Here is a 57,671-nt window from a genome sequence, read left to right as displayed (position 1 = left end):
AAAACTATTTTTAACCAGATACAAGATGCCATTGATGGAGGAAGGCAAGATCTTAGCTGGGGAATTTTTGGCAACAATGATTTCGCCAGTGCTAAAGATGAGGATGGTAAATTCGGGGACAATCATTTTTCGCTCACCCGACTTATCATGACACAATTGCATGATTCTAAATACAATAATAATTTTGGAACGCTAACAGATTTTGAAGCAAAATGTAAAAATGGAAAACTTCCTAGTTATTCATTTTTAGAACCAAACTATGGCGGAGAAGGGCAAAACGACCAGCATCCTCCTACCGACATTAGAGCCGGTGAAAAGCTTATTGCCGATATCTACAATATGATAAAATCGTCCCCTGTTTTTGATAACACGATGTTTATTATTACCTATGATGAACATGGCGGAACCTATGATCACGTCCCGCCTCCAAGCGGTGCCAAAAATCCTTATGAAGACGAACGGGCGGGTCAGGATGGATTCCTTTTCAACCGTTTTGGTGTACGTGTTCCTTGCGTGGTGATTAATCCATACATCAGGAAAGGGCTTATCGCAAGACCAGATGGTTATACGCCATTTGACCATTCATCCATTATTAAAACTGTTCAAAATTGTTTCAACCTTGAAGGTTACCTCACAGAAAGGGATAAAGCGGCACCCGATTTTTCGTGCTTGCTGGGACTGAAAAATGCGCGTAAGGATGATATTCCGGCAGTAAAACCGTTAAAATGGGATTTGAAAACAGGTGAAACTCATATAAACGATCTGCATCACCTGATAGCTGATGTTCTCGAAGACATGACTGGTAATCCAAAACCTTCATCGAGTGAAATTTTGGAATATATTCAATTAAACTATAAAAATCTTTTCGGGAATAATTAATATTTCCGAAAAGCTTAAATCATAGCATAAATGACCCACGAATTTTTAAAAATAATAGAGTCATACAAAAAGGCAAGTAAAAAGAGTGTACGAACCGTTCTTGCAACAATTGTCCATGTTGAAGGTTCTTCTTATCGAAAGGAAGGGACTCAAATGCTGATTGATGAATATGAAAATATAACGGGAGCATTAAGCGGTGGCTGTGTAGAACAAGAAGTTATCCGACAATCCATTAGTGTTTTTTCATCTAATTGTCCGAAGGTATTTAAATATGACGGTCGTTTTCGATTGGGCTGTGAAGGTAGTATTTATATTTTACTGGAATTGTTTCATCCGAATAATGAGTTAATAGATTTAATAGAAAATGCTATTCAGCAAAGACAGCCTTTTTCGCTGTCGTGTTCATTCCTGACTGATGAAATAAGTAAACCAAGTTTTGGTACTTCTTTTGAGTTTAAAGACATTACCATTTATAATTCCAATTATGAAAAAGAGTCAAATAATTTAATTTTTGCACAAAAAATACAGCCTCTAAACAGATTGTGCATATTTGGAATCGAACATGATGCGGAGAAATTAAGCCAAATGGCGTCGTTCTTAGGCTGGGAAGTCATTGTTATAGGTTCTGAATACAGCACTGTAGATGGTAATGATTTTCCATTTGCAAAATCAGTCTTAACCATGAAACCAGAAGATTTAGACCAAAGTTTATTTTGCAAAAATACAGCCGTTGTAGTCATGAGTCATAATTACTCTAAAGATTTACGCTTTTTGCTTAACATAATTTATTCAAAGGTTAAGTATATTGGTCTTCTTGGCCCTGTGCACCGCAGAGAAAAATTACTGAACGCCATCCTTGATACGGATCTATTTATTGATGATGCCACTTTTGATAAAATTCATGGTCCGGCAGGCTTGGCTATTGGCAGTAAAACTCCGGAAGAAATAGCATTATCTATAATGGCAGAAATTACCAGCACCTGGCGCACCAGTCAAAAACAGGTAGAATTTGCTTGTTTTTCTGGTATAAAAGGCACGGGAGATTTGTAATCAAAATTGTATATATTTGAATTAAAATAATGTGTAATAAAACTACACTTCCCGATTCCACTTAGGGTTGCTTTCTGTGGTTTTCTCACACATATAAACGAGTTAGATGATAGCGTTTTTGAGCACCAGAGAATTCAAAAATTATAACTTTAAATTTTTAAATTCATATATTTAACCAATCAAAAAAAAAAGTTTGCAAGAAGATTCGAAAACGATAGAAATATCTAAACCTAAAAATATTCCAAAAATAACAAATCATGATTTACTTTATGGTAAATCAATATCTCCTATGCAACGTATAGCAGTTATGGACGATGAAGAATTTGAAGAAATTGTAGAAGAATGGGCTTACGAATATTTATCATCTAAATATGAAAGTGTAAGAAGGTGTGGTGGAGCTGGCGATATGGGAAGAGATGTAATAGGTTGGATTAATTTAAGTCAAAGCAAATGGGATAATTACCAATGTAAACATTATGGAAAAAAACTAACGCCTACTAATTTTTATGTTGAACTTGGGAAATTATGCTATTATACATTTAAAAAGGAAATTACTATTCCACAAAACTATTATATAGTTAGTCAAGAAGGAGTTGGTACTAAATTAGGTAATATGCTTGATGACTCAAAAAAATTAAAACAAGCGTTAATTGATAATTGGGATAAGAATGTCAAGGAATTTATTACTGCTAAAGGAACTGGAGAAATTTTATTAGAAGGAGAGTTTAAGGATTATGTTGAAAATTTTGATTTTTCTATAATAAAACCTATTGAACCAACGGAATTAATTGAACAACATAGTAAAACTAGTTATCATTTATATCATTTTGGAGGCGTTATTAAAAAATATAGAATTGACACAACTGTTCCTGAAATTGGCGATTCTGAAAGAGAAATGAGATATGTTAAACAACTTTTAATTGCTTATGGTGAAGAAGTTACTACTGAAATAAATTCAATAGAAGATTTAACTAAATTCGGAACTTATAAAGTACATTTTGATATTCAAAGAAAAAATTTTTATTCCGTTGAAACTCTCAAACAATTTGAGAGAGATAACTTACCTTCTGATTCAAAAGCATTTGAAGAATTAAAAGACGAAATTTTTTCATCAGTATATTCTAAAATCCTTGTAGCCCATGAAAACGCATTTAAAAAAATGCTAAGTGTTCTAGAACATAGTTCATTATTAAATATTACTGCTAATCCATTAACTGTAACAATAAGCCTTCAAGATCAGCAAGGAGTTTGTCATCATTTAGTTAACGAAAATAGGCTATCATGGAAAGAATAGATAACATTTTTGAAACCAGAAATACTAATGTTTTTAATTCTCCATTAGAGATTGGATTTAGAATACTTTTTATTCTTCAAGGAATTTTTCCTAGAGAAATTGATTTAAATAGGTTAGTTATTTACGATTATTTTTTGCTTAATTCTGCTGATTTTCCAAATGGTCCAAAAAGTTTGCATCCACCAATACCTCATAGATCGTCACAAATAATTATAAAACCATTAATTATAAAAGAAGCAATTGCCCTAATGAGAAGCAAAGAATTAATAGAAATTATTTTTTCTGTTGAGGGAATAAAATATAAAGCTAATGATTTGACATCAAAATTTATCGAGCTACAAGAAAGCGAATACTCCCAGAAACTGATAGAATTAAGTAATTGGATAAGTTCACAATTTGGAGAATACGACGATGAAAAATTAAAAATACTAGTTGAAAATAATATTCCAAATTGGGGGAACGAGTTTGTTTATGAATCACTTATTAGAGAATAAATGAAACAAAGAATTCACATAGAAAAATTGGTAGTAACTGGTATTGGAGTAAATGATGCTTCATTAAGATTTGATAAAGGAGTAAATTTAATAATTGGTTCATCAGATACAGGAAAATCATATATTTTTCAATGCATAGATTATTTACTCGGCGGAGGTAATGCTCCTAAAATTATTCCCGAAGCCAATGGTTATTCTGATGCATATTTGCAAATTAAAACAAGTAAAAATGAAGTCTTTACAATACATAGAAATTTAAAAACTATTTCGAAAGCAACCGTTACAGAAACAGTTTATGAAAAATACAACACTTCAAGTAAACGAATATTAGGGACTCAAAATGACACTTTTGAAGGCGAAAATATATCTGAATTTTTATTAAAACTAATTGGTATTGAAAATATAAAAATTAAAACCAATGCTTCAAATAAAACAAAAAAACTAAGTTTTAGAGATATTGCACGTCTATCATTAATTGATGAAACTAGAATTATAACTGAAGAATCCCCAGTTTATACTTCTGCTAAGAATTATTATGAATTGACAGGTGAAAAATCGGCTTTTAAATATTTATTAACTGAAAATTTTGATAACGAGCTAATAGAAAAAGAAGATAAAAAAGTTTTTGAGAGCAGAATCAAAGGAAAATTAGAATTTATTGAATCTTTGTTGCTTTCAAAGAATAATAGAATTGAAACATTGCAAAGTTCAGTTATTAATTTAACTTCAGAAGAAATAAATGAACGAATATTATCATTGTTAGAAAAATTAGAATCATCTTCAACTAATATTGAAAAGATAACACTTGAAAGAGAAAATAATTTCAAAGAATTACATAAACTAAAGTCCTCAAATCTTCAAAATATAGAGCTTTTAAAAAGATTTTATTTATTAGCCGAGCATTATAAAAATGATCTAAATAGATTAAATTTTATATTAGAAGGTAAATTTTTGTTTGAACAATTGATAACAAAAGATTGTCCAATATGTGGCACAAATATGGACGAAAATCATTTAAAATGCTTGGCAGAAAAGGTTGAAAACAAAAATATTTCAGAATCGATAAAAATTGAAAGTCAAAAAATTGAAATCAAATTAAACGATTTAAATGCAACAATAAAGTCAACAGAACTTGACAAGAATGTAAATATGGTTTTGATTTCTTCACTTGAAAATGAATTATCAACATTAAATAAAAATTTAAACTCTGAATTGATTCCTCTACAAGAAAATTTTAAAAATGAAATTAATCAATTAATGAGTTATAACAGATTTGAACAGGAGATACTTAATACAAAAAACGACATAACAAATCTTCATTCTGACAAAGATTTATTAGATAGAGAATTAAAATCTAAACCTAAATTTGAAGAAGCAAAAGTTGATTTAGGCTATTCAGTTTTAAAATTATTCTCAGAACATGTGGAAAAATTTTTACGAGCTTGGAATTTTCCTGGCTTGTCAACAGTTGAATTCGATAAAACTCATAATGTATTTGATTTGATAATTTCTAATAGAGGTAGAAATAGTCATGGAAAAGGAGTTAGAGCAGTATCCTACTCTGCTTTCATATTTGGCCTTTTAGATTATTGCATTGAAAAATCAAAACCACATTCTGGCTTTATTGTATTAGATTCTCCTCTAACAACTTACCATAATAATCAAAAACCTCAATCAGGTGATGAAGTAAGTTTAGATATGCAAGATGCTTTTTTTAAAGATTTAACTCATGTTAATGAAAGCCGACAAATTATTATTTTGGATAATAAAATGCCAAATGAAAACTTAATAAATAAGTTTAATCTAATTAAATTTTCAAATGATGGTAATAGAAAAGGCTTTTTCCCAAGTTAAATTATTTGAATAAGAACGCCATCACCTAAAAGGTACAACGGATTTGAGCAATTGGCTAAATTGAAAGTTGTTTTTGTATTTGGGATGATTTGGCAAATATGAATAATGAACCTTAATCTAGTATTAAATTCGCTGTAGAACCTGAAAATTGATTGCAACCAGAACTAAAAATTTATAAATATGACTAACACTTTTACACAAGAATTAATAAAAATAATTGTCGAGAAAGGACTATTGGTAGTAGGTGTTGCACTTGTAGGTTATTGGATTAGTAAATATTTGGAGATTGATAAGCAAAAAAACTTACTTAAGAATAAAATCATAGAAGCTAATAGGGACAAAATTGTTTCAACTGTTGAAAAACAACTTGCACTTTTTTATTATCCAATTTATTTCAGACTTCAAAGAGATAATGCATTATGGAAACTTTCACCACAGTTGGCGGGAGAAACAGCCTCTTTACCACCAGAAACGAATGATATGATTGAAAAAGAGTACATTATAAAAAATCATATAGAAATTCTATCAATAATTGAAAGCAATATTCATTTAATAGAAATGGACAATGAGCTTCAGGAAAGTATCAATGCATATATCAAACACGTTGCAGTATATGAGATAATAAGAAGAACGAAATCAATCGACAAATTAAATCCGATACATTTTAATGCTCCTTATCCAAAATTATTTATAGAAATTATCAATGATAGAATGACACGATTACAAAAAATGAATAATGAACTATTGAATGTAACATAAAATGGCAACCTCCTAGGGATTTGGATAATAAACCTAATGAAAACTTAGTTTTGTATTTGGGATGATTTGGTAAATCCGCTTTATTAACAGAACGCTGTAAGTCATTTTAAAAAACTACAGTTCTCGAATAAAATAAAATTGTTATCTTTCAGGTATGACAGCATTAGAGATTAAAAAAGAAATCAACAAGGCTTTGGATCAAGTTCCAGAAAATCTTCTTGGTGACATTTTGAATTTAATTAAAGAAATACAATTAGATAAATCTTCCAGTTCAACTTTTACTTCAAACTTTAAAAAAATACTATCTGAAGATAGTGATTTACTTCATAAACTTGCACAATGATTTATTAAAAAATTTAGAGCCTGTTTAAATTTTATTTAATAATAGTTTTATAGCGGATAATTTGACCATGTTTTCGGATGATTGCATTAGTAATTCATAGTTTCGGCATAATCTTCTATCATTATCGAACCAAGCAAATGTTCTTTCCACGACCCATCTTTTATGAGTGGGTTTAAAGACTGATTTCTTATCATCAGAGCGCATCACGACTTGAATAATGTATCCAAATTTGATTTTGACCTGCTCAATAATCTCTCCTCTGTAACCGCCATCGGCTAGAATAACTTGGATAATGCATAAAAAATATTTCAACGTTCTCATTAATAACATTACAAGGTAACATTCGCCATTGGCATCCACTTTTTACTAGATAATTGATAGCATCCCAAATTAGTCGTAAACTATGTTTGCTCTTTCTATTACCTAAATCTAAAGTTTTTTCTATAAATTACCACTGGGTTTCTGTTAAATCAGTTGGATACATCTTTTTATTGTTTAGTCACTACAAAAAGACTCTTTTCAATCGGTTTCTTTAACCCAGAATGGTTTTTATTTTACTCTTTTAAACAGGCTCTTAGATTAAAGCGGCATTGATAAAATCTAATAATGCATTTTATATCAACGAGCAATCAGCACATCAATTAATTTGAATAAAATAAATTTGCATATTATAAGTACACATATTATATTTGCACTTATAATATGTATATCTAATTTTAAATTCAAAAAAATATGTGGACAAAATCGCATTCAATCACGACAAAAGAGATAACAAAAGAACAAATATGGAAACTTTTTACTGATGTAAACAATTGGCATACTTGGGACGATGGAATAGAATTTGCTAAATTAGAAGGCAAATTTGAAAAAGGAAACTTTTTTACTTTAAGACCAAAAGGCGGACCAAATGTAAAAGTGGAATTATTGGAAACTGTTGAAAATAAAATGTTCTTGGACGTTACCAGATTTCCACTGGCCAAAATGTATGACGAACATACTTTTGAAGAAACATCAGAAGGGCTAAAAATTACAAATACTATAACAGTAACAGGAATTTTAGGCTTTTTATGGCGTAAAATTGTTGCTCAAAATATAGTCGATAATTTACCAAAAGATATGCAGCAGCAAATTAAATCAGCAAAAAACCTATGAACTCAAATGACAATACTTTTAGCGTAGAAAAAGCCGAAGACAGTTCGGGTTTTTTATTGTGGCAAGTAACCAACCTTTGGCAAAGGGAAATCAAAAAGACATTGGAACCATATGCATTGACGCACTCTCAGTTTGTCTTAATGGCAAGTATCCATTGGCTGACATTGCATAAACAGGAAGTTACTCAGATTTTATTGTCTTCACATACAAAAATTGACCCAATGACAACTTCAACAGTTTTGAGGACTTTACAGACCAAAGGACTTTTAGAACGACAAGAACATTTGACCGACACTAGAGCCAAAACCGTTAAACTAACAGAAAATGGCACAAAAATCATCAAAGAAGCCGTTAAAACTATTGAAGCTTTTGATAAAACTTTTTTTGCGGTTCTTGGCAACAAGACATTACTATTCAATGAACAGTTATTAACTTTACTGGAGCAGAAAAAATAAAAATCATGCTAAACATAAAAAAAACAACTGCCAAAAATGGAGACTTTCAAAAACTGGTCGTTTTACTTGATCAGGATTTGGCGATAAGAGATGGTGAAGATCATAATTTTTATGGTCAGCATAATACGCTCGATAAAATCAAACACGTTGTCGTTATCTATCAAGATACCTTAGCTATTGGTTGCGGTGCTTTCAAGGAATTTGATTCCGATACCGTTGAAATAAAAAGAATGTTTGTCCATCCAGATTTTAGAGGAAAAGGAATTGCCAGTACTGTCTTGAACGAATTAGAACTTTGGGCAAATAAACTCAATTATACCAGCTGCATTCTTGAAACTGGAAAAAACAATCCCAATGCCATTGCTTTATACCGCAAATTGGATTATGAAATAATTCCGAATTATGATCAATATGAAAATATTGAAACCAGTGTTTGCTTGAAAAAATATTTGGCAGTCAGCTAAAACAATTTCGATTATGATTGTAAATAATTGCAAAAATGCACTATCTTTCCCTTTAGCCCTGATCGCTCAATTGCTATCACAATTGCCTTTGTTTGCCTTCTTTAGGCAAGGAAAGATATAACGGAGAGCAGGAACCATCTTTCTAAAAATGAATAATGTTTCTGCTTATAAAAATTAAAATTAAAAATGTACTAACTGATTAATTTGAATCCTACAAAAAAGAGCATTATAGCGATAGCATTTCTAAGCAATAAATCGGGAAGCTTACCGCTCAGCATACTGCCAATATAAATCCCCGGAAGTGACCCTAACAATAATTGCCCCAATATTGTCAAATCTATATTTCCCATCGATGCGTGTCCCAATCCCGCAACAAGCGTTAATGGCACTGCGTGAGCAATTTCCGTACCAACCAAACGAGGTGTTGGCAAAAGCGGGTATAAGAAAAATAAAGTAACCGTTCCCAGAGCTCCTGCACCAATTGAAGTAAGCGTTACTGTTGCTCCCAGCATTACACCAATTGCAACCGTCAATAAATTTTGTGTTTTACTTTCACTATGAAATTTATCGCCAGCATGTTTTTGAGATAAAACCAATAGCTTCTTTTTGAACAGAATTGCAACTGAAGTAAAAACTAATGCCCAACCCAAACTATATTTTATAATATTATTTAAAGCTGTTGTATCTGCATTTAAAGTATGAAGAATCCATAAAGTTAACAAAGCTGCAGGCACACTTCCAAGCGAAAGCCAGCCTGTTATTGTCCAATTGATATTCTTTTTTTTATTATGCACCAAAATACCCCCAGATTTAGTAATCGCTGCATATAATAAATCAGTTCCAACTGCAGTAGATGGCGGAATGCCAAACCACAATAAAATAGGAGTCATTAAAGATCCTCCCCCAACTCCTGTCATACCCACAATAAAACCAACTAATAATCCTGCAACAATTAAACCTGCTTGTAAATCCATATAAGTGACAATGATTTTTTTTGCAAAAATAGAAAAAACTACTTTATCACAAGCATTATGCCGCTTCACGATATCATCTTCAATCTTTCAAATTCACTACTTTAATCAAAAAAAAGGCTTCTTTAAATTAACTGCCAGCCACTCATAATAGCAATCCATTAACAAAATCATTTTAAATTCGACTAAAACTATAGAAATTCACTCATTCAGGTAAATATTTTTATCGATTTAATAATTACTCTATGGACTTAATAGATTATATGGGATTGATAAAAAAAATTAAAATAAGTTTATAAATATATATATAGATGTATTTTCTTATACAAAGAAAGTGGAATCTTATAATTAAAATTCAAAAAAGAGCGAAATAATGTTTTAAAACCAAGATATACCTTCTTTTTGATAAAGAAAAAAACAAGGAGTAATCAATTCAATTTATGTGAAGCAATCTAGATATTTAGAATACAAATCGCTTTTTTGTAACTTTGCGCTTTGAAAATAATCCAAATGAATATAAAGCTTATCGCAATCGGAAAAACCGACAATAAATCACTGCAAACCTTAATTGATGATTATACGAAGCGATTGTCTTTTTATATCAAATTTGATTTAGAAATTATTCCAGATATTAAAAACGTAAAAAACTTATCTGAAAGTCAGCAAAAAGAAAAAGAAGGGGAACTTATTTTGTCTAAAATAACTCCCACGGATCAGCTCATATTATTGGACGAAAACGGAAAAACTTTTTCAAGCGTTGCTTTTTCATCCGAATTGCAAAAGAAAATGAACTCGGGTGTTAAAACATTAGTTTTTGTAATTGGTGGTCCTTATGGATTTTCGGAAACGGTTTATGCTAAAGCTAATGGTAAAATATCGCTTTCACTAATGACTTTTTCACATCAGATGGTACGCTTATTTTTTATTGAACAATTGTATAGAGGGTTCACTATTTTGAGAAATGAGCCTTATCATCATCAGTAAAATTCTATTTTATTAACCCATTGAGTGTAATTATTTTCAACACATAGAAACATAGATTTTGTAAACTCAAAAATAGGCGTTTCACTTTTTTAAAACACACATAGCTTACTATGTGAAAGAAATTTATTTCTTTTTTTGCATTCTTTTTTAAAGTAAAATCTATGTTTCTATGTGTTAAATAAAAATCTTATGAATTGCGCCCAACAGGTTTTATTAATATATCTTTTCAAATATTAGTTTAAAATTTCAGGCTTCAAATTTAAAATCCCAAAGTAAGCGGCACTATTTCAAATCGCTTCAAAATACTCATACAGCATTAATAATCAATATTTTATGCGCAAAAAATTACCCCATTAAAAATAAAAATATTAAATTTGTTATATTCTTATTAAATAATGCCAAAATTTAATAATTATGTTTTTTTAACCTTTTTTTAACCCTAAAAAATATATAATTATGAAATCTCTATTTGGTTTTACAGCAGTTTTATTCTTGTTTTTTATTGGAACCTCATGTTCCAATAGTGATGACAATACCACTCCAACTCCAACTCCTACTATTGTGAATTTTACGGCTAGTTTGACACCTGTAGCCGGCACCGGTTCAATGGCTTATGGTGACGCAGCATTAAAGCTTAACCAGACTGCCAAAACATTTGAAATTACCGTAACCTTTACAGGAATAACGCCTATACACGGTCATATACATGGTGCTGATGGTGCGGTAGTATTTCCTTTTCCTGATACAAGTGTTCCAACCTCTCCAATAATCTTGTCTTTTTCCATAAATGATGCTCAAATTACAGAACTTATGGCTAATCATTATTATGTAAACTTACATACTACAGCTTTTCCTGGAGGAGAAATAAGTGGAACACTTATCAAAACCGGTTCCTCTGGCGGTGGCGGTGGCGGAGGTTATTGACTTTCAATTTTTTTCAAAATAAAGCCTTCCGATTTGGAAGACTTTATTTTGAAAAAAATCAATAAATGAACTCCTCATTAGTATTTATTTTTTTTCCTAAAGTTTCAATAAAAATTTTATCTTGGATATAACTCCCAAAATCTAAGTTTTTATCAAACCTAAACAAAAACTTTTTCGCCATATCGTCTGGAAGAGCTGCGTTTATTAACTCTCGCAATTTTTCTTTTGCGATATGTTGATCCTCCAATAAAATTTCATTTTTTTTATTGAAAAAAATCACTGTCCCTACTGGCTTCTCCATTTTATAATACACTTTCGTAAAAGGTATAAAAGCTAGATTTTTGCCAATCGAATCTGCATACGAAAAATAATTTTCGGCAGCTTCATTTTTATGAACACTATCTCCCCGCCTTTTCTCCTGCAGTTTCATCACTTCAGGAATGACCAGCCGCAAAGGCAAACGCTTATCAATATTCAATATCCAATTAGTTGTGCTAATGCTGTTTTTTCTATTTACTTCGGCCAAAGTATCTTTTCCGTTTACTCTGAAAAAAAAGTAAATAGGAGACAAATTCACAACATCTTTTACAATAGTTTTATCAGCTTTTGGCAATAAGATATCTTCTTTATTACCGCAGGAAAAAAACAGCAGCACAGCAATCCAAAAAAAACACTTCTTCATTTTAATTTAGTTTATCAAATAAAGTAACACACTCAACCGCTTCTTTTACATCATGAACACGAAGTATTTTTGCTCCTTTGCTCAAAGCAATAGCATTCAGAAAAGTTGTTCCGTTTAATGCCGATTCGGCGTTTATTTCTAATGTTTTATAAATCATTGATTTTCTGGAAATTCCGACCAGCAAAGGCAATTCAAGCATTTGAAACAATTCCATTTTTTGCATTACAGCATAATTTTGATCCAATGTTTTAGCAAAACCAAAGCCTGGATCCACAATCAGATCATTTATTCCAAAAGATCTTGCCACTGCTGTTCGTTCCGAAAAATAGAACAGCATTTCCTTGAATATATCTTCATAATGAGTAAAATTCTGCATCGTTTGCGGTGTTCCTTTCATGTGCATCATAATATAAGGAACCTGAAATTTCGCAATAGTTTCCAGCATTTTATCATCTAATAGCCCAGCCGAAATATCATTGATTATTGCTGCGCCATTTTCAATACAAATCTTTGCAGCTCCAGCACGAAAAGTATCAATTGATAAAATAATCTCAGAAAAATATTTTTGAAGCAGATTCACAACAGGAATTATTCTCGAAATTTCCTCTTCCTCCGAAACGAACTCGGCATTAGGTTTGCTTGAATATGCTCCTACATCAATAAAAGTGGCTCCTTCATTGAGCATTTTTTCTGTTCGGTTCAAAAGTTCTTTTTCACTTTTATACATGCCACCGTCAAAAAAAGAATTAGGTGTCACATTCAAAATCCCCATTACTTTTGGTGTGGACAAATCAATAAGCTGTCCTTTACAATTTATAGTCATCCCAATATGGTTTTAGAAACTTAAAGTTCTGCATTCAAAAAAATTATTCTTATTTTTGGAGCAATTTTATACAAATATACACCAATAATGAAGAATACTTCACAAGAATATGACAAGGTAATTGCCATTTGCCGCACACTTTTTATCAACAAAATGAAAGATTACGGCAGTGCTTGGCGTATTTTGAGACTTCCTTCGCTAACCGATCAGATTTTCATAAAAGCACAAAGAATAAGAAGTTTACAGGAAAATGAAATCCGAAAAGTAGACGAAGATGAAACTGGTGAATTCATTGGCATTATCAATTATTCGATTATGGCTTTGATTCAATTGGAATTGGGCGTAGTAGATCAGCCTGATTTGGAAACAGAAAGAGCAACCCAATTGTATGATGCCAAAGTAGCTTTGACCAAAGAATTGATGGAAAACAAAAACCACGATTATGGGGAAGCTTGGCGTGAAATGCGTGTAAGTTCACTTACTGATCTGATCCTGCAAAAACTGCTTCGAGTAAAACAAATTGAAGACAATAAAGGAAAAACAATCGTATCTGAGGGAATTGATGCCAATTATCAGGATATGATAAATTATTCCATTTTTGCTTTGATTTTGATGAACAAAAAATAATTCATAATATCCTAAATTAAAGCTTCTCAAACTATAAAACAAACCCTAAAAATGAAAAACATTCTCACCCAATTCTCCCGAATTTTTGTTGGAGTCTTGTTCATAATCTCAGGATTGATAAAACTAAATGACCCTGTTGGTTTCTCTTATAAACTGGCCGAATACTTTAGTGAACCAGTTTTCAATATGCCGTTTTTTGTACCATTTACTTTGGCAATAGCACTATTTATAGTAATCTTAGAAGTTGTTTTGGGCGTAATGCTGCTCATTGGTTTCAAATCTAAATTAACGATCTGGCTATTATTGCTTTTAATCATAAAATTCACTTTCTTAACCTTTTATTCCGCATATTTTGATGTGGTAAAAGATTGTGGCTGTTTTGGCGATGCATTGCATCTTACACCTTGGCAATCCTTTACAAAAGATATTGTTTTATTGTTCTTCATATTGATTCTGTTTGTAAACATGAAATTGGTAAAACCTTTATTCAATAATAAAATCCAAAATAGTCTTGCTGTTTTATCCGTTATTTTATGCGGATTTATGGGATACTGGGTCATCAATCACCTGCCTTTAAAAGATTTTCGCGCATACAAAGTGGGAAATAATATCCAGAAAGGAATGGAAATTCCAGAAGGTGCTCCAAAATCGGTAGTCGAAATGATTTTCATCTACAAAGTAAATGGCGTTGACAAAGAATTTACAGAAAAAGATTTGGCAAATATCCCTGCAGGCGCCACTTTTGTAGACAGAAAAGACAAAGTAATTACCGAAGGCTATGTTCCTCCTATTCACGATTTTGTAATGGAAAAAGACGGATCTGATTATAAGGAAGAACTTCTTCAAGAACCTAAATTATTAATGATTGTTTCCTATGATTTGGCGCTTGCCAATACTGACGGACTTTCTAAAGTAGAGCTTATCAACAAAAAAGCTCTTGCAAAAGGATACAAAGTAATTGGTATGACAGCTTCGACACCAGAAGAAATCGCAAAAATCAAAAAACAATATGGAATCACTTTTGATTTTTATTTCTGTGATGCTATTCCTTTAAAAACAATCGAAAGAGCAAATCCAAGTTTTGTCATTCTTGAAAAAGGAACCGTAAAACAAAAAGTGCATTATAACGACACCGAAGATTTAGTATTCTAATTTCATTTTTTCAACATAAAAATTAGCCTTGCGGAAAAAATGATATTTCTGCAAGGCTTTTTTTGACTTACCTTTATAATTAAAATCAAGTACAGAAAAAAATATTAACTATAACGATATTGTAACCGTTTTTAAAGTTTTTTATCATAAAATTATAAAATCTGCTTACTTAATTTACAATTCTTTGGTTAACTTTGTGAAAACTTAATTTAAATGAAAAAAATTGCTCTTTTAATTATTGCTTTTGTAACATTTTCCTGTACGCAAGCTCAAAAAACTGAATTCTCAAAAAAAGCACTTTCTGAAACCTTATTAACTTCAGATGGCAATCAGATTAAATTTCAAGACATTCTAAAAACACAAAAAGGAAAAACTACTGTAATAGAAGTTTGGGCTTCTTGGTGCGGTGATTGTGTAAAGGCAATGCCAAAATTAAAAGAACTTCAAGCTAGCAATCCGAACGTTTCCTATGTATTTCTTTCTATGGATAAAACCGCTGATAAATGGAAACAAGGCATCGAAAAACACGAATTAAAAGGATTGCATTTTATGGCAAATGATGGCATGAAGGGAGCTTTTGGGACCGCAATAGACTTAGACTGGATTCCGAGATACATCATCATCGATAAAACCGGAAAAATAGGTATTTACCGAGCAATAGAAACCGACTTTGCACAAATTAATGAAACTCTAAAAAAACTGCAATAAGAAATTGCAGAACAAATTATATTACACAAAACCATAAATACTAGAAAAATGAGAAAGAAGATTGTTGCAGGAAACTGGAAAATGCATAAAAATGCTGCACAAACAAAAGAATTATTAAACGAATTATTAACGCAAATTCCAGCTGAAACTGCCGCACAAGTAATTGTTGCGCCTACGTTTGTAAACTTAGCTTCAGCAGTAGATAATTTAACACACTCCAATATAGCAGTTGCTGCACAAAATTTACACCAAGCAGAAAGTGGCGCTTTTACAGGCGAAATATCTGCAGATATGATTAAAAGCATAGGTGTTAACACCGTGATTTTAGGTCACTCTGAGCGCAGAGCGATTTTTAACGAAACTGATGCTCTTATCGCAAGCAAAGTAAATACAGCTTTGAAACACGATTTGACAGTAATTTTCTGTTTTGGTGAAGAATTAAAAGACCGTCAGTCAGGAAACCATTTCAATATCGTTGAAAACCAATTAAAAGACGGCTTATTTCATATTGAAGCCAAAGACTGGGAAAAAATCGTTTTAGCTTATGAGCCGGTTTGGGCGATTGGAACTGGAGAAACTGCTTCGCCAGAACAAGCGCAAGACATGCATGAATTCATCAGAGAAACTGTTCGCAAAGCCTTTGGAAGCGATATCGCCGAAGATGTAACTATCCTTTACGGAGGAAGCGTAAAACCAGATAATGCAAAAGAAATCTTCTCTAAACCAGACGTAGACGGTGGTCTTATTGGCGGAGCTGCTCTTAATGCAAAAGATTTCATTACAATTGTAACGTCTATCTAAAAAGCAATCCTAAATACCAAAAAGCAGTGCAAACTATTTTGCACTGCTTTTTTTTACCAAATAATTCCTATTGAATAAAATCCTGCAGCAATGGACAATTGTATTTCTTAAAAGTTCGGGTATTTTTATACATCGAATTAAAACTGTAAATTTCCTCTCCTGGCTTAAACCTCAGATTCTCTTCTCCCAATATATTAGCCTTGGCTGAAAAACTAACATAATCACATTCAAAAATCATTAAACTTGCTAATGCTTTTTCTTCTTTATTTTTGGAAAGAAACAACGCTTTTTGATAATACATTTTGGCCAAACTGCAATTGTAATAATTTCCTCTTTGAAACTTTTTTTCCCGCTCTGATCGATTCCCCCCATAAATATAATCAGAGTAGTTATCGCCCGAATAACCGCTCCAGCCGTAGGAAACCATCATCCATGAATTCCCCCAACACGAAACATTAAAAAAAGCGTGAGCCAGTTTTAAATTGCTTGTGGCAGTATTTTTCCCTTTAAGTTCCAAAAGTATTTTTAGAAATTCAGCTTTATTAAAAACATAATCAAATTTTCTTTCCTTGGTACTTATCAGTATTTTTGGAAAAAAGGGATCCTCATTTAAAAAATTCTTAAACTCATAATTTTTTTTCCAAAAGTCCTTCGGCATTTCAGCAAAGGTTTGATAGGCTAATTGCAAGTCATTATTCCTAAAAGCAATCGTCCCTTTCAAATCCTTATAAACATTGAGATCAGTATTTGTTGTACCGGCGCAAATGTATTTTTCAAAAGCCGTTTTATCTTTTTTGGCAATAAGAGCCATTAAATCATTAATATCTTTCACCTTGGCAAAACGGTCAAAATACCCTAAGTAAGCATAAAAATAAGGGTTATCCCAAAAATAATCATTATCCTTCCTTATGTTCGATTTCATGAACAGTAATCCCGCTGTGGCTTGATCTCCTTTTTCGGCATATTTTTGAGCTACGATTCTGCAAAAACTGTATATGCTTTTAAAAAGGCTATGATCCTCTCCCACCGCTTTTTCAAGCGAATTAAAACACTCAAAAAACAGCTCTTTTGTAGCTTCGCTCTCAATATTCTTTTGCTTTAAAGCCACTAATGCTAACTGAATTTTGGACTGCAAAACAATTGACTCATTTGCATTTTCCGAAATCAAATCCACATATTTTTTACCCAAGTCTATTTGATCATCAATAAAACACAGCTGTGCAATAGTCGAACACAGATAATCCTTTTGTTCACCTTTGGCCGAATTCAAAATTTCAATCAAAAACTTCTTCAGATCTTTTAAATACAGCATATCCTTAGTCAAATTTTCAGCTTTGGCTTTCTCATAGTCTTGATACCATTCCTCATTATCAAAAACTACCGAAGGACTGCTTTGGGTATATTTTGGCGTAAAAATCCAATCTTCGAGTTTGTTGACCTCCCTGCCTACCAAGAAACTAAAATAAATTGAATTTGGGCAATATGCATAAATCTGTTTTAATGTTTCCAATTGTGGCGAAGGATTACGCATGCATTCTAATGCCATAATATTTCCTTTTTCATTTTCATTTTGGGCTAAAGCCAAAGTTTGCGTGGTCAATGATCGGTCATAATGCTGCATTACGGCATTGGCTTTTTCATCGCAAGAAACAAAAACCTGACTCAAATAGTAATTTTGCAATACCTGATCATCAGTACATAGCGCTCTAAAATACAAAGCCCAAGGAGTCAAAATCGTATCGGGTTTGGAAGCAAAATAATTATCATACAATCGAACTGCTTCCTGCGGATTTCCATCATAATAATTCATTCGCATCAGCAAAAAAGCATAACGCCGTTTCAGGAATCCATCATTGGCAGAACTAAATATTTTGCTGTAATCACCTATATCTGCAAATAATTTAGTTGCATTATCATAACCATAATTTAAGTTATTCCAAGTTTCCCACTTGCCTCCGCCTATATTGTTGTACTCAAGTTTTTTTGCAAAAATCAAATACTCTAGAAACTTTTTATTTTTGCGAAGCAAAAGTTTCTCGACAAAGCTGTTTTTGGCAAAAACTTTTCCCAATGTTTTTGATTGATAAGCCGATTGAAACACCTCCGAATCCGTTTCATACAAAATGGTATATACGTCATTTGGATTGATGTCCATACTCAATTGCTTTTGCCATTCAAGACAATTTTGCAGTTCGTCCTGATTTGAAAAAACATTTGGAGACGCATAATTATCTGCTGAATAAGTCAAAAATCGAAGCTTCAAAAAATCCTTTCGCTCCGCACGAAACAAAGCCAATCGGGTAATCTCTGGACTTTCCGACCAGCCGCAGGCTAAAGCGCCGCTAAATCCAAACAAAAAAAATAAAAGGCTAAAAAAGAGAATAATAACTGGATATTGTTTCAATTCCATAATCGTTTATGTATTTTTTATCAAATGAAAAAAAGGTAACTCTAGTTTGATCCGTTACCACAATTTTAGATTTCAGTATTCCAATTATCTTTTTAATTTCGGCATCCGAAATTTTCTCCGTCCTAATCTCATCACCATTTCTAAAATAAGTATCTCCAATCAAAACATCATCTTGAAATACGTAATGATCTGCATTAACTTTCTTAAAACGAACCGTATCTTTCACAAAAGCATCATAATCCGACAAAATTCCCTTAAACTGTTTTCCTCTAAAAACTACTGACCAACTATACAGCGGTAAAGCAAAATTCAACGGTAATTTATATCCGTCCTGAACAACATACTCTTCAACTTCTTTACTGGTTCCGATTGAATTCTTAGATTTATAATCCGTAGGGCTTGTTAAATTATAGCACATCAGCAACCCATTATCCACTGGCGGTATACCTGCTTTATCCCTATACTTGTATTGCCAAAGCCTTATTGTAGCCGAAAGAGCATATCGCGGGAAATTCACTTTGAGCTTTTGCAAAAAATAAAAATAATTCTTCTTTGACTTTTCTGTCCAATCGCAATCAATCAAAATCTCCTTGCAGTTCAGCTTTATTTTTTGCTTCTCTATTTTGGCAACAGAATCAGTATTGAGCCAAATTCTATGATCTTGAGCGCTGGAATTATATGTTTTTTGAACAATTTGGTATGCCTTTACCCGAGCCTGTTCCTGTTGGTATTCCTCGAGTACGCTGCCAACTCTTTTCCTAATTCTGTTTGCCAGCGAGTCCAATTGCCTTTTACTAGCCAAAAGCAATACTTCATTAGTAATGAAGATACTCGGTGTAATCTCCATTTTCTCCATATCCCAATTCACAGAACGTATAGTAGCTACAGGCAATGGTTCACTTGCATAAGGGTTCCAGTCTACATCAAAAAAACGGACGTACATGTGGTTCAGCTGCATCGATTTTGCAAGCGAATCATCGGTTTGGCTAGCTTCATGATTGGTTTTCCAATAACAGAATGAGCGTATTACGTCAGGTTTTATCCCTCTGCTGCTAACCAAAACCACAGATAAAAAGAAAATTAAAATTGCTTTTTTCATTACCTATACAATTATTATTTTTCACCAAATTTAATACTAATTCTTTTATATTTTAAACCTAAAAACCTTAAAGTTAAAGTGCCATTTTACGCATCAAATTATCTGAATTATTATGTGGATAAACTGTTAGGAAGCAACCAGATTACATTAGAACTCATTTTATTCACAAAAAAACTCGCTGTTTTTTGTCAATAGCAGCAAACAAAGAATCTGTTTTTTTAATCTAAAAGCGTTTGACATTGACTGCAGTACATAAACTCCAACCTATGATCAATAAAAAAACCAACGGCTGAATGCCGTTGGTTTTTCAATAATCAAATAAATCAACCTTTACTGCAATGACTTTAGCTGATCCACTGCATATTGATTAGCCGGATCAATCCCTAATGTTTTATTAAAAGTATCTTTTGCTTTTACTTTATCATTGGCTGCATAAATAACCCCCAAATTATTATAGGCTTCTATTAATTTAGATTTCATCCCTTTGGTGCTCAATTCATCAGCACTTTTCTTTTTAGCGGCCTCTATAAAATCTTCATAATTTTTTGCCACAAGGATATCATTTTTAAGCAAGACCTGTATTCTCGCTTTAAAAAGGTAAGCATCTTGAGTTGATGGTGAGGCCTGAATAATTACATCCAAAGAAGCATCAGCTTTTTTTAATAGCTCAATCTGTTGCGGATTTAAATTTTCGGCATTATAATAAGACCAATAAACTGATGAAGCAAAAAAGAAATTATCCATTAAATAGGATTTTGTCTCTGTATTGGCAATCCCTATTTCATAAACGGAAGCAGCATCAGCGTATAATTTTTTCTCATATAATTTTTTAGCCTGCTCCGGAAGTTCGGCAGCAACAGCAGGACTCATTTCAAATGATTTTTTAAAATCTGAAATTGCATCGCTAATCAATGTATTGTCAACAGGAACCGCACTCAATCCTTTACTCAATTTTGCGGCGCCAATATAAAAATAATCTCTGCCGATAACACGGTTTGAAGTATTTGAAACAAACGATAGTAACGAACTTATTGCGGTGTCAAAATTATTATTATAATAAGCTGAATACCCTAAATAACGATATATTCTTGGATTAACATTATCCAGTTTGCTCATTTCATTAGCTTCTTTTTCAAGGGATTTATAATCAGTCGCCAAAATAAGGAAATCAGCATGACGCATACGGGAATCTAAAGAATAATCCGTCAAAGACATGTATTTTTCATAGAAAACCAATCCTTTTGAGATATGCTCATCATACCTTCTGGCATCATTTAAAGCCCAAAGGTATTGTGTCTCAGCCAGCTCACGATAAACTGGTCCATAATTTGGATTTAATGCAATTACTTCGTCAAAGGAAGTTAATGCTGCTGGGAAATTGTGAGCGTTTTTGATCAATGTTCCCAATCCCATTTTTGCTCTCAACAAAGTATTGTTCAATCGAAAAGCTTCACGATAACACTCGTATGACTCATTTTGTTTTTTGTTCAATTTATGAGCATCTGCCAAGGCCAATAAAACGTCAGTATTAGCGGGATCAATCTCTCTCGACTTGCTTAAAATCTCAATTGCTTTTTGATAATCCGGGTGCTCAGAAAAAGTATAAGCTTTACCTATAAACACTTTTTCATCTAAATCCCTTTTACTGCTATTTTTAGTTGCAAGAGCAAAATATTTTTCAGCTTCGACAGCATCTCCCTTATCTAATGCGATATTTCCCAATCCTATGTAATTGAAATTTCCTTTGGAAGAATAGGTAATCCCTGCATCAAAATGTTTTTTGGCTTTTTCCTGATCGCCTATTAACAAGCAAACATTTCCTAAAAGAAATTTTGCATAGCCATCAGTAGGTTTTAATGCTGTAATCGTTTCTAAAATATTTTTTGCTTTTTCATATTGTTCTGCATCGATAGCATCCTTTACTTGCTTTATATCCTGTGCATGTCCCAATACAACAAAAAACAGTGCTGCCACGGTATAAATAAAAACTTTTTTCATAATAGATTTATTAATTTGATTATTAAAATAGTACTGCTTCAAACTACTACTTAAAACAGTAGTACAAATATAAAAAAATATAAAACAAAAACATTATATTTTAGCTATTAATTATCTGTTATTCAGATAGTTATATTTTTAAAAACATGATAAAAATCATATTTTATATCATCCAAAAAAAGTATAATTCAGACCTAAAAGAAGTTTTAGTCCAATATCTTCAGATCAATAAAAAGACAATTAATTCATTTACAAAATATTATTGTGAACTATATGCTGAAACAGAAAACAGGAAAAAGCTTTTTTCAAAATCAAGTCAATAAGCAATAACTTAAAATATTTTAAATTTCAAAAAAGGAATGCATCTTATATCATTATATTTGCAAAAAATTTAAACATGTCAAACATTTATATAGGGTATCATTTTACCATAGAACCTAAAGAACTGGGATCGGAGATATTAATCGCAGAATTAGGGGAAAAAGCATTTGAAAGCTTTACCGAAACCGAAACTGGAATTTCGGCCTTCGTCCAAAAAGATCTTTGGGATGAAATGATACTGGATGACATTCAGATACTGCATTCAGAAGAATTTAAAATCAATTATAACTACGAAGAAATCGAGCAGGTAAACTGGAACGAAGAATGGGAAAAAAACTTTGAACCTATTGATGTAGAAGGAAATTGCCATGTTCGAGCCCCTTTTCACCAAAAAACTGATGCCGAATATGACATTGTAATTGAACCCAAAATGAGTTTTGGAACTGGTCACCATGAGACTACACACATGATGATTCAGCATTTGCTGGAAACAGATGTCACAGGAATGAAAACATTAGACATGGGTTGCGGAACAGCAATTTTGGCAATACTTGCAGAAATGAAAGGAGCTCAGCCTATTGATGCAATTGATATTGATAACTGGTGTTATTTGAACTCTATCGAAAATGCCGAGCGCAATAATTGTAAACATATAACCGTTTATGAAGGAGATGCTGCCTTATTGAAAGACAAAAAATATGATTTAATCATAGCTAACATCAACAGAAATATTTTGCTGAATGACATGCAAAGCTATGTAGACAGTTTGAACCCAAAGGGAACAATATTATTTAGCGGTTTCTACGAAGAAGACATTCCTTATATTGATGCTTCTTGCTCAGAAAAAGGGCTAACCTATGTAAAAAAGTTCCTAAAAAATAACTGGGTATCATTAAAATACGTAAATTAGTACAATTCTTTAAATTAACGATGTACAAAAACCTAAAAGCATGAGTACAATAGAAAAAGTAAAAGAAAAAAGAAGAGAGCAGGAAGTTACTTCTATGAACAGCGAAATCATAGTATACAATGACGATGTAAATACTTTTGACCATGTTATCAATACTTTAGTTCGTGTTTGCGACCACACACCAATTCAAGCAGAACAATGTTCACTTATAGTTCATTTCAACGGAAAATGTACAGTAAAAACTGGTGAATATGATAAATTGAAAATACAATGCACCGGATTATTAGAAGCTGGTTTGAGCGCTGAAATAATCTAAGTTACGACGAACCGAACCATTCCAAAAATGAGTTTTTATCAGCCTATTCAAGAAGTACAATCTTGAATAGGCTTTTTTATTACAATAAATTCCAGATTTAAATAATATTAACTTAGCAAAAAAAGCTACAAATTAAAATGATTACAAAGTTTTAGTCATTTTAATTTGTAGCTGCTTAACCGCAAATAACCTAAAAAATTATTAAACTTTAGGCCCAGTACTATTCAGCCCTAGTGAGGCAGTTTACTTTTTAAAGCACCATAGATAACAGTCCCAATCAATGCTCCAATAAGTACAATGATTACTGGCAAAAATCCTGCTCCAATCAATATAAAAATTGGTCCCGGACAAGAACCCACCAATGCCCAACCTAAACCAAACGAAATCCCTCCAATTAAATATCTGACAGTGCCTTTATCTTTTTCCTGAATTTCAATTGGCAAACCTTTGATATCTTTGATGTTTTTTCTTTTTATAATTTGGATCCCTAAGATTCCAGTCGTAACAGCAACCCCAATGATTCCGTACATGTGGAAAGATTGGAAATGAAACATTTCATAAATACGGTACCAGGAAACCGCTTCAGACTTGGTTAACACGATTCCAAAAAGGAAACCTACCAAAAAATATTTTAATACGTTCATAATCTAAAATAATAAGGGTAATAAAAAATGAGCCATAATCAATCCGCCGATGAAGAAACCAATTACCGCTTTCAAAGAAGGCAACTGCAGATTACTCAATCCCGAAATAGCGTGTCCAGAGGTACATCCGCCAGCATAACGAGTTCCAAAACCAATCAAAATTCCGCCACCTAGAAGTATCAGAATACTTTTGGGAGATTGCCAAATCTGTTCTCCAAATAAAGCTTTTGGCATTAACTGGCCATCGGGGGCATCAATTCCCAGTTGAGAAAGCTGAGCAATTGTCTGCGGGTTAATTGAAACATTAGACGGATCACTCATAAAATGTACAGCAACAAAACCTCCCGCCATAGCACCAAGAACTACAACAAAATTCCATCTGTTTGCTTTCCAGTCAAAATCAAAATAAGCAATACGCTTTCCTAACCCAGTCATGGAACACAACGATTGAAGATTGGTAGACATTCCAAAATTCTTTCCAAAATAGATTAGTGCGAGCATCACCATCCCTATTAAAAAGCCCGAAACATACCATGGCCATGTTTGAAATATTGGATTCATATTTTAATTATTTTGATTACAAATATAAAGGATTTTGACATATCTATCCATTCATCTGTTTTTTGACAAAATTTTATGCGGTTTCTGATTAGATTTTGATAATCGAGTAAAGTTCTTTTTATATTTGTAGTAGAATCGCATCACTTAAAATTTTAAACCACCAAAATGAAAAAAATAATCTTATTCATTACCTTAGCCCTGCTTATGGCTTCTTGCGGAAGCATTAAATCTTCTCTAAAAAACATAGACAATTCAGCACCAGTACCTGTAGTAAAAAACAATGCATTTGTAATTACAGTCTACAGCAAAGACAAAAAATATGGCTATAATAAAGATTACCCAATCAACATCTTTTATGGAGGCACAAAGAACGACACAATCAACCAGCGATATTTCCTTAATGCTCTGGCGGGGCCAAAGGGCGAAAAAATAACTTTTACCAAATTAGAAAACTGCTGCCCGTTTCCAACTAAAACAAGTGACATGGGAGCCGGCTTTCTTGACGTATATGAGTTAAAATGGAAAGGCTTAAAAACTCCGATTATTTTATATCTGAACATTTACGAGAGAGGTCAGCTGATGGTTCCAGTTGGTCTTAGCCTGAAAAAATTAGAATTATAACTCTTACTGTTCTAGCCAACATTACTTCTTTATACTTTTATTTTTATAGAAGTTCGGCTCCTGATTATAGCTTTGGCACTTGTAAAAATAAATACAAAATCTAATTCGGAAACCGCAAATTCAAACTACATTTGCACTTTCAAAAAAAACACAATATGAACATACAAAATATACCTCAAATCAAACATACTGAGAGCGGTAACTTCTTTTTGCTTGCTGGTCCATGTGCTATAGAAGGCGAAGAAATGGCAATGCGAATCGCCGAGCGATTGGTTGACATTACTGATAAACTACAAATCCCTTATGTTTTCAAAGGATCTTTTAAAAAAGCGAACCGTTCCAGAATTGACAGTTTCTCTGGAATTGGTGATGAAAAAGCACTTAAAATACTTGAAAAAGTATCCAAGACTTTTGGCGTGCCAACTGTAACTGACATTCATACTAACGAAGATGCTGCTATGGCTGCAGAGTATGTAGATGTTTTGCAAATTCCTGCATTTCTTGTTCGTCAAACCGATTTAGTTGTGGCTGCTGCCAATACTGGAAAAGTGGTAAACTTGAAAAAAGGGCAATTTATGAGTCCTGAAAGCATGAAACATGCCGTTCAAAAAGTATTAGACTGCAACAATCAAAACGTAATAGTAACAGACAGAGGAACTATGTTTGGTTATCAAGATATGATTGTAGATTACCGAGGCATCCCTACCATGCAGCAGTATGCCAGCACAGTTCTAGATGTAACGCATTCTTTACAGCAGCCTAACCAAACAGCAGGCGTTACCGGAGGTAGACCTGATATGATTGAAACTGTTGCCAAAGCAGGTATAGCTGTTGGCGTTGATGGTATTTTTATCGAAACGCATTTTGACCCTGCTAATGCTAAAAGCGATGGCGCTAATATGCTGCATTTAGATTACTTTGAACCATTGATGAATAAATTGGTTGCCATTAGAAAAACCATAAACCAATTTTAATTTTAACATAGAATACCAATACATTGAAAACATTTTTATACTCCATTATATTAATTTTATTTATTTCAATTAATACATTCGCACAGAATGACCCTATAAAAAAGGAAAGATATACTACCCATAACAAAGGAAAATTCTTCGTTTCGTGGGGTGGAAACAGAGAAAGTTATACTAAATCTGATGTGAACTTCAGAGGAAAAGATTACAACTTTACAGTTGATAACATGGTTGCTCACGACAAACCAAAAGGTTGGCATGTTGATTACGTGAATCCTGCTAACATGACAATTCCGCAAACTAACTTTAGAATGGGATATTTCATTAGCGACCATTACAGTGTTGCTATTGGTTGGGATCACATGAAGTATGTAATGAGCCAAGCTCAAACGGCTAATGTAACTGGTTATATTAATTTACCTGCTGATCAATCTGGATCTTATTACAACGGAGTTTATAATAATACACCTGTAGATATGTCTCAAAATGGTGCTCAGGAAGGTGGTTTTGAGAAAGGTACTACTCAGCAAGGTATTCCTGCTTTTTTAATGTACGAACACACGGATGGTTTGAACTACGTTAATACAGAATTTTCAAGACATGACGATATTTCGAAATGGTTTGGTTTGCCTAATACAGATAAAATTCAAATTAATTTAACTGAAGGTTTAGGTGCAGGACTTTTATACCCAAAAACAAATGCAACTGTTTTAGGAAAAGAACGTCATGATGATTTTCACGTTTCTGGTTACGGCTTATCTGCAAAAGCGGGAATTAACTTTACTTTCTTCAAATATTTCTATATTCAAGGTGAGCTAAAAGGTGGATACATCAATATGCAAGATATTAGAACTACTGCAAGTAACGATGATAAAGCTTCGCAAGACTTTTTCTTTTTCCAAAGAATCATTGCTGTTGGAGGAATCTTTAGATTATAAAATACTCTCACATAAAATAAAAATCATTAATCAAATTTAAAGACATTGAAAACAAATTTTTTATATACTGCTTTTTTAGTTCTTTTTCTTACTGTTAATGCTTTTGCCCAAAACAATGCTCCAACTGCAGAATTGTACACTGCACACAACAAAGGAAAATTCTTTGCGCACTGGGGAGGAAATAGAAGTTACTACACTACTTCTGATATTCATTTTGAAGGAGAAGGGTATAATTTTACTGTAGAAAATGCGCAATCGCATGATTTACCAAAAGGATGGAATATCGATTATATTAAACCAGGAAGTTTAACTTCATCTCAGACCAATTGGAAGGTTGGATATTTCTTTCACGACAAGTTTAATGTTTCTATTGGGATCGATCACATGAAATATGTGATGACTCAAAATCAGACTGCCATGATTAATGGAAACATTAATCTGCCTTCAACTGAAGCCGGTTCTCAATTCAACGGAATCTACAACAATAAATCAGTAGATTTGTCTGATGGAAAATTTTTAAAGTTTGAGCATACCAATGGATTAAATTATGTCTTTACCGAAGCAGCTCATTATGTTGATATTTCTTCATTATTTGGTATTAGAAATACTGATATTTTTCAGCTGAATTTCACTCAAGGGCTTGGTATGGGAATATTAGTACCAAGAACAGATGCTACCGTTCTTGGAAAACAAAGACATGATGAGTTTCATATTTCGGGTTATGGATTCTCTGCAGATGCAGGTTTAAATTTCACTTTTTTTAAGCATTTTTATATGCTAACCGAATTAAAAGGCGGTTATATCAATATGACTGACGTAAGAACTACTTATACCGATGATCACGCACAGCATCACTTTTGGTATGGAGAAACTATTATTTCTTTTGGCGGTATCTTCAGATTATAAATCTTCTTATCAGATAAAAAAAATCTCCTTCGGGAGATTTTTTTTATTTATACAAAGTAACAGCTTCTTTTATCACATCAGTCAGAATAACATTATCAATATCCTCTAAATTATAATAACGCAACGATTTTACAGTATTCCTTTTTTCGCCGATAAGACGCTCTTGGTTTCCTGTCAATTCAAATCCTCTTGCAAAACCCGCATCCACAAATCCCTGCTTATGGTTAACTGACAAATAACAAAACATTCTTTTTTTATAATAGAAATAAGGGAATCCCCATTTAAAAAGCAATACTAATTCAGGGATTTCCATTTCAAACACGCTAATTAAATGCATCAATATCGCTTGATACTTTTCTGGCTGCCTATAGATATATTCGTCTGTGAGTTTCATTCAATAAAAATAATCAAAAAAGTATTGCATTTCTTAAATTTTATCACTTACTTTGTATTTCAAAGTACTTTATATATGGAAGAAAAATATTTACAAGACATCAGTGACATCAAAAATATGATGAACAGATCCACACAGTTTATCTCATTGAGTGGTTTGTCTGGAATTTTGGCTGGGGTTTACGCTTTGATTGGTGCCTATATTGGCCATGAATTAATCCAAAATCACAACAGCGACATTATCACTTTGGAAAGCAATACATTCAAAATGCTTGTCTTAACTGCTTTTGGCGTTTTGTTTTTATCTGTTGGAACAGCATTGATGCTCACAATTAATAAAGTAAAAAAAGAAGGCGGAACAGCTTGGAATTCTTCTTCCAAAAGAATGTTAATCAACTTCCTGATTCCGCTAGTTACCGGAGGAGTTTTCGGACTGTTATTACTGCGAAACGGAAGTTACGGTTTAATAGCTCCTGTAACCCTTATTTTTTATGGTTTATCTTGCGTAAATGCGAGCAAATATACCTTAAGAGATGTACGTTACCTAGGCATCACGATTATCATAATAGGACTTTTTGCAACCGAATTTTCGGGATATGGATTGGAATTTTGGGCATTGGGTTTTGGGCTTTGCCATATTATTTATGGAAGTATGATGCACTTTAAGTACGATCGGAATTAAAATTAAAACTGCAGAATACCAATTTCAGATAAAATATAACATAGAGAATCCCGACATAACGCATGGCAACAAAAAGCACAGAAATGAAAAAAATGAAATATCTTTTTGCTATAATCACCTTTCTCATGAGTTTTGGCTGCGCATTGTTCGTTGCCAATTCGATGTTTGGGAATATCCTTTTTGGAACCCGTCCAGAAAATTTGCTAGATAAGGCTCAAGAAGGCGATATGATTTTTCAAACTTCACAATCCAAGCAATGCGAAGCGGTTCGGATAGCAACCAACTCTAAATTTTCTCATTGCGGTATTATTTTTATTGAGAAAGGAAAAAAGTATGTTTTTGAAGCCGTACAGCCAGTAAAATATACACCTCTAGAAGACTGGATTACTCATGGAAAAGAAAATCATTTTGTAGTTACCCGATTAAAAAATGCATCCAAAATCCTAAATGCACAAACACTGCAAAAAATGAAAGCCTATGGAAATTCATTAAACAACAAAGATTATGATTTATACTTCGAATGGTCCGATGATAAAATATACTGCTCCGAACTGATATGGAAAATATACAAAAACGGAGCTGGAATCGAATTATGTCCATTACAAAAATTGAAAGATTTTAATTTAAAAGACATCCGGGTTCAAGCAATATTAGCAGAAAGATACGGTAATAAAATCCCGCTCGAGGAAAATGTTATAGCGCCGTCAAACCTGGAACAATCCAAAATAGTAACCACGATAATAGACACTTACTAAGATTTGAAAAATATTATTCAAAATATCAATAAAGCTTTTGATCATCGCATCCGACTGGGAATCATGTCCGTTTTGATGGTCAATGAGTCGGCCGATTTTAGTACTTTGAAAGAGTTATTAGGCGTTACCGACGGTAATTTAGCCAGTCATACCAAAGCCTTGGAACAGGAAAATTACATTGGTATTGAAAAACAATTCATAGGAAAAAAACCAAATACAAGCTACAGAGCAACCAAAAATGGGCGCAAAGCATTCCAAGACCATATCAATGCACTCGAAAAATTAATACAGAAACATTAAACTCTTTTTTTAATTTTAAACTTTGAAATTCAAAGTACTTTTTAAAATAAAAACATTCCAGATTCAAATCAAAACTTTTAAAATCTAAAACTATGCAGTTCATCATCAAACTATTCAACAGTAACCGAAAAATTAACAGCGTCTTGCTTTTATTTACAATTTACTGCCTGATTTTGCTCGTTATCCGAACCAAGCTAACCAATACCATTTATCTCTTTTTTTTAGTTTGGAATCTGTTTCTGGCATTCGTTCCATATCTTTTTATCAGCTGCTTGAAAACTCAAATTACCATTCAAAAAAACAAAATTAAGACACTCTCCCTGCTAATTCTTTGGCTTCTTTTTCTGCCAAATTCGTTTTACATTCTTACCGATTTGATTCATTTATCGCAATCAAGCAACCATTTATTTTGGTTTGATTTGGTGGTCATAAGCTCATACGCACTAATTGGATTTTCACTTGGCATTATTTCACTGATAGAATTTGAAAACATTATAAAAACCTACACTTCGACTCTAATCACCAATTTATTAATGCCAGCAATCTGTTTTTTGTGCGGCATAGGTATTTACTTGGGCAGAATCCTCAGATACAATAGCTGGGATATTATCAGTAATCCATTTGAAATAATCCGCGCTACACTAGTCTCCTTATCATCTGCTCATGCTTTGTTGTTCTCTTTTTATTTTGGAGTCTACATCTATCTGTTTTTATCCTTAAAAAAAATCTATTCAACTATAAACCAATAAATCATGGAAACTACCCTAATTCAAGAAGAGCCTTTTGAAGGCAGAGCTTCTACGGAACTTGCTCTTAGTTGCTTTGCAATCGGCACCCTGTTTTTCATACTTTTTCTAACACTGCAAGACAATTCGTTTATTCTAATTATTGGATTTATATTCATTGTGCTGGCAAGTATTCTCAACATTATTATGTTCTCTCACCTGCTCTATCATTTTTACATTCGGCCACAAGAACGGAAATATATTGGGATAAAAATTTTAATACTATTAAGTAATATTCCAATAGCGTTCTTGTATTTGGGTACACTATTTTACTTGGCATTTGCCAATTCACCTTTTTAATCAAAAACCTTTAACAACAAAAAACATGGAAACAACAGAAAATCAAAACCCAACTCCAACACCCTTTTTTCAATCCAATACCGCCAAAATGATTATGGTTGTGATATTAACTTTAGTATTGCTGATTCCGCTGGAATTTGTCAAAAACCTGATAACCGAACGTTCGTTTCGCCAGGAAGAAGTCATTACCGAAATCAATGATAAATGGGGAGAAAGCGTCTATTTCTACGGACCTATATTAAAAGTCCCTTACACCACTTTTGACGAAACCTTATCCATCAATCAAAAAACAAATGAAACTGTCAAACAGCGAAAAGCAATTACAAAATACGCTTATTTCTTTCCCGAAGATCTAAAAGCCAAATCCAATGTAACGACCAAAGTTCTTAACCGAAACAATTACGAATCGGCTGTTTACAGTTCCAAAATGAATTTTGAAGGCCATTACATTCAGCCCGATTTTAGCAGCAAAAACATTCCTGCCGAAGTCATTCAATGGAACAAAGCCACAATTTTGATCAAAACCACCAATTTAAAGGGCATCAAAGACGAAGTAAAAATCAATCTTGGCGGTGCAAAATTTACTTTCGAGCCTGTTTACAGCACCAATGCAAACGATTCTACGCAAGCTCTAGAAACTGGTTTTATTGACCTGAAAAGCATTTTAAAAACAGATAAAACCAACTTTAGTTTTGATATCACTTATAATGGAAGCAAACAGATAAAAATGGTGCCTATTGGTAAAACCACGCAGCTAAGCATGCAGTCCAACTGGAGTTCGCCAAGTTTTACAGGCAATTTTCTTCCGGATGATAAAACCAAAAAAATCGATGCCAACGGCTTTACAGCCAACTGGAAAATCCTGCATATCAACAGAGCTTTTTCACAGCAATTCTTCGAAATTCTGCCAGATTTAGGAACCTATGCCTTTGGAGTCGATTTTGTAATTCCGGTAAACCAATATCAGCAAAACGAAAGAGCAGCAAAATATGGCTTTCTCGTAATTGGCCTAACCTTTTTAATTTTCTTTCTAATCCAATCGATCAGCAAAATCAGAATTCACATTTTCCAATATTCAATGATTGGTTTGGCACTCATTCTATTTTACACCCTGCTTATTTCCATCACCGAGCACAGCAGTTTTATGAAAGCTTATCTGATTGCAGCGGTGGCAGTAATCACCTTGATATCGCTGTATTCCGTTTCCATCCTAAAAGGACACAAATTTCGGCTGTTTATCGCCGCCTCACTCACAGGATTATACACTTTTATCTACGTCATTATCCAATTGGAAAACTACGCTTTATTAGTAGGAAGCATCGGTTTATTCTGCATACTGGCCGCTGTAATGTACTTTTCAAGAAAAATTGACTGGAATAAATAAGGTGAATAATTAGGAGCTATTTACTTCGTCAGTTCGCTTCGCTCGTGTCCTGCTATCCGCTGCAATCTTGCTGGCCTCTCGTCTTTTGGGACGAGACGGCCAGCAAGGATTTCCACTTCATACGAGCGACAGTGAACTGGTGAAGCAATCAGGGCTAGGGCATTTCGGTCTTTAAGAACATTTATTCTCTCGAAGTCCTTTGCGTAAGGGATTGCGGTGATATCCTTTATTTTTTTCCTTTAAAAAAATAAAGATAAAGCCAAAAGCCCGACTCCTTGTGAAAATAAGAGAGGAACGAACGCAATTTTTCACAAGGAGATGCGCCATTATTTTTATACAGCTTTCAACAATACTCTCTTAAAGTTTAGTATTTTTGAAGCCTGAAAATGAAATGATGAAATGAGCATGAACCTAATTGGGTTCGCAAACACCAATATCAACTATGCGAATTCCATATTCCAATAAAAAAACAAATATTATCTATATATGAAAAAATTTGTAATTCTGATAATGGCTCTAGCTATTGGCGTTGCGTTCTACGAACAAACAAGTGCCGATAAAAATGTATATGTAATGGTGGTTGCCATTGTCATTTTCATGATGGGAATGATGCGTTTAAGCAGCAAAACTCCAAGTAAAAACCAAGATAATCAAGATAATAACGAAGACGATGTTCAATAAAGGAGATAAAGTTTCGGTGCTGGATGAAGCAGTAGACGGTATTGTTTTATCAGTAAAAGATGGTGTAGTTACTATCGAAACTGCAGATGGTTTTGTAATGAATTTTGCTTCCAGCGAACTTATTAAAATTGGCGAATCCGCCAATCTGATGGAAGGAATCAAAGGCATTAATATCAATGAAATAAAAAAGGAAAAGGAAATCCCGAAACCGCGCAGTTTTGTAAAAGAGAAAAAAGACAAAAATGAATTGCCTGTTCCAGAATTTGATCTGCATATCGAAAAATTGGTACCCAATAAACGCGGTATGTCCAATTATGATATTTTGACACTGCAGGCAGAAACTGCCCAGCGCCATATTGAATTTGCTATCCGCAACCGGATTCCGAAAATTGTTTTTATTCACGGAGTGGGAGAAGGAATTTTGAAAGCCGAATTGGATTTTCTTTTAGGGCGTTATGACAATATCGTTTTTCAGGATGCCAATTATCAAAAATATGGTCAAGGTGCCACCGAAGTTTACTTTAAACAGAACAAATAAGCAACTCTCGCTTTGTAACTAAAAAAACGCCAATGCTAAAAAATAAGCATTGGCGTTTTTTTGTTTTGTTTTTTCACTTTATGGTTTAATAGTCTGCAGCTCTCCATATAAGTATTTATCTCCCAATAAGAAATTGCTATTGCCTTTTTCAAGGCTAACCTTTTTTAAAACTATAGTATGTTTAAAAGTATTAGCAGTAACTGTAGTAGTGGTAACTTCAATAATAGCTCCAGCTTTTCCTAACCATTCTTCCTTAACTGTTGGCACTGTCGGTTCCGTTGCTGCACAAAAATAATCTGAAGTCACAACGCTATTAAACAAGCGGTAAACCAATATATTCTTAACAGATCCTATTGTTCCTGTTCTTGGCTTATCTGCAGGTGTAACTTCATTAAGAATTAATGCCGGATCAATTTTAAGTGTTAACGATTCGGTGGCATTGGATTCATAAACCAAACCGCTGTCACAAAGAGATAATGTCTGATCAAAAGTCAATGGCAATGGAGTTATCGTTTTCAAATAATCGCCGAATATAAAGCTTTCATAAAACTGAGTAGTACCGTCACCTTTGGCAAATGTGATGTTTTTAAAAATAATATTATGCTTATAACCCGTTATTTTTGTACTGTTATCAGTCTCATTTGATGATTTTACAGTTTCTGTTGTTATTTGGATAATCCCTGAGGAAGCGTTCCATTGCGTTTTTACCTTAGGAGTTGCCGGAGGAATCAAATCGCAGATATTATCAGAAGTCACTTTACCGTCATAAAAATTATACACCACTTGGTTTGTCTTATTGATATCTAATTTAATTGGAGTATCTTCTGCTGTGGCATCTTCTTTAAAAGTTGCAGCAGGAACATTTAAAATCAAAGATTCACTGCCTTTAAGTTTAAAAAGTAAATTGTTTGCTTCTCCACAAGTGCTTGTAGTTATTTCATCAAAATTAATTGTATCTACTACTAAATCTCCATCATCACAAGCTGAAAAAGCAATTGCGCAACATAAAATCCCTATAAATCGTTTCATTCTTCGTTTTATTTTGAACAAAAATATAATATTTAATTTGTTCCGTAAACTTTACGCACCAAAAACGTATGGTTTGCTGCCACTTTATATTTTTTTTAAGCTGCTACAACGTACGCTTCTGTTGAAAATGAGCAAAACGCCCTTAATTAAATACATTTCATTAGCTTTAGAAATTCATATCTTTGTACCGAATTTTACTTTGCAATGAAAAAATACAACTACTACTTTGCCGCTTTTTCAGCTTTTTTTCTCTGGGGATTTTTCAGTCTGGCCTTAAAGCCTATTTCCTCTTATCCCTCCCTCGACATACTGTTCTATCGTGTTTTTTTTAGCGTATTTACACTGACAGCCATAAATCTCATCTTTAGACGAAAAAATCTCAAAAAAAACTGGGATGATTTTAAAACAATGCCTAAAAAAAAGAGACAAAAAATCATCATACTTACCTTGGTTGGAAGTTTAATTTTGGCTTCCAACTGGCTGATTTTTATATATGTGATTAATCATGTAAACGTCAAAGCAGGCTCATTGGCATACTTGATTTGTCCAATTCTGACTACCGTTTTTGCTTTCTTTCTGCTTCATGAAAAATTAAGCAAGTGGAAATGGACAGCGGTTTGCATCAGTACAATAAGCTGCGTTTTACTGTCTCTGAATCATTTTCAGGATATTTTTTACAGTCTTGTAGTTGCTTCGACCTATGCACTGTATTTGGTTAGTCAGCGTAAGAACAGTGAAATTGATAAGTTTTTGGTTTTGAATATTCAGTTGCTTTTTATAGCCTTACTTATTTTGCCTTTTTATCCAAGCTACAGCGGAGCAGTTCCAACTGATCCTTTTTTTTATACCTGTTTGTTTTGCATTGTTGTGCTTTTTACCATTATTCCGCTTTTCTTAAACCTGTATGCATTAAAAGGACTCGACTCCTCCACCGTGGGAATTCTAATGTATATCAATCCGATAATCAATTTTACTTTGGCTATTTTTTACTTTAAAGAAGAAGTAAGCCTGCTCCAGATGGTTTCCTATTCCCTTATTTTAATCTCTATTCTTATTTTTAATAAGAAAATATTATTTGGCAAAAGAAATAAATCCAAAGCAATTGTGCAGGATTCAAAATCTGTGTAGCATGAAAAAAGCATATCTTGATAACGCCTCTACTACAGCACTTCATCCGGAAGTGATTCTGGAAATGACCAAAATATTGACCGAAGATTATGGAAATCCATCCTCTACTCACAGCTTAGGACGCAATGCCAAAAATATTCTGGAACTTTCTCGAAAATCAATCGCTAAACAGCTAAATGCTGCGGCATCTGAAATCATTTTCACTTCTTGCGGTACCGAAGCGAACAATTGGATTTTGCGGTCTGCTGTAAAAGATTTAAAAACAGAACGCATCATCACCAGCAAAATAGAGCACCACGCTGTGCTTCATACAGCAATGGCGCTTCAAAATGAATATGGAATTCAGGTAGATTACGTAAATATAAAATCCAATGGCGAACTGGACTTGACACATTTAGTCGAGTTATTATCAGAAGAAAAAAAGACGTTAGTTTCATTAATGCATATCAACAATGAGACGGGAACAATTTTGGATCTTGATAGAGTAAGCCAAATTTGTCAGGAACATCATGCTTTATTTCATTCGGATACTGTGCAGTCTATAGGAAAAACCAAAATTGACTTACAGCACGCTCCCATTGATTTTATCGTTGCCAGCGCCCATAAATTTCATGGTCCGAAAGGAGCCGGATTTGCTTTTATACGAAAAAATGCGGGTTTACAGCCTTTGTTTTTTGGAGGAGAACAAGAAAAAGGACTTCGCCCAGGAACCGAAGCCATACATCAAATTGCAGGAATGGCAAAGGCTCTGGAACTTTCTTATCAAAATCTTGAAACCGAAAGCCTTTATATTGCTTCATTGAAAGAGTACGCTATCGAAAAACTGAAAGTAAATTTCCCTGATTTTAAAATCAATGGCGAAAATACTTTTTACAATCTGCTCAATGTAACTTTACCGCTAGATGAAAGCAAAACATCCATGATTTTATTTCATTTGGATATGAAAGGAATTGCAGTTTCCCGTGGCAGCGCATGCCAATCAGGAAGTATCAGGCCTTCGCATGTATTGGCAGAAATGCTCTCGCCAAATGATTTAAAAAAACCAAATATCCGCATTTCTTTTAGCCATTTTAACACTAAAGAAGATGTCGATTTATTGATAGAAGGATTGAAAAGTATTTAAAATTAATTAGTTTTCTTTTTATCCTTTTCTTGTTTTTTGAAATAACCACGCAATAAAAAACTATGTTTCATCGCTTCAAGATCTTCGTTCAGGAGAATTGTTGCTTTGTTTAAGTTTGTCATAGTGGAGTCTATTTTTTTGACCAAATTAGGGTTATTGGACAAATAATTGATAGCACCATTACCGTTTTTTACATTCGAAATTGTTGCATTTAAATTAGTCACCACTTTGTTTATTTCCTGACTGGATTGATCCAAATTAGTTACAATGGTTTTTATTTTTTGAGCAACCGTTGGGTCATTTAACACACCTAACACACTGTTTTTATCCCCTAACGCAACTACCATTTTATTTAAGTTCTCTACAGTTTCGGTTGTTCCTTTGCTGGTCATTTTTAAATAATTCATGGTCTGTTTCAAATCAGCTGCCAAGAGTGTATCATTAACTAATGTTCCCAGAGTTCCTTTCCCCTGAGTGATTTCCTTTGTAATTTTAAGCAAATCGGCTGTGAGTAAAGCGGCATTTTTATTGGTTACACTTAGCGTATTCAACAGATCATCGGTGCGGACACGACTTGAGGACTGGATAACATCACCAGGTTCAATATGTGGTTGATTTCCTTTTCCAGGGGTAATATTAATCACCATACTTCCCACTAAACCATCAGATCCAATACTTGCTAAAGCATTTTTTTTGATGTGCTGAAACATTGATTTATCAATTATCATAGCCACATTGATAGTAGTGTCATTTACCATTTCTATCTCTCGAACCGTACCAATGTTTATTCCCGAATACCTAACATTATTTCCTAATTGCAATCCATTCACATTACTAAAAACAGCCGTGAGATGATCGGTTCTTCCAAACATTTTTTGTTTGTTACCAATAAAATAAACGACAAGAACAAAAAGCGTCAGTCCCGAAATAACAAAGAGGCCTAATTTAATTTTCTCTGAAGCAGTTTTTTCCATTTTTTTTATATTAGTTTCTAAGCTACTAAGATTCTAAGCCACTAAGATTGAATCACTAAATTTTTAACAACTTAGGCTCTTACAGTCTTAATATCTCATTTAAAGAAAGCTTGTACTTTTGGATCTTTGGAGCTTAATAAGGTCTCAAAAGTCCCTTCGACATAATTAATTCCGTCAATCAATAAAATCATACGGTTTGAAATCATTCTGGCACAATCTACATCGTGTGTTATAATTATGGATGAAGTATTGTATTTTTTTTGAACAAACACCATCAACATTAATATTTCTTTTGACGTAATGGGATCTAATCCTGTTGTTGGTTCATCATACAGAATAATTTTTGGTTTCAAAATCAAAGTTCTGGCCAAAGCAATTCTACGCTTCATCCCGCCCGAAAGTTCATTGGGCATCAAATCTATAGTATTAGCCAAGCCAACACTTTCCAATGCTTCCATAACTAGCGGAGTGGTATCTTGAATAATTCCGATTTTTTTGGTGTGACGTCTCAAAGGAAATTCCAAATTTTCTCGAACTGACATCGAATCATACAAAGCACTACCCTGAAAAAGAAACCCCACCTCGGTTCTAAGTTCATCCAGAGCTTCCCGAGAAAGTTGTTTGATGTCTTTTCCCATTACTTCAATACTTCCTTCATCGGGTTTATCTAACCCGATGAGACATTTAATCATCACCGATTTTCCCKAACCTGATTTCCCCATGACCACCAAGTTTTCTCCTTGAAACAGTTCCAGATTAAATCCATTCAAAACACAATTATCCCCAAAGCTTTTTTTCAAATCTTTGATGACTACAATGGATTTCATATTGTCAATATTGTTTTCCATAGCATTAGACATCATAAAAAACATTAGACACAAAAACGGCTATAAAATCGATTATAAAAAGCAGCATTGAAGAAAAAACCACCGCCGAATTGGCGGCAAGTCCTACTCCTGCCGTTCCTTTTTTGCAATAATATCCTTTAAAGCAACCTACCAATCCGATAGCAAAACCAAAAAAGAATGATTTGATGGTTGAGGGAATAACATCAAAAAATTCGAGATGGTCAAAAACCTGAGTGAAATACAATAATAACGAAACGTCTCCTTTTAAATTTTCGACCAAAAAAGAGCCCAAAAGCGCTACGCCATCTCCAATAAAAATCAAAATTGGCAACATTAAAGTGGTAGCCAATATTCGGGTAACAACTAAAAATTTGAAGGGATTTGTTCCTGAAACTTCCATTGCGTCTATTTGCTCGGTCACACGCATTGAACCTAACTCGGCTCCAATTCCAGAACCGATACGGCCTGCACAAATCAAAGCGGTAATGATGGGGCCTATTTCTCTAATGATGGAAACACTTACCATGGCAGGAATCCATGAAACAGCACCAAATTGTTGTAAGGTGGGTCTGGATTGCAAGGTAAATACCAATCCGATAATAAAGCCAGTTACTCCTACAAGAAGCAACGAGCGATTACCCATATTGTAGCATTGCCTAAGAAATTCTTTGAATTCTAAAGGGCGTTTGAATACTTCCCTGAAAAAACGTCCTGCAAAATCCGAAAGTTCACCAATTTCAAGAAGAAAACTTTTGAATGCTTCAACGATTCTAAAAATAGTGTTCATTCCGTTTGTGATTAATTTCTAATATAAATAACTCTCAAACACACAAATAACCTGATGATTTCATTTCAAAACATTACAACTTAATTTTTTTTAAACAAGCCGTATCCGGAGTTTAATTCTCATATAACCGCAATCTGTTTTGGGCAGCCATTAAATCCTTTTTCAAATGTTCTATTTTCTGCAAAAGATTAAAAACGACATCAATTCCTTCGGGGTTTACATCTAAATCATGATGCATTCGAATCATTCGTTCCAAATTATGCATTTGATTTTCATGAATATACGGAGATTGCTCCATTACTTCAATTTCAATCAAACCCAAATCATGAAGATGAGTAAAGAAGGAAAGCTCTAATTGATAATGAGAGCTAACGGTTTTCAAAAGTATTAAGTTATCAGTTCTCATATTCTTCTAATCTTAGCAAGTTCTGCGAATAATTCTTTTTCTCTTTCGGTAAGGTTTGTTGGCAATAATATTTGATACGAAATGAATAAATCACCAAACTCTCCTTCTTTTTTATACACTGGAAAACCTTTGTCTTTTAGTTTTACTTTGGTGCCATTTTGTGTACCTGGCTTAACTGTTAATTTTACTTTTCCATCAAAGGTATTGGCGGTAATTTCCCCTCCTAAAAGTGCCGTGTATAAATCCAAATCGACAGTTGTATATAAATTGTGTTTGTCGAGTTTAAAATTGGTGTGATTTTCGATATTAAAAGTAAGGTATAGATCGCCTTTGGGGCCTCCATTAGCTCCCTCTCCTCCTTGACCGCTAATTTTTATGACTTGGCCATTCTCAACACCGGCAGGAATAGTCAACCGTATATTTTTTCCATTGATTGTGAGGGTTCGTTTGTGAGTGGTATAAACATCTTTCAAGTCCAAATGTAATTCGGTGTTAAAATCCTGTCCTTTAAACACAGTAGTTTTACGACTTCCTCTTTGACCGCCACCAAACATTGATTCAAAAAAATCCGAATAATCGCCACCTCCGGAAAAACCTCCAGAAAAGCCTCCAAAACTCCTACCTCGCTGGCCTCCTGCATTTTGATACCGATGTTGCTGCTGTCTGGCTTTTTCATATTCCTCACCGTGTTCCCAATGTTCACCATACTGATCGTATTTTTTTCGATTCTCTGGATTACTCAAAACCTCATTGGCTTCATTGAGTTCTTTAAATTTCCTCTCGGCTTCTTTATCGTTGGAATTTAAATCTGGATGGTATTTACGTGCCAATTTTCGGTACGCTTTTTTTATATCCGCTTCAGATGCATTTTTATCAATCTCCAATACTTTATAATAGTCTATAAATGCCATTTTACTATAATTTAAGATGCGATTCTATTAAAAAGAAATGCTATTCAATCATTTATAAAGAATATTTTACTCTCAAATTTAAGCATTTTATCGATCCTAAACTATGATAAACCATTTTATTAGAGCAAATTATACAAAACCAAAAGCTCTAACATAAGTTTTATAGAATGATTAAATAATCAAAAAATTAACTCAAAGCAAATGCAACTGCGGCACTCGAATGAATCAAAGCTGTGTCAAAAACAGGAACTTTTACCATTTCTTGTTTCACCAACAATGGAATTTCTGTACAGCCCAGAATAATTCCCTCTGCTCCGTTATCAATAAGATTTTCTATAATAGAGAGGTATCGTGCCTTGGTACTTTCCAGAATTAATCCTTTTCCCAATTCATTAAAAATAGTATCGTGCAAAAAATCTCTGTCGCCAGCTTCGGGTATTATTGCTTCGATATCAAGAGCGGTTAATTTGTCTTTAAAAAAATCCAATTCCATCGTAAACTTCGTCCCAAGAAGTCCTACTTTTTTAATGTTCATTTTTTGAATTTCTTTTGCGGTTTCGGCTGCAATGTGTATTAATGGCAAATCGACACTTTCCTGAATCCGATCCGCTATAAAATGCATCGTATTGGCACAAAGAATAATCGCATCGGCACCGCAATTTTTTAAATCCTGGCAGGCTTTTGACAACATATTGAATGTCGTATCCCAGTCGTTGTTTTCATTATTTTTTTTAATATCGTCATAGTTAAAAGAATAAATTATGCACTCGGCAAAATTAACTCCTCCTAACTCTTTATTAATTCCTTCATTAATAAACTTATAATAATCTGCTGTTGATACCCAACTGATACCCCCTATGAGTCCTAATTTTTTCATTATTTATTCTTTGTTCACTTATTTAACTCTGCCCAATCTATTGTACAAAGGATTAAAAATACGAATATAAATTATAGAAAACAGCCAACCTGCAGTTATTAATAAAAGCAGTGCAAACTTCTTTTTGACCAAGCTTTCAATGTTGATGACAGTAGCCAAAATTTTAGAAAAATAACCAACTAAAAAAACAATCAGCGTGAATCCGATAAATTTATAAGAAATATTAATTTGCTTAAATGGTTTTGGATTATTCCAATTACAAATTAAATAATATAGCACTCCAATTAATAAAGCACCACCAATTAACAATAAAATAAAGCGGATAAATTTTGACATTCGAACAATTTTAAAAGGGACAAAACTGCTCACTTTCAATTGTTTTACAAGCTGTTTTTCATTTGCAGGATAAGTACAGCTTTCTGCTGCTTTTAGGAAATTCCAATTTTCTTTTTTCACAATATCCGAATCATTTTCATGCATCATTTGTCTGTATCCACTGTACATTAAGGCATATGCTTCAAGATCATTAAAAGAGTCTAAATCGGTTCGCACTTCGCTAAGTCCCTTCTGAATTTTCTTCATTACGCCATATCTCAAAAGTGCATTTTCATCCTCTATTTCATTATCATACAAAATGCTTCGGTTTACATCGGTACAGTCAATCCAGCTCACAGGAAGCTGTTCCAATCCGTTTTTTAAATGAACAATTGAAAGTTTGGCAACAATCGAAGTATATTTTCGGGATTTTAAATCCAACAATTGAATCTCGCGCAGGCGTTCCTGCAAAATAGTATCTACTCTAAAAAACAAAGACATGGCATTATCCGTATTTATTGCATTATCCGGCATTTGAGCACTGGCATCGCTTACTATAATTTCATTGCATTCCTGTTCCAATATTGATGCGATACCCTGATTGTCATGTACGCCTCCATCAATTAGCTCTAAATCAAAATTCTCATACAGCTCTTTAAATACTAAGGGCTGAAACAAAATTGGCACACAAGAAGAAGCCGCGACGGCATAGCCCAATCTAAACTTTTGGTACTTCTCTGGCGCATTTTCATAATACATTCGTCTCAAACGGGGTTTTACATCAAATTCATCCGAAATAAAGGTAGGCGGCTCTCCCATCCAAGAAGCTGTAAACTGCCAGTTATGTCCCGTATTTACTGCAGTAGCATTTAGAATTAATTGAGGCACTTTATTTATTCTTTTCCAATTATCATCATTCAATTTAAATGCCTCATTACCTAAAGGATTAATAAATAAATCATTCATAAAAATTGGTGAAGAATCTTTTTTAGGCAGTAATGGCTTATAAAAATACTCTTCATAAAGCTCTCCCAATCTGTTAGAACGCGAATACGAACTTCCTTTCCACATTTTTAAATTCTTAGAAAAGCTAGTCAGCAGAAGCATCCGGATGTTCTTTTGAACAGCATTTAGAAATTCAGTTTCAATTTCTTTTACAATCCGAAGGTAATCGTCTTGAGCAATATCTTCATCAGCTTTGCTTTCATATAATTGCTTAATTTTTAAATAATAAAAAGCACCAATAATTGAACCACCCGAAACACAGGAAATAACCTCAATATCTTTTAGCTTATTTTTTTCGGCCAAAGAGGCCAAAACGCCAATATGAAATAATGCTGCTCTAAAACCACCGCCAGAAAGCCCAATTCCTAGCTTATGCTGCTGTTTTTGCGCCACATCATCAGCATCTGTATTTTCATCAGCATCAAGATTTAAAGCGATCAAACAGCTGTTTTGTCCTTCCTCTATAATTTCACTTTTTTGAAAAGGATCCTTATTAGTAGATTTTTGATATTTCTCTGTTTTTTGATAATTAGCCAAATCATAGATTTGTTTGCTAAAAGATTTAATCTGCCAATTCTCTCTCTTATCCTGGGTATATAATTTAATGAAATGAAGCGCTTTTTTATACATCCGCAAACCAAAAAAAGCTTCAGCCAAAGCAGTATATAATTTTTCCTGAGATTCGATTCCGTCTTTAAAAACAACCGCATCTGTATCTGTCAAATAGGCCTGAATGATTTCTTTTCTTGTATTTTGAGCCGTTTCAAATCTTGTAATGGTTTCACTTGTAATCTCACAGGTTTCGGAGAGCTGTTCTAAATTTTCAATTACGATTAACTCATTGAGATTAGCATAATTCACTGCGGTGTTAATACAGTAGGTTTCTGTTTGAATGGATTTGTGCAATTTATTTTTCCAAATCAGATATCCCTTTTTGTAATAAGACCGCGATTGCAGCAAATTATGAAACTGATGGTCAAACTTCCATTTATTTTTATAGATTGCCCCTGCAATACCCAATGTTTTTGAGTTTTTGGTATATTCTAAATCACAAAACGATTTGAGTATATTAACTGCTTTATCAAATTTAAAATAAGACGACAATGTACTGTCCTTATATACATTATCTGCTAAATCCTGATATTTAGATAATTTTATTTCAGTACCTTTATCTTCATTTTCAGCAATTTTTTTCAGCAATATCTCAGTTGCATAACCATACTKCTCATATATTATTAAATTTTGGTACAAAACCTCAAAAGAAATACTATTAGAAATATCTTCACCTCTTAAATAATTTTTGGCCCATGCAATTGCCTCTTTTTTATTTTCCATAGCTTAAAAAAAATACTGAAAATCAAGTTATTAAAATATCTGTTTTTCATTTTAATGAGAAACATTTTATAAATTTAAAAAAAATGCATCAACTTAAAGAATAAAGTTAGAAGCCTTCTTAAAATTTTCAAAACAAGTGATTATTCTTTCAAAAAAATACATATTTTTACAATATAAACTTACAACTAATTTATACGAAAAATGAAAAAACTTCTTTTTGCTCTTTCCTTTGTATCGTTTTTATCTACAAATTCCTACTCTCAAGAAGCTACTCTTGTCACTTCGGTAGAAGGTATCAAAGAGTATAGCTTGCCAAACGGGCTAAAGATTTTATTAATTCCAGATGCAGCGCAATCAAATGTAATTGTAAATATTGTTTACGGTGTAGGTTCCCGCCATGAAGGATATGGAGAATCGGGTATGGCACATTTATTAGAACACATGTTATTTAAACGTTCTTCCAAATTTACTGACATCAAAAAAACTATTGCTGACAAAGGCGCTCAAGCCAATGGAACAACCTATTATGACCGTACGAATTATTATGAAATTTTGCCGGCGACTGACGAAAATTTAAAATGGGCTCTAGACATGGAGTCCGATAGAATGATTACTTCTGCAATACTTCAATCGGATTTGGACAGTGAATTCAGTGTGGTTCGAAATGAATTTGAAATAGGTGAAAATGATCCGTCAGGAGTTCTAAATGATCGTATTCTTTCTACTGCTTATTTATGGCATAATTACGGAAAATCAACTATTGGAAGTAAAGAAGATATTGAGCGGGTTCCTGCAAATCGCCTAAAAGCATTTTATCAAAAATATTACCAGCCGAATAATGCTACACTTATAATTGGAGGAAAATTTGACGAGAAAAAAACACTTTCTTGGATTAAAGACTACTTTGCCCCTATTCCAAAATCAAAAAACGAGATTCCGCAAACATACACGGTAGAGCCAGCTCAGGATGGGGAACGCTTTGTTGAGCTAAAAAGAAACGGAGATATTCAATATGTTGGAATGGCATACCACACACCAAGTTATTCAGACAAAGAATATGCTGCCAACAGTGCTTTAATATCAATAATAACAAACAATCCTTCTGGTGCATTATACAAAGCGCTAATTGAGACTAAATTATCGACTAATGTTTATGGATACACGATAACATTAAAAGATCCCGCATTCAGTTATTTTGCCTGCGAAATTGCCAAAGACAAAGACATCAATACAGTTCAGAAAGCCTTTTTGGAAACCATGAATTCTGTTCCTCAAATGACTTTTACTGAAGAAGACCTTAAGCGTGCCAAAAATGAACTGCTAAAGCAATTCGAGAACACCTACAACAAAACCATCAATTTATCTGTTGCATTGACCGAATTTGTTGGAGCTGGAGATTGGCGTCTGTTTTTTATAGACAGAGACAACATAGAAGCTTTGACTGTTGCAGATATTCAAAATGCTGCCAAAAAATACTATTTACAAAGCAACAGAACATGGGGGCGTTTTATTCCTGAAACAACTAGCGAAAGAACCAAAGTAGCCGAAACTAAAGATATCACAGCTCTGGTAAAAGGATACAAAGGAAAAGCATTGGAAGCCAACACTGCTACTTTTGAAGCATCTGTAGCCAATATTATAAAATCTACTGAAGAAGGAAAATTAGCCTCAGGAGGAAAATATGCCCTATTAGAAAAACCTGCCAAGGGAAATAAAATTGAGGCTAGAATATTGTTGAGAATGGGAGATGAAAAATCATTAAGCCAAAAATCAATGATTGCCATGTTAACTGCTAATATGCTGAAACTTGGAACAAAAAACAGAACTAAAAAAGAAATCAACGACCAAATCGACCAGTACAAAATCAACCTTAGTTTCGGAGGTTCTGTAGATGGTTTGTATGTGAGAATCAGTACTGACAAAGCCAATTTAAGCAATGCTTTAAACTTAGTGCAGGACATTCTGAAAAATCCTTCTTTTGACGTTACTGAATTTGAGAAACTAAAACTGGAGACCAAAAACGGACTGGAAGCTAACCGTAATGAACCACAAGCTGTAGCTAATGAAGAGCTAACAAAACTTACCGCATTATATTCTAAAGCACATCCATATTACTCGGAGACAACAGATGAAAGCTTGGCAACACTAAGCAAAATTACAATTGAAGATATTAAAAACTTTTATGCTTCTTTTTATGGAGGTGCAAACAGTATTTCTTCTTTTGTTGGGGGAATTGACAAAACTGTCATAAAAAATTTCTTGAACAGCACTTTTGATAATTGGAATCCAAAGATTGCATACAAAAGAATTCCAACTCAATATTTTGATGTAAAATCAAATGATAAAACCATTCAGATTAATGATAAAACAAATGCTGTTTTACTTGGAAAAATCAATTTGAATATTGGAGAAAAAAGCCCTGATTATCCTGCTGTCTCTATGGCAAACGAATTGCTTGGAGGCGGAGCTTTCTTATCTTCCAGAATTCCGCAGCGTTTGCGCGAAACAGAAGGATTAAGCTACGGTGCCGGTTCATATTTGCAAGCGAATGCCATAGATCCTACTACCGATTGGGGAATTTATGCCTTTTACAATCCAACAATGAAAGATAAATTAACTTCTGCTTTAAATGAAGAAATTCAAAAAGCGATCAGCAAAGGATTTACCAAAGAAGAGTTTGATAATTCATTGAAATCATGGCTGCAAAACAGACAAACAATGTTAGGCACCGACGAATTTTTAGTTCGAGAACTAAGAGAGAACCTGGATTTAGGAAAAACATTCAAAGATTATGAAGATTTTGAAACTAAAGTTAAAAGCTTAGATGTGCAAAAAATCAATACTGCATTAGTTAAGTATTTTGATCCAAAAAAATTCGTAGTTGTAAATACAGGAGATTTCGTTAAAAAATAATTCTGGAAATTACTGAGAAACCAAGATTCTAAGTTCCTAAGTAAAATAAACAAGGCCTAGCTTATTAAATTACAAAAGGTATTGAGTTCGCTCAGTACCTTTTTTTATAGTTAAAACCGATTTTATAAATAAAAAAACAAGTAACTTTAATACAAATTATACAATAATACATTCTTTTTCAATTAATTAAAAACATACAAAATGAGCTTTAGAACCGAAAAAGACACTATGGGTGAAGTACAAGTTCCCTCCGACAGATATTGGGGAGCACAAACCGAACGTTCTCGAAATAATTTTAAGATTGGATCACCTGCATCCATGCCAAAAGCTATTATTGAGGGTTTTGCCTATCTCAAAAAAGCAGCTGCTTATACCAATTGTGAATTGGGTGTTTTATCAGCCCAGAAAAGGGATTATATTGCTTTGGTATGCGACGAAATTTTGAGAGGAAAACTTTCTGAGGAGTTTCCGCTGGTGATTTGGCAAACCGGTTCCGGTACGCAAAGCAATATGAATGTTAATGAAGTGATTGCTAATCGTTCTCAGGTTTTAAAAGGGCTAAATATTGCTGAAGACGAACCTTTTATCAAAGCCAATGATGATGTCAATAAATCACAATCCTCTAATGATACTTTTCCAACGGCTATGCACATTGCCGCTTACAAAACTGTAGTTGAAAACACTATCCCTAATATTGAAAAATTAAGAGATACACTTCAAAAAAAGGCTTCCAAATTTAAATCGGTGGTCAAAATAGGACGCACTCATTTGATGGATGCCACTCCCCTTACTTTGGGACAGGAAATTTCGGGTTATGCGGCGCAATTGGATTTTGGATTAAAAGCCGTTAAAAACACTTTACCTCACTTATCCGAAATCGCTTTGGGTGGTACAGCTGTAGGAACTGGTTTAAACACCCCTAAAGGATACGACATAAAGGTAGCCGAATATATTACTCAATTTACTGGACATCCTTTCGTGACTGCCTCCAATAAATTTGAAGCACTTGCTGCACATGATGCAATTGTAGAAACTCATGGTGCGCTGAAACAGCTAGCGGTTTCTTTGAACAAAATTGCCAATGATATTCGGATGCTGGCTTCGGGTCCTCGTTCTGGCATTGGCGAAATCCTAATTCCCGAAAATGAACCTGGTTCCTCCATTATGCCAGGAAAGGTAAACCCGACACAATGTGAAGCCCTTACGATGGTTTGTGCTCAGGTTATTGGGAATGACATGGCGATTACTGTTGGCGGCATGCAGGGTCAATATGAACTGAATGTTTTTAAACCGATGATGGCAGCCAACTTTTTACAATCGGCAGAATTGCTGGGTGATGCCTGCCATTCATTCGACATTCATTGTGCACAGGGAATTGAACCCAATTACAAACGCATTCAGGAATTGGTCAATAATTCCTTGATGCTGGTTACGGCCTTGAATACCAAAATCGGATATTATAAATCGGCAGAGATTGCACAGACCGCTCATAAAAATGGAACTACCCTTAAAGAAGAAGCAGTACGATTAGGCTATGTAACTCCCGAAGAATTTGATGAATGGGTGAAACCAGAGGATATGGTTTGATTTTAGACTGCAGGTTTCAGATTGCAGATTAAAGGATAGAGAAAACAGATTAAAGATTTTAGAGATGCGTGAGGGATAGAAATAAGCTACCGAAGTAGCATGGATAGCCCGACAGCATCCCGATAAATGGGCGAATATTTACAAAGAGAATTAGCACATTTATCGGGATGGTGGCACGCCAAAATGATTTTGAAAACAATAGACTGAAAAATACTAAAACCTGCAAATTATTGATCTACAGATTCTTGTTTTATATTCCCAACTTTGGAATTCGTTGTTTTATTTTTGAAATTTCAATTTTTTATTTTCCGTCAACATAATCCTGCAAATAGCTGAAACGTTCGGTGAGTTTACCATTTTCGGTCATTTTGGCTCTTTTAAGAATACCGTCTTTGTCGCCGTTAAAAAAGGCAGGAATAACATGTTCTGAAAACATTTCGCCAAAACCTTCACTGGCGTCTTTTGGCAATTCGCAAGGCAAATTATCGACAGCCATAACCACTATCGCAGCGGGATGAAAAACGTCTGTCTCTTTATTTTCACTTGGCAAATAACCGTACAAAGGCTCGGCAATTGTCGAGGAACGCAATGTGCAGGCGATAGGACCATTGACATCACAGGAAATATCGGCTACTATTTTTATCTTACAGTCGTTGGCTTGAAGCATCTCGCGGGTTAGAATCGCTGGAGCATCATTAGCATGAAAATGACCCGTGATATAGATATCGGAAACTTTCGTGAATCGTTCAAAATCAGAAACATATTCGGACGGATTATTGTGAAAATCGATAAAATCTAATATTTGTCCGTCTTTTCTTTTGTTATAATCCAAAACATCAATTTGTGTGTAAACGGCTTGAGTGAAATTTTTTGTCAAATAATTCTCAACCGAAACTTCTTTGATTTTCATCGCATCCAAAATTTCTTTGGCTCCATTCCCTACTTTTCCAGTTCCAGTCACCACAATTTTTATAGGTGGCAAAATCTGCCTTTTCAAATGGGCAATTAAGGCATCTTTGCCGGAAAGTGTCTCGGCTTTTGGCATTTTGAACAATTCAAATTTAATCCCGAAAGCGCGGAAAGCATTGTAAGTACCAACAAATCCAGCATATCGGCCAAAACCAATTAATCTTCGATTGTGAGAATCAATAATGGTTTCGTGGTCATACAGGTCTATATTTTTTTCTAAAACAGCCTGCAGCAATTTTCGGTTATGAGGCTGTTTTTTGATTGTATGCGAAAAAAAGAAATACGATTTATTAGGAATCAAATCGTCCACAGGAACTTCCTTTACACCAAAAAGCACATCACAATCACTGACATCATTGGTCACTTCAATTCCCATGTTTCGGTATTGAACATCAGTAAAAATACGGATGTCTGAACTTTCTACTTTTACAGTACAACTGGGATACAGCTGCTTAATTTTGGTTAATTCATTGGGAGAAAAAACAACTCTGCGGTCAGGTGGATTTTTTCTTTCTTTAATAATTCCGAATTTCATTTTGAATATTTTAAAAATATAACTTTACAAACAATATTTGTTACAAATATAACAATATTATTTACTTTTAATTTTTTTTATAAAACTTTTTCTCATCTAAAAAAACTTAATGCCATGATGATTAATAAACTATAAAAAACTCTTCTTTGCGGGTTCTTTAAAATAATCTCCATAAAGCAAAAAAAAACAAAAACAGAATCAGAGGATTATATATATTTGCTTTTTAGCACAAAAAAAATGAATTTTATAAAAAAGGCAAATATACTATATTTACTGCTCCCAATAGTAGTATTGACTTCCTGTAAAAAGGAATCCGCATCAGACGAAAAAACAGCAATAGAAATAAAAGATTCAGAACTGCCTAAAAATGTTTTGCCCAAAATGAAACCCATGGGTAAGGAAACACCTCTTACTGCAGATTATATCAAGGAAAAACAACTCAGAATCGATTCTTTTGTTAGAAAAAATTGGCCAAACAACAGTATGAACGGCGGTTTTCTTGTGGCTAAAAATGGTCAGATTATTTATGAGAAATACGAAGGTTATTCGAACTTAAGAGACAAAACACCTATAACAGATACGACTTCCATCCATATTGCATCGGTTAGTAAAGTTCTTACCGCAACAGCTGTTTTAAAATTAGTCAATGCCAAAAGAATTGATTTAGATCAAAAAGTAACTGATTTTTTGCCTGAATTTCCCTATCCGGAAGTTACCGTAAGGATGCTGCTTTGCCATAGAAGCGGTATGAGAAGCTATGCTTATTTTACCGATCGTGACAAAAGTGTTTGGGACAGACATAATACTTTGACCAATCAGGATATATTGACTATTATGGGTAGCAAAAACATCAAACTGGAGCAAAAAACTGGTACCCGATTTGCTTATTGCAATACAAATTATGCGATGCTGGCTTTGATTATTGAAAAAGTAACCAAGCTTTCCTATAGAGACGCGATGGCTCAAATGATTTTTAAGCCTCTGGGAATGACGCATACTTTTGTTTTAGATTTTGATAAAGACAAACACCATGTAGCACCATCTTATAAAGCCAACAGAGTCGAAATTGGAATTGATTATCTAGACAAAATTTATGGCGATAAAAACATCTACTCTACTCCTAGAGATTTATTAAAATTTGACAGAGCGAGAAATTCGCCGTCTTTCTTAGAACCCGAACTGCTTGCACAAGTATATACCGGATACAGCAACGAACATAAAGGAACCAAAAATTATGGATTGGGAATCCGAATGATCAATTGGGATAATGGCAAGAATTTTTATTTTCACAACGGCTGGTGGCATGGTTTTACTTCTTCCTATGTTACTTTGAAAGATGAGAATGTTACAATAATTGCTTTATCCAATAAATTCAACAGAAGTACTTATGCAGTTCGAAAACTGGCTGTTACATTTGGTGATTATCCATTTAAAGTCGAGGATGCTGAGTAAAATAAAATTATAGTTATTAAACATCAGACTGCAGAATTTGTAATTGCAATTGATTTTTGAAATTGACATTGATTTTTGAAATTCATGTCGTATCTTTGCAGTCTTATTTAAGATTCTGCAATCTAAAATAAAAAATGGGGTCGACTGGTTTTGACAGCAAGTCGAATTGAAAAGTAAGCACGTCGAGAACTGGGATAATTCTCGTAAATAAAAGGTCTCAAACATTTTACACGGCGAAGGAAACTACGCTCTTGCTGCATAATCTGAATCATAGTAAGATTAGCCTCGTCCTACCAGGTAGGAAAGCAGGATTCATCTCGAAAGCTTTGGTTTATAGCGGTCGATTAAGGTGAATCGTAAATTTAAACCTAGATTTCCGCAAGCTTCGGGCGGATTTTGAAACTAAAGAAGCTAAGCAAAGAGTGGTTGTTTCTGACCTAACTCCCCGTCGAAAATCTATTCAGAAAATAAGCGTGTAGAAAGCTCTTTAGTTGCTTGTTTGGACCCGGGTTCGATTCCCGGCGATTCCACTGGGATAGTTTAAAGCCAACTTTTCAAAGTTGTCAAAAACGCACAAAATGTCTCGAAAACCTTTAAAAGCCTGCAAATTTTTGAATTTGCAGGCTTTTTTATTTTTCCTGCAACTATCAAAATTTTCAAAAGTGCTCCAAATTTATATGGCAGTAGTGTGGCATTTTACTATTGAAATAAAAAGTGCCACAATTTTGCCAAAAAACACTTTTAAACTACTGATTTACAACATGTAAAGCAAGTTAACGACTTGACAAGAGAACGTCATAATTCTATATTTATTAATTTAAAAAATTGAATTATGTTAGAAAGCAGCTTTGGGCTATGTTTCTTTTTGAAAACACCCAAAAACAAATCAAGCATCAGATATATTTATCTGAGAGTAACAGTAGATGGCTTACCAAAAGAGACATCTACTAAAAGGAAATGGGACATTCAAAGGTGGGATCAAAAAACAGAAAGAGCAACGGGAAATAAAGAAGATGCCAGAGCCCTAAATCTTTTTTTGGATGCTATAACGACTAGAATCAACCAATTCAAGATGGATTTAATATACAACGAAAAATCGATTTCAGCGCAGCGGATTATTGATTTTGTACTGGGAAGGATAATTTCAAAAGCAATGCTTCTTGAAGAATTTCAAAAGCATAATGACGAAATGCTAGCGCTGGTTCCACAGGATTATGCTTTGGCAACACATAAACGGTATGAGACAGCAAGATTTCATGCAAGAGAATTTGTGAAATACAAATACACGACAGAAGATATTGAGTTCAGGGACTTAGACTATGATTTTATCATTAGCTATGAATTATATTTAAAAACCGTACGAAATTGTGTAAATAACTCCGCCTTGAAATATATTGCATGCATGAAAAAGGTCATAAATAGAGCAATTGATAAAGATATAATTGTACAGGATCCTTTCAGAGCGTTTAAGCGAAAAATGACAAAAACCGTCAAAAGACCGCTAACCGCGACTGAATTGCGCACGCTCGAACTTGTCAGTATTACAACCACAAGACTCGAAACTGTTCGCGACATCTTCGTCTTTCAGTGCTATACTGGTCTGGCTTATATAGATGCTTACCAACTTCGGAAGACAGATATAAAAACAGGTATAGATGGAATGCAATGGATAATGTCCGAAAGACAAAAGACAGGTTCGGTGACCAATGTTCCATTACTTCCCAAAGCTCTCCAAATAATCGAAAAGTACAAAGAACATCCGCTCTGTCTTTCAAGAAGTGCTGTCCTGCCAGTCGCATCTAATCAAAAAATGAATGCATATCTTAAAGAAATAGCCGATCTCTGTGGGTTTACATGCGAATTGAACACTCATAAGGCCAGACGTACTTTTGGTAGCACAGTTACTCTTAATAATGATGTGCCTATCTCCGTCGTAAAAGAGATGCTGGGGCACCAGTCAATCCGCCAGACTGAGTCGTATGCAATTACTACAGAGCAAACAATTGGACGCGAGATGACTAACTTGGGAAGCAAACTGAGTAACGTTGACCCTACTATTCCTGATGAAGCAATGTCTATGATATCTAAGTTGGAAAAAGAATTACAAAAACTAAAGGAACAATTTGGAATGAAATAAACTCAAAACACCAACCGTAGCACACTCTCCGGTTGGTGTTTTATTGGTTAGAAAAAATCATCAAACAGACCACGTCCTTCCAGTTTTAATTGACTACTACAAATTAATAACCAATCTAGAAAAGAGCGCTTTTCAACTCACCTTTCTACACATTTATGGCAGTTTAAATTTGATTATCCAATAATCGGCTTCTAGTCTTTATCTGAAACTTTAATTATTTAAATGAATACTATCCAAAATATTTATTATGTTTTCGATAGTTTTTCTACTCATTTATACAACCCCATTAATCCGTCAGTATTTTTTATTTGTATACGATCATTGAACAATTCATTCTTAATGCGACCACTCATGGCATAATTAGCCTGTGTACTATCTATGACGAGGAATTACAGCGAACTCCCAGACCCTGACTGTAACATGTTCGGTTATGCAAATTTATGATTAGCGTGGATGTGCCCAATTGACTCTAATAGAATTGGAAAAAGTGAAAGGAATGAATTAAATTTATATTTTAAATCATAAAAGCTGTAATTTAATTGCCTAAAAATCACTTTAGAATGGAATTAAATTTTGACGAATTTGCCTTGACGATTAAGGCTAACGATTTGGAAGTTCCTTATCATTTAAAAGACGAACCGTTGTTTTTGACCGTACGGACTCATTTGATTGATCTATTGCGAAATGAAGAAACTGAAATTTTCTATTTTGGCTTTGCACCCGACAATACCGCTGATAATCAAGATGAATTATTAACTGATGGTGTGTTTTATAGAATTATTGGTTATGAAAAGAATTTAGGTGTTGATTTGGAAAGTAGTCCTGCAGCAATTTTGAAAGCGTTTCATTATTTGGTCAGTAATTACCAACCAAAATGGACTACAATCTTTGAAGAACAAGGCATTACCAAAAAAGAAATTACCATAGAGTTATTGTTCCAGGATGTATTTTAAAATTATTTAAAAATATCCTTTAAAACACTAGATAATCTAATCCCAGCATCAAGAATCTGTTCCTGAATAATTAAGTAATTTTCGTCAATATATGCATCATTAACGGTATGCCCATTAGTGTTATTGATGGTTCCTAGATAACTACGGGATTGATTTGCCCAAGAAATAATATCAATCTTCTCGATTTTTGAAAATTCTGTCTTAGTGTATTTTTTGGAATTTAAACACTGTTGCAAAGTCAATCCTTTGTATTCAATGATACCACTATCATAAAGTGAATGTAGGTTTGTTCCTTTATTATTGAAGTAGATTTGAAATTTATTCCCCCCAAGGTCTTCACCGTAACCTACGTGCAAAGGTTGGTGCAAGTCACCAACCAAATGAAAAAGTATGCAGATTTTTGTTTTTACTTCTTCTTTTGAAAGTGATTTATAGTTCTTTAAATCCTTGATGGTTTGCTGTAATGCACCAATGATATTTTTCCCATCATTATACACTACATTTTGACCTTTCTCTACATTGGTGTAATGCAAAGACTTAAGATAATCATAACTATGATCATTTTTAATATCATCCATCCAAGTTGCTGCATCTTCAATTGTCATACCATCGAGATATTGTAATACTATTTTTTTAGTGTTTGCATCTAAATAATTGAAAGCTACTTCTGCGACTAAAGCATGTCCTTTTTTACCCCAAGCAAAGGATTGTAAAGGCATTGAAATCGTTATTATAACAAGAAGAGAAAATAAAAAGTTTTTCATTTTAAGGCTTTAAAAAAGTGATTGTTGAGAGTCTAAATTATTGGCAACTAAATTAACTGAATAGGGCAAGGCAAATTCTTCGTAGGGATAATGTTCTAACCATTTTTTTTCATCTTCGGGTTTCAGGATGATTGGCATTCTCTTTTTGATGTTGTGAATTTCTGCCATTAATTCGTTGGCTTCGGTAGTTACAATTGTGTATGTATTTTTTATTGCGCCTATTGTTTCATCAGTCCAGTGGGAATATAAACCTGCGAAAGCAAATAAATCATGATTGCCAATACCAATTTCGTATTTCGATTTGTTTTTTCCTTTTGAATCGTGCCAATGCCAATCATAAAAACCATTGGCTATAATTAAGCACCGTTTGTTAACTATGTCACGAAACGACGGTTTTTCCTCTAGAGTTTCAATTCTTGCATTTAGATTATTTAATCGCATGCTATCATCCTGAGCCCAAAAAGGTATTAAACCCCAATTGTAGTGTAGAATTTCTGTTGGGTTTTCATCAATAATTATTGGCGTTTTAGGAGAATCGAATCCGTTAAAATGAGATGAAGGTTTGAATTCATGCAAGTCTTTTATTTTTGCTTTAAAGCGAGACTCAACTTCAAATTCTAATTTAGTTTGTTCAGTATGATAACACATTTTTAATAATTAAAAATTAGTAACAATTAACAAATTTAGTGCTAATTATTGATAATGAAGTTTGCTCTTTATAAATTTTACAAACTCATACTGTGTCGTGGTAAATTAATTTCATGAGCTTGCGGATATGGTTCTCTGTCTGTTCCACTAATATCTTCCTTTATTTGTTGTTGGGTTTTATATTGATCTTTGGTATCCATGTATCGAGGGTCCGGGATAAATGGCATCTTTGCCATTTTTGAAATCGTAACTGTTGGAAAATGATAATCTACTTCTACAGTTCCTAATAAGAGATAGCAACCACCACCTAGAAATGGGTATTGTAATAGATTATCTGGAAAATGAACTGTATCAAAATATGTACCATCATTATCTATCCAAGTGCCGAAATACATATTTCCTTTGATGGTAGGTACTTGTTTTCTCGAAATGAGATAGGCTAACATTTTGACTTGTTTTTTATGGTGTAGTATTAAATCTTTTGCCATAATATCTCCACGATGTTTCGTTTGAAGTAATTCAAAAACACTGCATGATACGGGAAAGCTCAATAGTTCAATTTCATCATACGCATCTTCAAAAAGTGAACGTTCCAAATTAGGAAGTTTAAATTCTTTAATCGGTTCTTGTATCAGCATCAAATTTTTATTCTCCGGTTTTAAATTATTCAGTAATAAACTAGCAATTACTAAAAGTTGGTTCTTCGTTTGATGGGTAAACCTAAAAGCACCAATAAATATTAAGGTTTTAATACTTTCAATTCCCATTGGAATTCGATTTATAAAATCTTCTAAAGAAATAAAATTTCCGTTTTTTTCTCTGTCGGATTGAATGAACAAAACCATTTTACTATCTAAACTAAGAACATGCATAAAACCTAAGTAGACATCAGTACCGTAGAGAATTGTTTCGAAATTGCTTTTGTTAACACAAGGATTATGAATTGTTGCTCCTGCCATTCTTGCTTCATGCACATACACTTCAGTACGGTAAAAGCCACCTTGATTGTTAATTACAGCCACCATGAATTCTACAGGATAGTAGAC

At 33.6% G+C, this 57,671-nt stretch carries 59 protein-coding genes and 1 other RNA gene (2 of these 60 running past the window's edge); 38 read left to right on the top strand and 22 right to left on the bottom strand.

Annotation, left to right across the window (positions count from 1 at the left end; all coding sequences use genetic code 11):
• From AC1DVP_RS06355 to AC1DVP_RS06325, 7 genes are all read left to right on the top strand, one after another.
• On the top strand, nt 1–879 hold the 3' portion of the coding sequence (locus AC1DVP_RS06355) for an alkaline phosphatase family protein (RefSeq protein ID WP_477182660.1). 648 nt of this gene lie to the left of the window's left edge; the window shows 879 of its 1,527 coding nt (coding positions 649–1,527); its start codon lies off the left edge, out of view; its stop codon occupies nt 877–879.
• A 30-nt stretch (nt 880–909) separates the two neighbouring features.
• Nucleotides 910–1,929, top strand: a complete 1,020-nt coding sequence (locus AC1DVP_RS06350) for an XdhC family protein (RefSeq protein WP_477182659.1) — start codon at nt 910–912, stop codon at nt 1,927–1,929.
• 193 nt (nt 1,930–2,122) lie between these two features.
• A complete protein-coding gene (locus AC1DVP_RS06345) occupies nt 2,123–3,223 on the top strand; it encodes an ABC-three component system protein (protein ID WP_477182658.1) in 1,101 nt (366 codons plus the stop codon).
• The gene (locus AC1DVP_RS06340) at nt 3,211–3,717 is read left to right on the top strand and encodes an ABC-three component system middle component 2 (RefSeq protein WP_477182657.1); all 507 of its coding nucleotides are present in this window, start codon (nt 3,211–3,213) and stop codon (nt 3,715–3,717) included. Before AC1DVP_RS06345 ends, AC1DVP_RS06340 begins: the two co-directional genes overlap by 13 nt.
• The gene (locus AC1DVP_RS06335; protein WP_477182656.1) at nt 3,718–5,571 is read left to right on the top strand and encodes an AAA family ATPase; all 1,854 of its coding nucleotides are present in this window, start codon (nt 3,718–3,720) and stop codon (nt 5,569–5,571) included. It begins immediately after the preceding gene.
• Nucleotides 5,572–5,751: 180 nt separating this feature from the next.
• Complete coding sequence (locus AC1DVP_RS06330; protein WP_477182655.1) at nt 5,752–6,330, top strand: hypothetical protein; 579 nt, start codon at nt 5,752–5,754, stop codon at nt 6,328–6,330.
• 154 nt (nt 6,331–6,484) lie between these two features.
• On the top strand, nt 6,485–6,673 hold the full coding sequence (locus AC1DVP_RS06325) for a hypothetical protein (RefSeq protein WP_477182654.1): 189 nt from the start codon (nt 6,485–6,487) through the stop codon (nt 6,671–6,673).
• A 24-nt stretch (nt 6,674–6,697) separates the two neighbouring features.
• Here AC1DVP_RS06325 and AC1DVP_RS06320 read toward each other — a convergent pair whose 3' ends face one another.
• Nucleotides 6,698–6,994: a transposase gene (locus tag AC1DVP_RS06320; protein WP_477182653.1), complete on the bottom strand. Its 297-nt coding sequence runs from the start codon at nt 6,992–6,994 to the stop codon at nt 6,698–6,700.
• A 411-nt stretch (nt 6,995–7,405) separates the two neighbouring features.
• Between AC1DVP_RS06320 and AC1DVP_RS06315 the strand changes: the two genes are divergently transcribed.
• From AC1DVP_RS06315 to AC1DVP_RS06305, 3 genes are read left to right on the top strand one after another with little or no spacing between them, the layout of a single operon-like run.
• Nucleotides 7,406–7,825 carry an SRPBCC family protein gene (locus AC1DVP_RS06315; RefSeq protein WP_477182652.1) on the top strand — a complete coding sequence of 140 codons (420 nt, stop codon included), beginning with the start codon at nt 7,406–7,408 and terminating at the stop codon, nt 7,823–7,825.
• Nucleotides 7,822–8,280 carry a MarR family winged helix-turn-helix transcriptional regulator gene (locus tag AC1DVP_RS06310; RefSeq protein ID WP_477182651.1) on the top strand — a complete coding sequence of 153 codons (459 nt, stop codon included), beginning with the start codon at nt 7,822–7,824 and terminating at the stop codon, nt 8,278–8,280. Before AC1DVP_RS06315 ends, AC1DVP_RS06310 begins: the two co-directional genes overlap by 4 nt.
• A gap of 5 nt (nt 8,281–8,285) precedes the next feature.
• Nucleotides 8,286–8,744 carry a GNAT family N-acetyltransferase gene (locus AC1DVP_RS06305; protein ID WP_477182650.1) on the top strand — a complete coding sequence of 153 codons (459 nt, stop codon included), beginning with the start codon at nt 8,286–8,288 and terminating at the stop codon, nt 8,742–8,744.
• Nucleotides 8,745–8,935: 191 nt separating this feature from the next.
• On the opposite strand, the gene AC1DVP_RS06300 is transcribed toward AC1DVP_RS06305, so the two are convergent.
• A complete protein-coding gene (locus AC1DVP_RS06300) occupies nt 8,936–9,718 on the bottom strand; it encodes a sulfite exporter TauE/SafE family protein (protein ID WP_477182649.1) in 783 nt (260 codons plus the stop codon).
• A gap of 507 nt (nt 9,719–10,225) precedes the next feature.
• On the opposite strand from AC1DVP_RS06300, the gene rlmH reads away from it, so the two are divergent.
• Entirely contained in the window at nt 10,226–10,699 is a 474-nt protein-coding gene (gene rlmH, locus AC1DVP_RS06295; protein ID WP_100430188.1) for a 23S rRNA (pseudouridine(1915)-N(3))-methyltransferase RlmH, read from the top strand.
• A gap of 456 nt (nt 10,700–11,155) precedes the next feature.
• Nucleotides 11,156–11,623 carry a CHRD domain-containing protein gene (locus AC1DVP_RS06290; RefSeq protein WP_477182648.1) on the top strand — a complete coding sequence of 156 codons (468 nt, stop codon included), beginning with the start codon at nt 11,156–11,158 and terminating at the stop codon, nt 11,621–11,623.
• Nucleotides 11,624–11,681: 58 nt separating this feature from the next.
• On the opposite strand, the gene AC1DVP_RS06285 is transcribed toward AC1DVP_RS06290, so the two are convergent.
• A complete protein-coding gene (locus AC1DVP_RS06285) occupies nt 11,682–12,305 on the bottom strand; it encodes a hypothetical protein (protein WP_477182647.1) in 624 nt (207 codons plus the stop codon).
• A 1-nt stretch (nt 12,306) separates the two neighbouring features.
• Nucleotides 12,307–13,128, bottom strand: coding sequence for a dihydropteroate synthase (folP, locus tag AC1DVP_RS06280; protein WP_477182646.1), 822 nt, complete (start codon nt 13,126–13,128; stop codon nt 12,307–12,309).
• An 87-nt stretch (nt 13,129–13,215) separates the two neighbouring features.
• Here folP and AC1DVP_RS06275 point away from each other — a divergent pair, with 87 nt between their 5' ends.
• The 4 genes from AC1DVP_RS06275 to tpiA all read left to right on the top strand — a co-directional run bounded on the left by AC1DVP_RS06275 (nt 13,216) and on the right by tpiA (nt 16,416).
• Entirely contained in the window at nt 13,216–13,755 is a 540-nt protein-coding gene (locus tag AC1DVP_RS06275) for a DUF1599 domain-containing protein (protein ID WP_477182645.1), read from the top strand.
• Nucleotides 13,756–13,806: 51 nt separating this feature from the next.
• Nucleotides 13,807–14,907: a BT_3928 family protein gene (locus AC1DVP_RS06270; protein ID WP_477182644.1), complete on the top strand. Its 1,101-nt coding sequence runs from the start codon at nt 13,807–13,809 to the stop codon at nt 14,905–14,907.
• A 213-nt stretch (nt 14,908–15,120) separates the two neighbouring features.
• Nucleotides 15,121–15,615 carry a TlpA family protein disulfide reductase gene (locus AC1DVP_RS06265; protein ID WP_477182643.1) on the top strand — a complete coding sequence of 165 codons (495 nt, stop codon included), beginning with the start codon at nt 15,121–15,123 and terminating at the stop codon, nt 15,613–15,615.
• 48 nt (nt 15,616–15,663) lie between these two features.
• Nucleotides 15,664–16,416, top strand: a complete 753-nt coding sequence (gene tpiA, locus AC1DVP_RS06260; RefSeq protein ID WP_477182642.1) for a triose-phosphate isomerase — start codon at nt 15,664–15,666, stop codon at nt 16,414–16,416.
• Between the two features lie 67 nt (nt 16,417–16,483).
• Here tpiA and AC1DVP_RS06255 read toward each other — a convergent pair whose 3' ends face one another.
• The 3 genes from AC1DVP_RS06255 to AC1DVP_RS06245 form a co-directional block, all read right to left on the bottom strand.
• The gene (locus tag AC1DVP_RS06255; protein ID WP_477182641.1) at nt 16,484–18,826 is read right to left on the bottom strand and encodes a hypothetical protein; all 2,343 of its coding nucleotides are present in this window, start codon (nt 18,824–18,826) and stop codon (nt 16,484–16,486) included.
• The gene (locus AC1DVP_RS06250) at nt 18,786–19,925 is read right to left on the bottom strand and encodes a hypothetical protein (RefSeq protein WP_477182640.1); all 1,140 of its coding nucleotides are present in this window, start codon (nt 19,923–19,925) and stop codon (nt 18,786–18,788) included. The genes AC1DVP_RS06255 and AC1DVP_RS06250 overlap by 41 nt, the downstream gene beginning before the upstream one ends.
• Before the next feature lie 330 nt (nt 19,926–20,255).
• Entirely contained in the window at nt 20,256–21,923 is a 1,668-nt protein-coding gene (locus AC1DVP_RS06245) for a tetratricopeptide repeat protein (protein ID WP_477182639.1), read from the bottom strand.
• Nucleotides 21,924–22,320: 397 nt separating this feature from the next.
• On the opposite strand from AC1DVP_RS06245, the gene prmA reads away from it, so the two are divergent.
• Both prmA and AC1DVP_RS06235 read left to right on the top strand, forming a co-directional pair.
• Nucleotides 22,321–23,154: a 50S ribosomal protein L11 methyltransferase gene (gene prmA, locus AC1DVP_RS06240; RefSeq protein ID WP_477182638.1), complete on the top strand. Its 834-nt coding sequence runs from the start codon at nt 22,321–22,323 to the stop codon at nt 23,152–23,154.
• A gap of 40 nt (nt 23,155–23,194) precedes the next feature.
• Nucleotides 23,195–23,470 carry an ATP-dependent Clp protease adaptor ClpS gene (locus AC1DVP_RS06235; protein ID WP_477182637.1) on the top strand — a complete coding sequence of 92 codons (276 nt, stop codon included), beginning with the start codon at nt 23,195–23,197 and terminating at the stop codon, nt 23,468–23,470.
• Between the two features lie 230 nt (nt 23,471–23,700).
• On the opposite strand, the gene AC1DVP_RS06230 is transcribed toward AC1DVP_RS06235, so the two are convergent.
• Nucleotides 23,701–24,114, bottom strand: a complete 414-nt coding sequence (locus AC1DVP_RS06230; protein WP_477182636.1) for a DUF6691 family protein — start codon at nt 24,112–24,114, stop codon at nt 23,701–23,703.
• Between the two features lie 3 nt (nt 24,115–24,117).
• The gene (locus AC1DVP_RS06225; protein ID WP_477182635.1) at nt 24,118–24,675 is read right to left on the bottom strand and encodes a YeeE/YedE family protein; all 558 of its coding nucleotides are present in this window, start codon (nt 24,673–24,675) and stop codon (nt 24,118–24,120) included.
• 165 nt (nt 24,676–24,840) lie between these two features.
• Between AC1DVP_RS06225 and AC1DVP_RS06220 the strand changes: the two genes are divergently transcribed.
• From AC1DVP_RS06220 to AC1DVP_RS06205, 4 genes are all read left to right on the top strand, one after another.
• Complete coding sequence (locus AC1DVP_RS06220) at nt 24,841–25,296, top strand: 2-dehydro-3-deoxyphosphooctonate aldolase (RefSeq protein ID WP_477182634.1); 456 nt, start codon at nt 24,841–24,843, stop codon at nt 25,294–25,296.
• Nucleotides 25,297–25,451: 155 nt separating this feature from the next.
• Nucleotides 25,452–26,270 carry a 3-deoxy-8-phosphooctulonate synthase gene (kdsA, locus tag AC1DVP_RS06215; protein WP_477182633.1) on the top strand — a complete coding sequence of 273 codons (819 nt, stop codon included), beginning with the start codon at nt 25,452–25,454 and terminating at the stop codon, nt 26,268–26,270.
• 23 nt (nt 26,271–26,293) lie between these two features.
• Nucleotides 26,294–27,205, top strand: coding sequence for a hypothetical protein (locus tag AC1DVP_RS06210; protein ID WP_477182632.1), 912 nt, complete (start codon nt 26,294–26,296; stop codon nt 27,203–27,205).
• Between the two features lie 45 nt (nt 27,206–27,250).
• Nucleotides 27,251–28,111, top strand: coding sequence for a hypothetical protein (locus AC1DVP_RS06205; protein WP_477182631.1), 861 nt, complete (start codon nt 27,251–27,253; stop codon nt 28,109–28,111).
• 43 nt (nt 28,112–28,154) lie between these two features.
• On the opposite strand, the gene AC1DVP_RS06200 is transcribed toward AC1DVP_RS06205, so the two are convergent.
• On the bottom strand, nt 28,155–28,505 hold the full coding sequence (locus AC1DVP_RS06200) for a DUF1801 domain-containing protein (RefSeq protein WP_477182630.1): 351 nt from the start codon (nt 28,503–28,505) through the stop codon (nt 28,155–28,157).
• A 75-nt stretch (nt 28,506–28,580) separates the two neighbouring features.
• Between AC1DVP_RS06200 and AC1DVP_RS06195 the strand changes: the two genes are divergently transcribed.
• The 8 genes from AC1DVP_RS06195 to AC1DVP_RS06160 all read left to right on the top strand — a co-directional run bounded on the left by AC1DVP_RS06195 (nt 28,581) and on the right by AC1DVP_RS06160 (nt 33,929).
• A complete protein-coding gene (locus AC1DVP_RS06195) occupies nt 28,581–29,186 on the top strand; it encodes a hypothetical protein (RefSeq protein WP_477182629.1) in 606 nt (201 codons plus the stop codon).
• Between the two features lie 83 nt (nt 29,187–29,269).
• Entirely contained in the window at nt 29,270–29,941 is a 672-nt protein-coding gene (locus AC1DVP_RS06190; protein ID WP_477182628.1) for a YiiX family permuted papain-like enzyme, read from the top strand.
• A 3-nt stretch (nt 29,942–29,944) separates the two neighbouring features.
• Nucleotides 29,945–30,241: a winged helix-turn-helix domain-containing protein gene (locus AC1DVP_RS06185; protein ID WP_477182627.1), complete on the top strand. Its 297-nt coding sequence runs from the start codon at nt 29,945–29,947 to the stop codon at nt 30,239–30,241.
• 92 nt (nt 30,242–30,333) lie between these two features.
• Complete coding sequence (locus tag AC1DVP_RS06180; RefSeq protein WP_477182626.1) at nt 30,334–30,990, top strand: DUF1361 domain-containing protein; 657 nt, start codon at nt 30,334–30,336, stop codon at nt 30,988–30,990.
• A gap of 3 nt (nt 30,991–30,993) precedes the next feature.
• Nucleotides 30,994–31,326 (top strand): hypothetical protein, encoded by a 333-nt coding sequence (locus AC1DVP_RS06175; protein ID WP_477182625.1) that lies wholly within the window; start codon nt 30,994–30,996, stop codon nt 31,324–31,326.
• Nucleotides 31,327–31,351: 25 nt separating this feature from the next.
• A complete protein-coding gene (gene creD / locus AC1DVP_RS06170; RefSeq protein ID WP_477182624.1) occupies nt 31,352–32,710 on the top strand; it encodes a cell envelope integrity protein CreD in 1,359 nt (452 codons plus the stop codon).
• 510 nt (nt 32,711–33,220) lie between these two features.
• Nucleotides 33,221–33,391, top strand: a complete 171-nt coding sequence (locus AC1DVP_RS06165) for a hypothetical protein (protein ID WP_477182623.1) — start codon at nt 33,221–33,223, stop codon at nt 33,389–33,391.
• Nucleotides 33,381–33,929 carry a Smr/MutS family protein gene (locus AC1DVP_RS06160; protein ID WP_477182622.1) on the top strand — a complete coding sequence of 183 codons (549 nt, stop codon included), beginning with the start codon at nt 33,381–33,383 and terminating at the stop codon, nt 33,927–33,929. The genes AC1DVP_RS06165 and AC1DVP_RS06160 overlap by 11 nt, the downstream gene beginning before the upstream one ends.
• Before the next feature lie 78 nt (nt 33,930–34,007).
• Here AC1DVP_RS06160 and AC1DVP_RS06155 read toward each other — a convergent pair whose 3' ends face one another.
• Complete coding sequence (locus tag AC1DVP_RS06155) at nt 34,008–34,958, bottom strand: hypothetical protein (protein WP_477182621.1); 951 nt, start codon at nt 34,956–34,958, stop codon at nt 34,008–34,010.
• A gap of 204 nt (nt 34,959–35,162) precedes the next feature.
• Here AC1DVP_RS06155 and AC1DVP_RS06150 point away from each other — a divergent pair, with 204 nt between their 5' ends.
• Nucleotides 35,163–36,086, top strand: coding sequence for an EamA family transporter (locus AC1DVP_RS06150; protein WP_477182620.1), 924 nt, complete (start codon nt 35,163–35,165; stop codon nt 36,084–36,086).
• Nucleotide 36,087: 1 nt separating this feature from the next.
• A complete protein-coding gene (locus AC1DVP_RS06145; protein ID WP_477182619.1) occupies nt 36,088–37,209 on the top strand; it encodes a cysteine desulfurase family protein in 1,122 nt (373 codons plus the stop codon).
• 2 nt (nt 37,210–37,211) lie between these two features.
• On the opposite strand, the gene AC1DVP_RS06140 is transcribed toward AC1DVP_RS06145, so the two are convergent.
• The 7 genes from AC1DVP_RS06140 to AC1DVP_RS06110 form a co-directional block, all read right to left on the bottom strand.
• Nucleotides 37,212–38,183 carry an MlaD family protein gene (locus tag AC1DVP_RS06140; RefSeq protein ID WP_477182618.1) on the bottom strand — a complete coding sequence of 324 codons (972 nt, stop codon included), beginning with the start codon at nt 38,181–38,183 and terminating at the stop codon, nt 37,212–37,214.
• A gap of 95 nt (nt 38,184–38,278) precedes the next feature.
• Nucleotides 38,279–39,031 (bottom strand): ABC transporter ATP-binding protein, encoded by a 753-nt coding sequence (locus AC1DVP_RS06135; RefSeq protein ID WP_477182617.1) that lies wholly within the window; start codon nt 39,029–39,031, stop codon nt 38,279–38,281.
• 4 nt (nt 39,032–39,035) lie between these two features.
• The gene (locus AC1DVP_RS06130) at nt 39,036–39,818 is read right to left on the bottom strand and encodes an MlaE family ABC transporter permease (RefSeq protein WP_477182616.1); all 783 of its coding nucleotides are present in this window, start codon (nt 39,816–39,818) and stop codon (nt 39,036–39,038) included.
• Between the two features lie 112 nt (nt 39,819–39,930).
• A complete protein-coding gene (locus AC1DVP_RS06125) occupies nt 39,931–40,224 on the bottom strand; it encodes a chaperone modulator CbpM (RefSeq protein ID WP_477182615.1) in 294 nt (97 codons plus the stop codon).
• Nucleotides 40,221–41,135 carry a DnaJ C-terminal domain-containing protein gene (locus AC1DVP_RS06120; RefSeq protein WP_477182614.1) on the bottom strand — a complete coding sequence of 305 codons (915 nt, stop codon included), beginning with the start codon at nt 41,133–41,135 and terminating at the stop codon, nt 40,221–40,223. Before AC1DVP_RS06120 ends, AC1DVP_RS06125 begins: the two co-directional genes overlap by 4 nt.
• Before the next feature lie 187 nt (nt 41,136–41,322).
• Nucleotides 41,323–42,012, bottom strand: a complete 690-nt coding sequence (locus AC1DVP_RS06115) for an aspartate/glutamate racemase family protein (protein WP_477182613.1) — start codon at nt 42,010–42,012, stop codon at nt 41,323–41,325.
• A gap of 18 nt (nt 42,013–42,030) precedes the next feature.
• On the bottom strand, nt 42,031–44,667 hold the full coding sequence (locus AC1DVP_RS06110) for a patatin-like phospholipase family protein (RefSeq protein WP_477182612.1): 2,637 nt from the start codon (nt 44,665–44,667) through the stop codon (nt 42,031–42,033).
• A 201-nt stretch (nt 44,668–44,868) separates the two neighbouring features.
• Here AC1DVP_RS06110 and AC1DVP_RS06105 point away from each other — a divergent pair, with 201 nt between their 5' ends.
• On the top strand, nt 44,869–47,580 hold the full coding sequence (locus tag AC1DVP_RS06105) for a M16 family metallopeptidase (RefSeq protein WP_477182611.1): 2,712 nt from the start codon (nt 44,869–44,871) through the stop codon (nt 47,578–47,580).
• 201 nt (nt 47,581–47,781) lie between these two features.
• Nucleotides 47,782–49,167 carry a class II fumarate hydratase gene (gene fumC / locus AC1DVP_RS06100; RefSeq protein WP_477182610.1) on the top strand — a complete coding sequence of 462 codons (1,386 nt, stop codon included), beginning with the start codon at nt 47,782–47,784 and terminating at the stop codon, nt 49,165–49,167.
• A 301-nt stretch (nt 49,168–49,468) separates the two neighbouring features.
• On the opposite strand, the gene AC1DVP_RS06095 is transcribed toward fumC, so the two are convergent.
• On the bottom strand, nt 49,469–50,671 hold the full coding sequence (locus AC1DVP_RS06095; RefSeq protein ID WP_477182609.1) for an NAD(P)-dependent oxidoreductase: 1,203 nt from the start codon (nt 50,669–50,671) through the stop codon (nt 49,469–49,471).
• 237 nt (nt 50,672–50,908) lie between these two features.
• Between AC1DVP_RS06095 and AC1DVP_RS06090 the strand changes: the two genes are divergently transcribed.
• The 4 genes from AC1DVP_RS06090 (at nt 50,909) to AC1DVP_RS06075 (ending at nt 55,213) form a co-directional block, all read left to right on the top strand.
• Nucleotides 50,909–52,123: a serine hydrolase domain-containing protein gene (locus AC1DVP_RS06090; RefSeq protein ID WP_477182608.1), complete on the top strand. Its 1,215-nt coding sequence runs from the start codon at nt 50,909–50,911 to the stop codon at nt 52,121–52,123.
• 136 nt (nt 52,124–52,259) lie between these two features.
• Nucleotides 52,260–52,656, top strand: a transfer-messenger RNA (tmRNA) gene (gene ssrA, locus AC1DVP_RS06085).
• A gap of 299 nt (nt 52,657–52,955) precedes the next feature.
• Complete coding sequence (locus tag AC1DVP_RS06080; RefSeq protein WP_477182607.1) at nt 52,956–54,260, top strand: site-specific integrase; 1,305 nt, start codon at nt 52,956–52,958, stop codon at nt 54,258–54,260.
• Nucleotides 54,261–54,820: 560 nt separating this feature from the next.
• Nucleotides 54,821–55,213, top strand: a complete 393-nt coding sequence (locus tag AC1DVP_RS06075) for a hypothetical protein (RefSeq protein ID WP_315152398.1) — start codon at nt 54,821–54,823, stop codon at nt 55,211–55,213.
• Between the two features lie 2 nt (nt 55,214–55,215).
• On the opposite strand, the gene AC1DVP_RS06070 is transcribed toward AC1DVP_RS06075, so the two are convergent.
• The 3 genes from AC1DVP_RS06070 to AC1DVP_RS06060 all read right to left on the bottom strand — a co-directional run.
• Nucleotides 55,216–55,932, bottom strand: a complete 717-nt coding sequence (locus AC1DVP_RS06070) for a S1/P1 nuclease (protein WP_477182606.1) — start codon at nt 55,930–55,932, stop codon at nt 55,216–55,218.
• 54 nt (nt 55,933–55,986) lie between these two features.
• Complete coding sequence (locus tag AC1DVP_RS06065; RefSeq protein ID WP_477182605.1) at nt 55,987–56,625, bottom strand: SOS response-associated peptidase; 639 nt, start codon at nt 56,623–56,625, stop codon at nt 55,987–55,989.
• 77 nt (nt 56,626–56,702) lie between these two features.
• Nucleotides 56,703–57,671, bottom strand: the final stretch of a protein-coding gene (locus AC1DVP_RS06060) for a DNA polymerase III subunit alpha (protein WP_477182604.1). Its footprint extends 2,085 nt past the window's final position; only the last 969 of its 3,054 coding nucleotides appear in the window; its start codon lies beyond the right edge, outside the window; its stop codon occupies nt 56,703–56,705.

Source organism: Flavobacterium sp. P3_A6 (genome assembly GCF_056403035.1).
Note: the sequence above shows the minus strand (reverse complement) of the source record. Positions and strands in the feature narration are given on the sequence as shown.

What these genes read in the sequence shown, in the direction of transcription:
- AC1DVP_RS06350 (WP_477182659.1), top strand. Translation starts at nt 910, where the DNA reads ATGACCCACGAATTTTTAAAAATAATAGAGTCATACAAAAAGGCAAGT.
- AC1DVP_RS06340 (WP_477182657.1), top strand. Translation starts at nt 3,211, where the DNA reads ATGGAAAGAATAGATAACATTTTTGAAACCAGAAATACTAATGTTTTT.
- AC1DVP_RS06335 (WP_477182656.1), top strand. Translation starts at nt 3,718, where the DNA reads ATGAAACAAAGAATTCACATAGAAAAATTGGTAGTAACTGGTATTGGA.
- AC1DVP_RS06330 (WP_477182655.1), top strand. Translation starts at nt 5,752, where the DNA reads ATGACTAACACTTTTACACAAGAATTAATAAAAATAATTGTCGAGAAA.
- AC1DVP_RS06325 (WP_477182654.1), top strand. Translation starts at nt 6,485, where the DNA reads ATGACAGCATTAGAGATTAAAAAAGAAATCAACAAGGCTTTGGATCAA.
- AC1DVP_RS06320 (WP_477182653.1), bottom strand. Translation starts at nt 6,994, where the DNA reads ATGAGAACGTTGAAATATTTTTTATGCATTATCCAAGTTATTCTAGCC.
- AC1DVP_RS06315 (WP_477182652.1), top strand. Translation starts at nt 7,406, where the DNA reads ATGTGGACAAAATCGCATTCAATCACGACAAAAGAGATAACAAAAGAA.
- AC1DVP_RS06310 (WP_477182651.1), top strand. Translation starts at nt 7,822, where the DNA reads ATGAACTCAAATGACAATACTTTTAGCGTAGAAAAAGCCGAAGACAGT.
- AC1DVP_RS06305 (WP_477182650.1), top strand. Translation starts at nt 8,286, where the DNA reads ATGCTAAACATAAAAAAAACAACTGCCAAAAATGGAGACTTTCAAAAA.
- AC1DVP_RS06300 (WP_477182649.1), bottom strand. Translation starts at nt 9,718, where the DNA reads ATGGATTTACAAGCAGGTTTAATTGTTGCAGGATTATTAGTTGGTTTT.
- rlmH (WP_100430188.1), top strand. Translation starts at nt 10,226, where the DNA reads ATGAATATAAAGCTTATCGCAATCGGAAAAACCGACAATAAATCACTG.
- AC1DVP_RS06290 (WP_477182648.1), top strand. Translation starts at nt 11,156, where the DNA reads ATGAAATCTCTATTTGGTTTTACAGCAGTTTTATTCTTGTTTTTTATT.
- AC1DVP_RS06285 (WP_477182647.1), bottom strand. Translation starts at nt 12,305, where the DNA reads ATGAAGAAGTGTTTTTTTTGGATTGCTGTGCTGCTGTTTTTTTCCTGC.
- folP (WP_477182646.1), bottom strand. Translation starts at nt 13,128, where the DNA reads ATGACTATAAATTGTAAAGGACAGCTTATTGATTTGTCCACACCAAAA.
- AC1DVP_RS06275 (WP_477182645.1), top strand. Translation starts at nt 13,216, where the DNA reads ATGAAGAATACTTCACAAGAATATGACAAGGTAATTGCCATTTGCCGC.
- AC1DVP_RS06270 (WP_477182644.1), top strand. Translation starts at nt 13,807, where the DNA reads ATGAAAAACATTCTCACCCAATTCTCCCGAATTTTTGTTGGAGTCTTG.
- AC1DVP_RS06265 (WP_477182643.1), top strand. Translation starts at nt 15,121, where the DNA reads ATGAAAAAAATTGCTCTTTTAATTATTGCTTTTGTAACATTTTCCTGT.
- tpiA (WP_477182642.1), top strand. Translation starts at nt 15,664, where the DNA reads ATGAGAAAGAAGATTGTTGCAGGAAACTGGAAAATGCATAAAAATGCT.
- AC1DVP_RS06255 (WP_477182641.1), bottom strand. Translation starts at nt 18,826, where the DNA reads ATGGAATTGAAACAATATCCAGTTATTATTCTCTTTTTTAGCCTTTTA.
- AC1DVP_RS06250 (WP_477182640.1), bottom strand. Translation starts at nt 19,925, where the DNA reads ATGAAAAAAGCAATTTTAATTTTCTTTTTATCTGTGGTTTTGGTTAGC.
- AC1DVP_RS06245 (WP_477182639.1), bottom strand. Translation starts at nt 21,923, where the DNA reads ATGAAAAAAGTTTTTATTTATACCGTGGCAGCACTGTTTTTTGTTGTA.
- prmA (WP_477182638.1), top strand. Translation starts at nt 22,321, where the DNA reads ATGTCAAACATTTATATAGGGTATCATTTTACCATAGAACCTAAAGAA.
- AC1DVP_RS06235 (WP_477182637.1), top strand. Translation starts at nt 23,195, where the DNA reads ATGAGTACAATAGAAAAAGTAAAAGAAAAAAGAAGAGAGCAGGAAGTT.
- AC1DVP_RS06230 (WP_477182636.1), bottom strand. Translation starts at nt 24,114, where the DNA reads ATGAACGTATTAAAATATTTTTTGGTAGGTTTCCTTTTTGGAATCGTG.
- AC1DVP_RS06225 (WP_477182635.1), bottom strand. Translation starts at nt 24,675, where the DNA reads ATGAATCCAATATTTCAAACATGGCCATGGTATGTTTCGGGCTTTTTA.
- AC1DVP_RS06220 (WP_477182634.1), top strand. Translation starts at nt 24,841, where the DNA reads ATGAAAAAAATAATCTTATTCATTACCTTAGCCCTGCTTATGGCTTCT.
- kdsA (WP_477182633.1), top strand. Translation starts at nt 25,452, where the DNA reads ATGAACATACAAAATATACCTCAAATCAAACATACTGAGAGCGGTAAC.
- AC1DVP_RS06200 (WP_477182630.1), bottom strand. Translation starts at nt 28,505, where the DNA reads ATGAAACTCACAGACGAATATATCTATAGGCAGCCAGAAAAGTATCAA.
- AC1DVP_RS06195 (WP_477182629.1), top strand. Translation starts at nt 28,581, where the DNA reads ATGGAAGAAAAATATTTACAAGACATCAGTGACATCAAAAATATGATG.
- AC1DVP_RS06190 (WP_477182628.1), top strand. Translation starts at nt 29,270, where the DNA reads ATGAAAAAAATGAAATATCTTTTTGCTATAATCACCTTTCTCATGAGT.
- AC1DVP_RS06180 (WP_477182626.1), top strand. Translation starts at nt 30,334, where the DNA reads ATGCAGTTCATCATCAAACTATTCAACAGTAACCGAAAAATTAACAGC.
- AC1DVP_RS06175 (WP_477182625.1), top strand. Translation starts at nt 30,994, where the DNA reads ATGGAAACTACCCTAATTCAAGAAGAGCCTTTTGAAGGCAGAGCTTCT.
- creD (WP_477182624.1), top strand. Translation starts at nt 31,352, where the DNA reads ATGGAAACAACAGAAAATCAAAACCCAACTCCAACACCCTTTTTTCAA.
- AC1DVP_RS06165 (WP_477182623.1), top strand. Translation starts at nt 33,221, where the DNA reads ATGGCTCTAGCTATTGGCGTTGCGTTCTACGAACAAACAAGTGCCGAT.
- AC1DVP_RS06160 (WP_477182622.1), top strand. Translation starts at nt 33,381, where the DNA reads ATGTTCAATAAAGGAGATAAAGTTTCGGTGCTGGATGAAGCAGTAGAC.
- AC1DVP_RS06155 (WP_477182621.1), bottom strand. Translation starts at nt 34,958, where the DNA reads ATGAAACGATTTATAGGGATTTTATGTTGCGCAATTGCTTTTTCAGCT.
- AC1DVP_RS06150 (WP_477182620.1), top strand. Translation starts at nt 35,163, where the DNA reads ATGAAAAAATACAACTACTACTTTGCCGCTTTTTCAGCTTTTTTTCTC.
- AC1DVP_RS06145 (WP_477182619.1), top strand. Translation starts at nt 36,088, where the DNA reads ATGAAAAAAGCATATCTTGATAACGCCTCTACTACAGCACTTCATCCG.
- AC1DVP_RS06140 (WP_477182618.1), bottom strand. Translation starts at nt 38,183, where the DNA reads ATGGAAAAAACTGCTTCAGAGAAAATTAAATTAGGCCTCTTTGTTATT.
- AC1DVP_RS06130 (WP_477182616.1), bottom strand. Translation starts at nt 39,818, where the DNA reads ATGAACACTATTTTTAGAATCGTTGAAGCATTCAAAAGTTTTCTTCTT.
- AC1DVP_RS06125 (WP_477182615.1), bottom strand. Translation starts at nt 40,224, where the DNA reads ATGAGAACTGATAACTTAATACTTTTGAAAACCGTTAGCTCTCATTAT.
- AC1DVP_RS06120 (WP_477182614.1), bottom strand. Translation starts at nt 41,135, where the DNA reads ATGGCATTTATAGACTATTATAAAGTATTGGAGATTGATAAAAATGCA.
- AC1DVP_RS06115 (WP_477182613.1), bottom strand. Translation starts at nt 42,012, where the DNA reads ATGAAAAAATTAGGACTCATAGGGGGTATCAGTTGGGTATCAACAGCA.
- AC1DVP_RS06105 (WP_477182611.1), top strand. Translation starts at nt 44,869, where the DNA reads ATGAAAAAACTTCTTTTTGCTCTTTCCTTTGTATCGTTTTTATCTACA.
- fumC (WP_477182610.1), top strand. Translation starts at nt 47,782, where the DNA reads ATGAGCTTTAGAACCGAAAAAGACACTATGGGTGAAGTACAAGTTCCC.
- AC1DVP_RS06095 (WP_477182609.1), bottom strand. Translation starts at nt 50,671, where the DNA reads ATGAAATTCGGAATTATTAAAGAAAGAAAAAATCCACCTGACCGCAGA.
- AC1DVP_RS06090 (WP_477182608.1), top strand. Translation starts at nt 50,909, where the DNA reads ATGAATTTTATAAAAAAGGCAAATATACTATATTTACTGCTCCCAATA.
- AC1DVP_RS06080 (WP_477182607.1), top strand. Translation starts at nt 52,956, where the DNA reads ATGTTAGAAAGCAGCTTTGGGCTATGTTTCTTTTTGAAAACACCCAAA.
- AC1DVP_RS06075 (WP_315152398.1), top strand. Translation starts at nt 54,821, where the DNA reads ATGGAATTAAATTTTGACGAATTTGCCTTGACGATTAAGGCTAACGAT.
- AC1DVP_RS06070 (WP_477182606.1), bottom strand. Translation starts at nt 55,932, where the DNA reads ATGCCTTTACAATCCTTTGCTTGGGGTAAAAAAGGACATGCTTTAGTC.
- AC1DVP_RS06065 (WP_477182605.1), bottom strand. Translation starts at nt 56,625, where the DNA reads ATGTGTTATCATACTGAACAAACTAAATTAGAATTTGAAGTTGAGTCT.